Genomic DNA, 57,671 nt, shown 5'->3' with positions numbered 1-57,671 from the left:
TTCGGAATAATTCCAATATTGTCCGCATAGAAACTTTGCGGAATAAGGAAATTGAAATTCATTATCAAATCGATATTCCGAATCTCAATCAATGGGATTTAAATGAAATTATTAAAAACCTGAAACATACATCATTAGATCACAAACCAGATGATCGTAATTTAAATATCTTATAATGGACACTAAACATTATGGTGCCGGCTATTTAATGGATACCGGTGATTTTCTTAAACAATTAAAAATACATTCATATACTCCTTTTAATACGATTAAAGAGGGCGTTGTCGTCGATCTAGGTTGTGGCACTGGAATGGATGCCATCAATTTAGCTAATATGCTAGGCCATAACGTTCTTGTCGTTGGATTGGATCATGATAAGGCTTTAATCGAACATGCCAAAACAAGCAGTGTGGAGGTAAAGAACGTCGACTTTGTTCAGGGTGAAGTTAATCAACTTAGCTTTACAGATAATTCCATTGCTGGCATCAGAATGGAACGTGTTGTACAACATCTTCCGGAAGCACCGAAAATGTTTGCTGAGGTTCACCGTGTTTTGCGTGAAGGTCAACCCCTAGTCATCGTCGAGACGATCTGGAATAGCCTGACATTTTACAGCAAGCATGTGGGTATTGAGGCTAAGATATGCCATTATTTGACCGAAGAAAAAGTCAACAATGGCTGGGCTGGGAATAAATTAACTTCAGACCTATTGACTCAAGGCTTTAAACAAGTTCAATTGCAAACATTCTGTATGGTAGCCCGCTCGAAAGAAGAAGCCAACCGCTATCTTTTCTTAGATAAAATTCTTTTGGAGATGGTCGAAAAAGGGAAGTTGAGCACAGCTGAAATGGAGGAATTTCAAAACACATTGGACCAAGCTGATGAAGCGGGTTGTTTCCTTGTTTCAATGAATTTAGTTATTGCCGAAGCAAAAAAATAGCATATAGTGATGAAATGCTGGCTTAACTTGATCTTCTTATTTATTTTTACGTGCAGTTCAACTTGTTTTGGAGAGGTTATTATCGATCAACCGACGCAGCGTGTATTGATCGGATATGGTCTCGAGCGTTATATGGGGAAAGGAGAGCCTAACTTTGCGGATACTTCAGCTTCCTCCTTCCAGTCGCTAGAAAGCAAGGTACCCAATTTGGGCATATCACCCACTGACATCTGGTTCCGATTGCCTGTGACAAATAAGGGAAAAGAGAAACTTGAACTCTTGCTCGAAATTGCCTACCCTCTCTTGGATGAGGTCGAACTTTTTGTACCATCATCAAATGGGCATTATAAATCGATCAAACTGGGCGAGCATCAATCTTTTTCGGCTAGAAAATATAAGGTTCCTAATTACGCATTCGACATCCAATTACCCGGATATGAGAAAACGATCTTTTTTCTTCGTGTAAAAAGTACGGAACAGATTATTCTCCCGATCTATTTAAGTAACGAGCGCAGTTTCTTAAAAGAGATGAATGACGACAGTTTGATAAGCGGGATCTATATTGGTATTGTCGGGATTATGGCGATATACAATTTATTCCTGTTTTTTTCAGTTCGTGAAAGGGGCTATCTGTATTATGTCCTTTATGTTCTTTGTGCAGGAATAACACAAATGGGCATTAAAGGTTATAGTTTTCAGTATTTGTGGCCAAATTGGACATATTTTGCAACAAAAGGTCCTATTATCTTCGGATGTTTATCAGGCTTATGCGCCCTGCTTTTTGCAGATTCATTTCTTCAATTACCGAAAAATGCTCCTCGGTCAAGACGTGTGATTACTGCTTTTATCATCCTTTTTGTCGTTGGTAGCCTTCTTACACTGCTCAACCTTACACAACCAGCGTTCATGGTTATGCAGCTAACAACAGGAGCAGGCTCTTTATTTGTCCTTTACTTATCCTATCGGGTAATGATAAATGGCTATAAACCAGCTAAATATTTTGTTTACGGTTGGACAATTTTACTATTAGGTTCTGTCGTCTTTTTATTGAAAGATTATGGCATTTTAAAATATAACGATTTTACGAGTAACGCCGTACAAATTGCATCTGTTGTGGAGATGGCCTTATTGTCCTTCGGTCTAGCTTATAGTATCAATATCTTAAAAGAAGAAAAAGAAGCATCACAAGTCAGGGAATTAGCGATCTCATTAGAAAACGAAAAGTTGATACGCGAGCAAAATATCGTATTGGAACAAAAAGTAGATGAGCGGACACGTGAATTAACAGAATCTAATGAGTCTCTACAAACCACTCTTACCCACTTGAAGGAAACACAATCTCAACTTGTCGAAGCCGAAAAGATGGCCTCTCTTGGTCAACTGACTGCGGGGGTTGCGCACGAGATCAACAATCCAATCAACTTTGTTACATCCAATGTCGCTCCATTAAAGCGTGATATCAAGATGATCTGGGAAACGCTGGAGGAGGTAGAACGTATAGCTTTTAAAGAGGGGATATCCGAAACGGAAAAGCAATTGCAGATCAAAAAATTCAAAGAGGACCTGGATATCGATTATCTGAAAACAGAGGTAGATTTTCTATTAAAAGGGATGCATGATGGGGCCCATAGGACCGCCGAAATAGTAAAGAGTTTGCGGATCTTCTCGCGTGTAGACGAGGATACATTAAAATTTGCAGATCTAAACGAGGGGTTGGAGTCAACAATGGTTATCCTCAATAGTTTATTAAATAACACGATTGAAGTTGATAAGATCTATGGTGATATGCCAAAGGTCGAATGTCATGCCGGCAAACTCAATCAGGTCTTTTTGAATATTGTGACAAATGCTATTTACGCCGTGAATAAGAAGTTTAATCACGATGTTGGTGGTAAAATATGGATTGAGACCGGAGTTCACGCGGATAATACCTCCGTCTTTATCAAAATCGCAGACAATGGTATAGGTATTCCAAAAGAAATTCATGAACGGATATTCGAACCATTTTTTACAACAAAAGACGTTGGCGAAGGTACTGGTTTGGGAATGTCCATAGCCTATAATACCATTGCGAAACATCATGGTAAAATTATCGTAGATTCAGAAGTGGGACAGGGCACAAGCTTTACACTCCTCATTCCAATTCAACAAAACAATTAATACCACTATAAACTTAAAATAGTTCAATTAACTATTATTTTTTCATATCTTTTGTAAGGGATAAAACCATATAATAAAATTATGCAGAGGGAGCTTGAAATATTATATATCGATGACGAAGTAAACAATTTGGTTAGCTTTAAAGCGAACTTTAGATACGATTACGCTATCCATACAGCATCCAATACGAGTGAGGCCGAAACGATCCTTCATGCTCATCCTGATATCCGTATTATCTTCTGTGACCAACGTATGCCGGATGAGATGGGCATCGATTTTTTGCACCGCATTAAAAAAGATTTTCCAAAACCAATCCGTATTCTTTTAACGGCTTATGCCAATATGGAAACTGTAATTGATGCAGTTAATAAGGGCCATATTTTTAGGTTTGTCCGAAAACCCTGGATGAATGAAGAAATCGTTTCCGCAATAGAAGAAGCTAATAAGTTTTATGTTGCAAACTCCATGCTAGAGGTTAAGAATCAAGAGCTACAAAAAGCTTATGATGAATTAGATAAGTTCGCTTATAGCGTTAGCCATGATCTTCGTGATCCATTGACCGGGGTTCTTTCTGCGGTGAAACTTGGATTAGAGTTTGACAGCATAGATCGTATCCATGAGTTGTTATCATTGATGGATAGTTCCTTGGTCAGCTTAGATGCTTATATTGACAGTCTGCGCGACTATTATCTTTTACGAAGAGGAGAACTCATGTTGTCAGCGATAAATTTCGAAGAGCTCTTTGGCAACATACGCCAGTTTTACAGCATGTATACGCAAAATAAGGATGTGGCTTTTGAAATTTCAGTGGATCAAAAAGAAACCTTTAGCGGAGACAAAGCACTTTTAGAACTGATTTTGCATAATCTTCTTTCTAATGCTTTTAAATATCAACGTAAAGGGCAGGAAAACCAGTACGTCAAACTCTCTGTATCCGTATCAGAACGTAAAGCTAAAATTATGGTGAGTGACAACGGAATAGGCATATCTCCAGAGTATGTTGAAGATATCTTTAAATTATTCTTTAGAGCCAGTGATCAAGCGAAAGGCATGGGATTTGGGCTCTATAATGTTCAGAATGCACTCTTAAAACTACAAGGGAAAATCGAAGTACAATCACAACCCAATCAGGGTACAACCTTTACCGTCGTCATACCGAGCAAATAATCCTTTCACTTTCGGCAATCCGATGCGATGGCAGCGAAGAGCATCACAAAGCAAACAGACATTTTAAATAAAAGTTGACTTTCCTAAAATTATAATCCTTTAGGAAAGTAGCTTTTGCCGAAGCAAAAACTCCAACTGATCATTTGAAGTCTCAAGTTGAGAATTAGTCTCCACAATTTTTTTGCGCTCAGCATAGACATCATAAGCGCGTTGAATCGTTTGATCGAGCTCCTCTTCACTCCAAGGCTTATTGAGGTAATGAAAGATTTTTCCTTTATTGACCGCATCAACGACAGCTGCCATGTCCGTATATCCTGTCAAAAGGATACGCATTGGGGCCGCATTGATCTTAATAATCTCTTCCAAAAACTCTACACCGGTCATTTCCGGCATACGTTGATCAGTAATGATAATATGTATCTGGTTGTTTTTGACAATATCGATTGCATCGGCACCACTAATTGCCGTAAACACTTTATACTTTAGTCGAAATGTCGCTTTAAAAGAAAACAGATTGTTTTCTTCGTCGTCAACGTACAATATCGAAATCTTCTTGTCTTCCATAAGCTTATCGTCTGAAATACAAATTTACGTAATAAATTCGCTGAATTAATAACAGATTAAAGAGTTTTATGTTTTCCTAGCAGAAATAATACGGGATAGCTGATAAAAATAATGGATTCGTTATCCGATGATTATAACATTCAACATTAGAAAAACGATTTAAAGTTAATAGCTGCACAGGGAAAATAATCCAACTTGTATTGAAAAAAGCCATCCTACATTTGTAAAACGGCTTTTTTGAAAGTGACCCCGCTGAGGCTCGAACTCAGGACCCACAGATTAAGAGTCTGTTGCTCTACCAACTGAGCTACGAAGTCATTCGATAATCCAAATGTAAGGTTCACCGCAGAAAAAGTCAAGTGGAAAAGAATATTTTTTTGACTTTTATGACATTCAAGCGAGATTTTTGGCAGCTGTCCCATAAGAAAAACAGACTCAAATATGTCATTTAAACAAATTATTCTTTCGCTCCATAATGTCTTATTTCCTTGCCACAGCAATCTTTCCCATAATCATTGGCTTAACTTCCATTTTTATTGGTTTATCCAGTTGTATTTTACTCCCCTTTTTGATTGAAATCACAACCGTTTTATAGCCTAACATCTGTGCACGGAGCTCCTGATCTACCCGAAACAGAGATTGCGGTACCCAAAGTTGAAAATCTCCATTTTCATCCACTTGCGTACGGTAATTTCCCAAGGACACCTCTGTTCCCATCATACTTACATCGCTTCCAGCACAAACTACTTTACCTTTTATGCTTACTTTTGTGCTATCGGGGCTTCCTTTTAATGTTGAATTATCATTTGTTGATGAGCTAACCTGCCCCTGCTGCTTTATCTGATCATTTTCTGTTTTTGTTTGGACAACGACAACTTCTCCAGTCAATTTGTTTTGTGCTTGAGCAGCATGAAAGCTCAAGGATCCAACCAACAAGAGGCCCGCAGCGATCCCCGGCCATCTTCCTTGCCAAATAGGGTTTTTAGAAAAAGAAAAAGGGACATCCAATTCACGCATCAACTGATCTTCATAAAATCGACCACATAGCCCTTTACCGGCTTTTTTTATTTGATCTACAATTTCCTGATCATCCATCTGTGAAAAATCTACAACCATCTTCTCACATTGACCACAAAAACGCCCTTGTTCTTGTGGCGTCATCTTATCCCACTCTGCAGAGCAAGAGTCCTTCACTTGTAATATAATCTTTTCCATGTTGTCTCCTTTTTTTATATTTTGAGAAGGGATGCAGGAAAATCGACTATTGCATAATGAAACAGCAAAAAATCACTAAACACTGATAAACAGGCAATTAATAACACACCTTAAAATTATATGTTGACTTTTTAGGGAAAGGGTGGCCCGAATGAAGTACATCATACGCTGAAGGGCGATATAGCAGAAATCGGAAGATCAGGTTCATAAAAATGCCCCCAGAAAGTGTCTAACTTTTTGGGGGCACTGCAACTTTGGACAGTTTATTTAAAGTAAGTAATGTTAGCGCTAACTTCTTTATTTTATACTGTCAAGAATTTCTTTTATAGCTCTTTCCAACTGCGGATCTTTATTTTCCATCCGATCTTGTACGGTATTTTTTACAAGAATATCTGGGGCAACTCCAGTTTGTTCGAGATCCTGACCATCAAGCGTATAACATCCCCAAGACGGAAGTCGATAGTTTGATCCGTCGACTAAGCCTTTAGCAGAAGTAAAAATAATCCAGCGATAGGTCTCATTACCGATGATTTTGCCCAACTTAAGTGCTTTAAAGCCCGCTGCAGTCATTTCAGCATCACTCAGCGATTGCTCATTAATCAATAAAACAATAGGCTTGGCAGATGGTGCAAAATTACTTTGTGGCGCACGTTTACCACCTCGGTATTGCCACTGTAAGTAAGGGCGTTGTGACAGGAATCTTAAAACCTCATCGTGTACATTTCCGCCTGTATTATAACGCAAATCTAAAATAATCCCTTGTTTGTTATTCTCCTGTTCGGCCATGTCGATCAAGAACCGCTGTAACTCAGTATCCGACATATTTTTCATATGTGAATAGGCTATCTTATTGCTACTCAACTGATCAACTCGACTTCGGTTATCTCTAATCCATTGGTCGTAGAGGAGATCTCTAAACACGGCGCTTGATACCGGACGAATGTTTGTCTGAATTTCCTTGCCATTACGATTCAAGGTCAATTGAATTTCTTCTTGCAGTGAAGGCCAAGTAAAATAACTATCGCGGTCTGCCTGCGTATTCAATTTTGTTCCGTTAATCGCGATGAGGATATCACCCGCATGAATATCAGCTTCTTTCTTTGCCGCGGGGCCATTCGGAACAATATAGCTGATCTTGTAAGGATTGCTGGAATCATAGGTCACACCGATTTCATTCGTTACAAAACCAAACGGCTTACGTTCTTCCTGTCCCATTGAACTGAAACCCAGATGCGACGAATTGAGCTCGCCCAACATATCATTTAAGAGGATGCGCAAATCTGTCCTATCGTTGATACCTGGAAGATACTTTTCATATTTCTTTTTTATCGCAACCCAATCCACTCCATGGAAGTTGCTATCGTAGTAATTTTCCTCTAGATTGGCCCATGTTTCATAAAACATTTGATTGAACTCTTTCTCGAGATCCCGATTGAATTTAAAACTCATTGTAACCGCATCAAGCTTATTCAAGTCAAGATTGTATTTCTGAATCGTTCCTCGGGTCAATACGAAGTATTTTCCCACCGACTCTACAAAATTCTCCATGCCTCCGTCAGCGACTTTTTCGGTTTTGGCCGGTGCAAACAACTCATATACGGTACGATAAGTACTATATTTTCCTTCATGATTGGATGAATAGAACAGATAGGATTTATCCCCCTTTTGTATCACCAAAGGATTAGATTGTGTTCCAAATGCAGGACTCACTTGCTCAATTCGATCACGCAGTCCTTCTAAATCCAATTGAACCAAACCAGCTTTCTTGGGTTCGGCTACCGGTATTGCGGTTGGCTTGCCCTTATCGACATCATTTTTCTTTTTATCCTTAGCGCCAGCTTCCTTCTTAGCTGTACCAGTTTTATTTACTGTTGTATCTTTCTTTTCGGGTGTTACAAATAATTCATCAAACTTTGCACTACGGTAAGGTTGGTCAAAGTTGGTCAATGCCATTCGGAAGATGCTGGAGTTTTGCATACCGGTAGGATAAGAAGGCTTAGTCCTATTACTCGCAAAATAAATATATTTACCATCAGGAGACCAATATGGTGCTGCTTCTGTAACTCCTGTATTTGTCAAATTAGTCGTTTGCTCATTTTTCAGGTTATACACAAAGATATCCTGTTCAAAATTGCGCATAGCTGTGAACAAAAGATAGTTTCCATCAGGGGAGAATGAGGGCGAAGAATTTTGAAATGCCCAGATTTCATCTTTAACCACTGTTTGGCTCTTCAAACTTGTCAAATCCAATATACGTACTTCATCACGACCACTGAGGTACACAGCTTTTGTCCTATCTGCATTGCACGTAATATCACGGTTGTTACGCAGATCTTGTGTCAATTGCTTTACCTCACCTTTACCGTCTGCCGTGCGTGAAAACCAGTTCTGGTAGCCTTGATACGTTTGGCTATAGAGTAATGTTTTACTGTCTTTAAGCCATTTAACCTCCATGACACGTTCTCCCTGACCGGGCATCTGACGAACAAACTTTCCTTCAATATCCGAAACGAACAATTCGCCACGTGATACAAATGCCATTTTCTTTCCGTCCGGAGAAACGTCGAAATTACTGATGTTACCTGAAATGTTAAACTCTTTCAGCTTTCCTAGCACTTGATTGCGGTTAAGTGCGATGTTGGGCTGTACGGTTTTCTTTCCATTGACATCATAAATATAAAGCTGATAGCCCTTTTCAAATGCCACTTTAGTACCGTCTGCCGCGACAAACGGACGTTTGATTGATTCTTGGAAAGAAGTCAATTGAGTTTTCGACTTTCCCGTTAGTTGATAAAGGTTGTACTCACCATTGCTTTCATCGGACACATAGAATATGTTTCCTTTTTGGTCCACAGTGGGCCAAAAATCCTTACCGATATAATCTGTATACTGTTGAAATGCCTTTGTTTTGGGATTATAAGACTTGATATCTGGATTGAAAGCACCTTTATATCGCTTGCGGTTCGCCGAGCTATAGCCTTCCCAGCTGTCATTGAATAACAATTCTCCCGAAGGAGTTGGCACCACGTTACTGATATAATTAAAGACATGTGGAAATAACCTTGTCGCCGTACCTCCATCCAAAGCAACTTGATAAGCGCTCATTCTATTGTAACGCGATGATGTGAAATAAAGCGATTTGCTATCCCAGCTCCAGCTGTCCACTTCGTCCGAAGCATCATGCGATGTCAGCTGCCTTATATCTCCACCCGCCAAGGGCATTACATAGACATCCATATTACCGTTTTGATTGGCGGAAAAAGCCAACCATTTTCCATCTGGGGAAATTCTTGGATTGATTTCATTTCCTTCCATTCCTGTTAACCGTACCGCAACACCACCTTGACTTCCAACTTTCCAAAGGTCACCTTCGTAGCTGAAAACCATTTCCTTTCCATCGGGACTTAAAGTCGGATGGGATAAAAACGTGGGTTGTTGGGCAATAACACAGGTTGTTCCAGCATAGGCTAGAACTGTACTTAAAATTAGTTTCTTTATCATGTTATCTAGGAGGCTAATAATTGTTTGCCAATACAAAGGTAGAATAGGTATTGAACAAACCACCATGAAATAGCGAAGAATTTTATATTTTTATTCCTTCACTACATCAGCATTTAATTGTTGACTTTCTCCCGTTATTTCACTGCTATTATTTTCTAATGATATGGAAGCCCAAACTTCTTCTATTTTGACTACCACATCGAATATCTTCTTAAATTAAAGTATTCAATACAAATAAACTGAAACAAATGTGTCCATTTTCGGTTCCTATACAAGGAATGATTACGTATAATATATGATATTGAATAAATAGGTTTAGCCGAATTCAAAAAGCACATCGTATTATTTTCTTACCGGAAGATTAAGGTAGAAGATAATTATCGAAACTAGCGCATATAATTATCATCACGCCGATATGCTATTTAAATATAGACATATTTCGTATCCTTATTGCAACATAAACGTTCAAATATTTTTTGAATCATTATATTTTTTAATGGGATACTTATCCTTAACTTTGCACCCTCAAATCAGAAACTATGGACGCAACGTTAACTCACTCAGAAGAAGATCTTTATAAGAAACGAAATCGCATAAGAATTGCGGTATCGCTTTTCTTTTTTTGCCAAGGTATCGCGTTTGCATCTTGGGCAAGCCGCATCCCCGTTATCAAAGCTCATCTCAACTTAAGTGAGGGTCAATTGGGGACAATTTTATTAATGCTTCCAGTCGGACAACTTGCAACGATGGCTCTTTCAGGAAAATTGGTTACAAAATATGGAAGTGCTAGCGTTTTGCGTATCGTACCCATCGCTTACACCTTGGTCTTGTGCTCCATCCCCTTTGCGCAGAATGCCTGGCAGTTAGGATGCATATTATTTCTATTTGGTGTAACCGGTAATATGTGTAATATATCTGTTAATACACAGGGTGTCGCAACGGAGCAGGTTTTCAAAAAATCAATAATGACTTCCTTTCATGGAGCCTGGAGTATCGCTGGTTTCACAGGAGCACTAGTAGGCTTGTTAACGATGAATTTTGGACTGAACACCTTTTACCATTTTTTAATCATATTAGTCATTGTCACAGCGAATACACTAGTCAACCAAAAGTATTTGGTTCCTGGCAAATCTCCTCAAAAGGAAAAGCGCAGTTTTTTCTCTAAACCAGAAGGTGGCTTACTTCAGCTCGGCATCATCGGCTTTTTCAGCATGGCAACTGAGGGGGCAATGTTCGACTGGAGTGGGGTGTATTTCAAGGAGATCGTTCAGGCGCCAGAGAAATTTGTTGTCGTTGGCTACGCTTCATTTATGATCATGATGGCTACTGGGCGCTTTGTTGGTGATGCTGTCATTCGGAAATTGGGCCGAAAAAGGACCCTGCAGTACAGTGGCCTACTGATGTTCATCGGGATGATGACATCGGTTATTTTTCCCGAATTTATCATCTGTACCCTAGCTTTTATGTTGGTCGGTATCGGTGTAGCTTGCAATGTCCCCTCCATCTACAGTATTGCCGGACAGAACAAAAATGTGCCCTCTGGAGTGGCTTTGGCCATGGTTTCAAGCATTAGCTACTTGGGCTTTTTAATGGGACCACCTTTAATTGGGTATATTGCTGAAGCCTTTAGCCTACGCTATTCCTATGGTGTTTTTGCCTGTTTCGGACTGTTGATGTTTATAATGGTTGGACGATTATCTTTATTCAAAGACACAAGCCAAACCTAATCGAACGATGGAAGTATCTTCTTACTGAATTTAAAGTTTGACCTGAAGAAATCTCGTGCTGAATGACATGCGTTTATTTTTCAAGACATAAGACATGGCAAGTAAATAAAAACAAGCCGTACCGCTTCCTAAAATTGATCCAAACCAAACATCTTCTACGAAATGCTGCCCCAAATACACCCGAGAGTAAGCTGTTAATGCAGCGAGAATAAATACAGTTATACCAAAAGCTTTATTTTTTGAGAGAATACCTAACGTAGCCGCCAGCGCAAAGGCCGAAGTTGTATGTCCGGAAGGGAAGGAGTTAAAGTGCGCTACACGCAACCAAGAAACAACATGGAATGTAGGATTTCCATGAAATACGGTTGCCGGTCTATCGGCATCGAAAAGGTTTTTCAGTATACAGCAGATCAGCCCCGAGAAAATATATGTCCCCAGGATAGCTCGGGCAAAATTCCATTGCTGCGTACAGCAGTAGGCAATAAAAACACCTATAACAAAAAGACCGTCTCCAAAATAAGTCTGTATTGTAAAAAGAATATCAGCCCAAAATGAATGACGAGTATTCACAAAATGGAATGCATCTTCCTTCGGAATAAATATAACAACAGCTGTCATTAAGACTATCCAAATGCTAAAGCAAGCAAAAAAAGCAGGGTTAGCTGCATATACCTTTCTAAATTGGTATAATAAAAATTTTCCCATTCAATTTATATTATCGGATTACAGGCCAAAAGTAAAATTGCTGTAAATAATTATCCGAAAATAATCATTCCAATAAAAATTTACAATTCTATTACCTATTTATTTTGATAAGAAAAGGAAAAGTTTTATTGAATAAACAAAAAAAGCGATGGAAATCCATCGCTTTTCTCAGTAGCCCCGAGCAGAATCGAACTGCTATCAAATGTTTAGGAAACATCTATTCTATCCGTTGAACTACGGGGCCTTTCAGAAGCCAAACTTAGGCTTATTTTATATATAAGTCAATAGCTAGTCTAAAATCCTGTTATATTTTTTTAAAAAAGAGAGGTAGCCACTATATAGACTCATTATACCAAAGCGATTAACATTGACCATAGCCAAAATATATATCAAAATCGTTTCACGTACGATGGAATAGTCACGATCAACCGCAAATTTAGAACCTGTAAAATAGACTGGATTTAGAAAAGAAAAAATGGTGGAGGGAGAAGGATTCGAACCTTCGAAGCCGAAGCAACGGATTTACAGTCCGTCCCATTTGACCGCTCTGGAACCCCTCCAGCATTGTGCTGTTCTAGAATTGAACGTCGCAAAAGTAGCTTTTGATTTGCAAAACTGCAATAATTTTTGGGTATAAATCTGTAACTAGCGCAGTATGAATTCATTTATTTTCATGCAACATATAAATGGTCTGTTAATCATCAGATCAACCTATCATTATTATAATAAAAACTTATTGTTATAATCTAGTCATAATAGATTTTGACGATAGTGTATTGGTAAAATCAATTCGCTTTTTGGATCGAGTTGCTGTATCTTTGTGTCAACAAAAAAAAGAAAGATATATTATGAGTTTCACAGGTAAAAGTTTTCCAAGCATTACAGTAGATGCAATTGATTATTTAGGCGACAATTTACAGATCAACATTTTTGAAAAAGCAGTTAAAGAAGGTAAAAAAGTGCTTTTATTTTGGTATCCAAAAGATTTCACTTTCGTATGTCCTACTGAATTACACGCTTTTCAAGAAGCAGCTGCTGAGTTTGAAAAACGCAATACAGTCTTAATCGGCGCTTCTTGCGATACAAATGAAGTACACTTTGCTTGGTTAAACACAGCAAAAGATAACGGTGGAATTGAAGGTGTTGAATATCCTCTATTGGCAGACACCAACCGCAACTTATCAAGTATATTAGGAATCTTAGATGTTCAAGAAGTTGAACACCCTGAATACGGAACATTGGCACAAGGTTCTGCGGTTACTTATAGAGCAACATATTTGATCGACGAAACTGGCCGTGTATTCCATGAATCAGTAAACGACATGCCTTTGGGTCGTAACGTTAAAGAATACTTACGTTTGATCGATGCTTACGCTCACGTACAGAAATTTGGCGAAGTGTGTCCTGCAAACTGGGAAGAAGGTAAAGATGCAATGAACGCAGATAGAAAAGGTGTAGCTGATTATTTAGCTAAACACTAACAATACAAGACCACAGTGTCTTTTCGACAGGAGCTTTTCCCGGCTCCTGTTGATTTCTCCAACAATCACCTTAAAAATAAAATCATGTTACAAGAATTAGAAAACGATAATTTACAAGAAATTGTAAACAATAACGATATTGTAATGGTTCAGTACTCCGCAACTTGGTGTGGTAACTGTAAAATCATGAAACCGAAATTCAAAAAATTGGCTGGCGAAAATGATAGCGTACCTTTTGTTATTGCTGATGCAGAAAAATTCCCTGAATCCCGCAAACTAGCAAATGTCAATAACCTACCCACTTTCGCTGCTTTTAAAAACGGTAAATTAGTCAATCAGGTACAAACAAATAAGTTAGACGCATTAGTAGAATTATTCAATGAAACTACCAGTAATTAAGCATTTGACAGAGTTCATCGAGCAGAATGATGTAGATTATGTCTTGGAAACAATCGAGACACTGGAAGCTTTAACCGAAGCTCCTTTGAAAGATGAAGAACTTGACGTTCTTGGTGAATTGATTTCAAACCTATACGGAGCTGTAGAGGTAGATAAATTAATTAAAGAAGGTAACTCCAAAAAAGACGCGTTAAATATGTTTATGAAGCGTGTTCTAGGTGCCATTGATAAATAGTGTTTGGTCCCAAAAACATTCGCGTGAAACTTTCTTTAAAGGTTGCTCCTGTCGTTTTTGAGCATTTGAAACATAGAGACTAAAATCGATTGAAATTTGTCAAACAAATATACAATTGGCTTTAGACCAATACAGATTTTTTTGAAGGTAGCGGAAAACCTATCTTACCTTAAATATCGCTGTATTGCAGCATCTTAAACGCATGACGCCGCTATATTATATGTTTTCCAAAAGCTAAAATGTTGACAAAATTTAGCAATGTGGAAAACTAATTAAGGTAATCTGACAGAACTAAATATTTTCTACATATATTTACTTATGTTAAAGGTTGCCACTTGGAGCGAAGCGACAAAATAACTATTCTCTAAAAATTCGTTTCAGGAAAAAATATTTTAATTGTTAAACGGAAATTCCAGCTTGATTGGGATTTCCGTTTTTTATTTATGCCTATATTTTACCATTTAGTGATCTATCCCTCTACCTCGTCACTCAAACTAGCTTCCTTTTATGGCCCTAAGTTTAATTCGCCTAATATCCATAAGTCAAAGCAATATACCAACGTCACAAGTGGGCTAATTAAAGACTGTCAATTAAAAAGACACGCAATAAAATTACAATCTCCAACAATCCGTTGTTCATCAAAATTTTTATCTTTAAACATGCGAAGACCTTTTCTCTCTGTTATCATTATTTTGGCTGGCATCTTGTCAACTTCAATCGTTAAAGCACAGAATCCACAGTGGAACGCTGCTGAAATTAAACTTCATCTAGAAAAACTGAACGTGCTGGGGTCGGTACTCTATTTTGCAGCACATCCCGATGATGAAAATACCCGGCTAATAGCTTGGCTAGCGCAGGAAAAAAAATATAAAACAGGCTATTTATCCCTAACTCGAGGTGATGGGGGACAAAACCTTATCGGAACAGAACAAGGTATTGAACTTGGATTGATTCGAACGCAGGAATTACTGGCAGCTCGAAAAATCGATAAAGGTGAGCAATTTTTTTCATCAGCATACGATTTTGGATTCTCGAAGACTCCAGAGGAAACTTTCGAATTCTGGGATAAACAGCGTGTTCTCCGCGAAGCCGTATGGATTATCCGCAAATTTAGGCCCGATGTCATCATCACGCGTTTTCCTCCCGATTCAAGGGGTGGCCATGGTCATCATCAAGCCTCGGCCATTCTAGCACATGAAGCCTTTAAAGCTGCTGCTGATCCGAATATATTCCCAGAGCAACTTCAATTTGTACGCCCCTGGAAAGCTAAACGCTTGCTTTGGAATACAGCTAACTTCGGAGGTCAAAACAATACACGTGAAGATCAGTTAAAAATAGATATCGGGGATTACAATTCTCTTCTAGGAGCCTCTTATGGAGAAATTGCCGCACACAGCCGTTCATCACACAAAAGCCAAGGCTTTGGTTCGGCAAGCCAACGTGGCTCTTCAATCGAATACTTTGAGTATGTAGACGGTGCACCTGCAAAAAATACACTCTTGGATGGAGTTGACACCTCATGGAAAAGAATTCAAAACGGCAGTAAAGTTGAGTCCTTAATTGACCACATCAATCAAACATATCAAATTGATAAACCCGAATTGATCATTGCTGAATTGATCCAACTGTACAAAGCACTGGATCAAATTGATGATGAATACTGGAAAACTGAAAAGAAAAAAGAGGTTGAAAAACTAATTCTTGCCTGTGGTGGAATTTGGTTCGAAAGTATCGCTAAAAATCCATCCTATGCCTTGGAAGATCAGATCAAAGTAGAACATTCCATTATTGTTCGGCGTCCAAATGTAACCGTTGAGCTGACCCAAATAAATGGAAATAGCATTCATGAAACACTAAAAATAAACAAGCTACAAAGAGACTCGGTTCTTATACATGCCGACAGGACGACACAACCATACTGGTTGATTGATCCACATGGAAAAGGCAAATTTAATGTCAGTGATTTTAACCTGACAGGCTATCCAGAAAACCCCTATGCTCCAGAGGTATCATTTCAACTCCGGATCAATGGTGAAAATATCACACTCAATCAACCCATAAAATATAAATATACCGATCCTGTTCGTGGCGAAATCTATGACCCCATTGTGATCGTCCCACAGTTGACGGCAAAAAGTTCCAGCCCTTTGGCACTTACACAAAATGCCCACACTGTCAAAGTGAATCTGACTTTTCAGAAAAACGGACAAGCAAACACAACCACATTTAACGTCAGACCGCATGTACCTAAAGGCTGGGAAGTTTCACCGGCATCTTTTGACCTATCTTTTGACAAAGGCGAGCGTACAATTTCCAGAGAGATCAGCATAAAACCATCAGATGCTTCTAAATCTTCCATTGATACCCTTGGGTTCCTCTTGGCAGACAAAGAACGTTTAAAGGAGATAAAATCCATCGACTACAATCATATACCTAATATTGTTTATTTTCCAGATGTCGCTATAAAAATGAGCAATATCAACCTGGTCAACGACGTAAAGAGCGTGGCATACATCCATGGGGCAGGGGATCTAATTCCTGAATCATTGACGGCCATTGGTATAAAAGTCGATGTGTTAAGTAACGAACAAGCTTTAAAAACAGATCTTTCTAGCTATGACGCGGTAATTCTTGGTGTCCGAATATTCAACGTTAACAAACAAATTGTTCCGCTCCAAAACAAACTACTCGCGTATGTCAACATGGGCGGAACAGTTTTAGCGCAATACAATGTAAACAATGGACTGATCTCAAAAAACTTTGGTCCTTTTCCTTTTAGCGTCGGAAGAAGCCGGGTAACAGATGAACTTGCGACAGTACACTTCGATAAAAATGATCCGATTTTCAATTACCCGAACAAGATCAGCGAAGCTGACTTCGAACACTGGGTACAGGAGCGGGGGTTATATTTTGCAGAAGATATTGATAAAAAGTACCGCACTCCGATCAGCATGCAAGATCCCGGTGAACCCTTGCACAACGGCTCACTACTCATTGCTCAATATGGAAAAGGTAAATTTGTTTATACATCTTTATCTTTTTTCAGACAATTGCCTGCAGGAATTCCCGGAGCTTATAGATTATTCGTAAATTTGTTATCAAAATCAAAATAATATAATAATGGAAAATCAGATTGACAACAGCTGCACAACAATTGATGCTGGCAAAGCAAAAGGAATCATTCTTTTAGTTGCTGTAGTATTTGGTGCATTAATTGGATTCACTGCAAACGAGACATTTCTAAGCATCTTCGGTGGTGCTATTGTCGGATTGATTATCGCTGCTATTTTTAATAGTGTTATCTATCCACAGAAGCCTTCAGATAGATAAAAAATATGAATAGCTGGAAGCGTTTCTACTGGTTAGTCGTTATCTGGCTATTTTTATTCATCCTTTTTCTGTACATTTTCACGAACCACTATTCATGAGTACAGCAGATTGGATTGTTTTATTTCTGACACTCTTATTTATTGTCATATATGGCATTTATAAGAGTAGGGGTATAAAAAATATTGATGGATATCTTCTAGGTAATCGTTCTTTACCCTGGTATCATGTCGGATTATCAGTAATGGCGACGCAAGCGAGCGCCATTACTTTCTTATCTGCCCCCGGACTAGCCTATTCTTCTGGAATGAGTTTTGTCCAATTCTACTTTGGTCTTCCGTTGGCCATGATTGTGCTCTGCATTACATTTGTCCCTATTTTTCATAAGCTAAAAGTATTTACAGCCTACGAATTTCTAGAAAAACGTTTTGACGTCAAAACCAGAGGACTCACTGCTATTCTTTTTTTGATACAGCGGGGGATATCAACAGGTATTACCATCTTTGCACCCGCTTTAATTATATCGACCATTCTTCATATTGATCTTACCTGGACCACATTGGCCATAGGGATTTTTGTTGTTATCTATACGACCTATGGAGGAACCAAAGCCGTATCTCATACGCAGTTGCTTCAAATGAGCATTATCTTTGGATCATTACTCGTAGCAGGCATATTAGTTATCCATCTCCTGCCAGAGTCAATTGGATTATCAAAAGCACTTCATATTGCAGGAAAATCAGGAAAAACCAACGCGTTGGATTTTACTTTTGACCTCAATAATAACTATACGCTTTGGACAGGACTAATCGGAGGTTTTTTCCTACAGCTTTCCTACTTCGGGACCGACCAAAGTCAAGTAGGCCGTTATTTGACAGGGGCTTCGATCAAGGAAAGTCGCATAGGGTTGATTATGAATGGTCTACTGAAAATCCCCATGCAATTTGCGATCCTGTTGATTGGAGTTCTGGTATTTACCTATTATCAATTCCATCAGCCACCCATTTTTTTCAATCAAGTCGAGATCAAGAAGCTTAAAGAAAGCAAATATGCTCCTGATTACCAGATTCTCGAACAAAAGCATAGCGAGCTGTTTAAAACACGTGAATCTGTTGTTCAGCAGCTTAATACAGCATTGGATCACGACGATGAAAAAAGAATTGCTGATCATCGATCCTCACTCGGTCAACTTAATGCAAAAATGCAAGCGGTAAAAGAAGGGACTTTGGACTTAATCAAAAAAAACAACCCAACAGCGGAAACGAATGACAATAATTATGTCTTTCTTTCTTTTGTGACGAGCGTCTTCCCAAAGGGCCTAATTGGGCTACTCATAGCGGTCATTTTTCTCGCATCCATGGGGTCTACAGCAAGTGCTATCAACTCATTGGCTTCAACAACGACCATTGATATCTACAAAAGATTTATTAATCCTACCTCATCTGAAAAACAAGAACTTTTGTGGTCGCGTTTATTTACGTTGATCTGGGGTACATTTACTGTTATTGTTGCTTTGTATGCGAACAGATTGGGTAATCTCCTCGAAGCGGTCAATATCCTGGGCTCACTATTCTATGGTACTATCCTAGGGATCTTTATCGTCGCCTTCTACATGAAGAAAATTCAAGGCAAAGCTGTTTTTCTTGCAGCCATTCTTTCCGAAATTATCGTGATAGCGGTATGGACGATAAATAAAATTCCTTTTCTCTGGCTAAATCTTATTGGCTGCCTAGCTGTCATGTTAATCGCCTATATCGTACAACTGGGGACGAAAGTACCTCGTCCCATGGAGGACAATAGTGATCTTAAATAAAACCTTCATGACTTCACAGACACCAACAGCAATGAAAGCGAGCTGAAGGTTCTTTTTGGCCAATAAGATCATACTTTCAGAAAAAATAAAAAAGCCTGATTGCTCAGGCTCAGTATTTTTTATAGATATTGTACAATACACTCTTATCGTATATGGTCAATTCGGGGGTTGTATCTCGAACGACAAACTTTCGTTTAAAGGCAACGATAGCGGCTTTTAGATTGGATGTATCATAACCAATAATTTTAAGCGCATCTATCGCATTAAAGCTATCAGGAGGGGCCACAAGCTGTCCTTCATCATACCATATTCCAAAACCCCGTTCTGCAAGCTTTTTCCACGGGAAAAAAACGCTTGGATCATTCTTGCGTGATGGAGCGATATCAGCATGGCCAATAAAATTATTTGCTGGAATTAAATAACGCGATTTCAAGGTATCAAGCACAGTCATCAATGAATTAATTTGTGCCTCAGGAAAAGGCTCCCTACCATTATTATCCAATTCTATACCTATAGAACAGGAGTTCATGTCGACAATAGAACCCCATTTTGCCATCCCCGCATGCCAAGACCGAACATAATCGTTCAACATTTGTATAATCTCCCCATTCCGGCCAATGACATAATGTGAACTCACTTTAGTTCTTGGAATCTGAAAGGTTTTGATCGTCTGCCCAATACTATCTTGTGCTGTATGATGAATAATGACATAGTTAGGTTTACGAACATCATAATGTATGGCTTCCTCTTGGCGCCAATAAGGATGGTTTCCAGATTTCTGTAAAAAAACAACCTTTCTTTCCTCAGGTGTCAATAAATTGGTATCTGGCTTAGCTTCGACTTTCTCTTCCACAACCAATGCAGAAGCAAATGACGCAACTAGCGGTTTTGCAACCACCGGCTGTATCTTCGACTTGCAGCTTGCCAAAGACAGCAATGAACAAAGCAATATCCCTATTGACACAGACCTAAACATTATTTTGGTAAACTATAGACTATACCCAATGCCAGCGACTGGCTCAACTGTACTCTTGAAATAACATCTGGATCATAGATCATAATACCATTTAAGTTCACATTGATGACTCTCGTGACTTTTGCCGTTACAGTTACATCCAGACGGTGTGTAGGATTGGAAAGTTTCTCGTAATCAGCAAAAAGGTTATAACGAGCCTTTACATTCAGTTTATCTGTGAAGTTTTTGTCTAGGTTACCCGTTAGCTGGAATGCCAGTGCATTGGCAAAAGTGCGGTCTTCCTTTACACCAAATCGTTCACCAGTACCCGCACTTGGATTGTTAGGATCTCTATAATAGCCATATTTCTCAAAGAAACCTTCTCCAGAACGAGGCTTAACACGCTCATCCAAGATAAAAGTCTGGCGTGCAGTACCTGTACCGAAACGTAGGGAAAATTCGTTACTAGGCTTATACTCAAGACCGAAAGATTCTGTCAGATAAGCTGGTGCCATAAACGCATTCTCAATATAGTCTATTGTATCTCTGCCGTTAACCGTTTTATACTTATAACCCGCATCAAATTGCGACTCAAATGTCACCGACGTAAACAATGCCCAATTGGCAGACAATTTATAAGAAAGCTTATTATCCCAAAATATACGGTCATTATTCTTCTTCGCAATATTATTGGTATTCTTTATCTTTCCATAACGTAAATCAACTTCGGTCACAAAATTGAAATTGTCCTTCGTATAATCCGATTTATGATTCGCATTCAATCCTACAGCAATAGAACCAACACCGCCACCTTTCCAATTATCATTAAATGACGCCTGATTTAAATTGATCCCAAATTTTGTCCAATGTTTCCAATAGTCTACCTCTAAGTTTAGTTTTGGAACTATAGGACGAATCGTTTTAATATTTAATGGTTGCTCTTTCTGTACAGAAATTGCGGTATCTGGCTTAGCGCGAAGATCTTTCAGATCCTGTGCTTTTAAGCTGGTAATAGAAAGGCAAAGCAGAGCCATGCCGACAAAATTGAATAACTTCATTCTGAAAACGTCTATTTTTTGTTTACGGTACTAATTTATAATTAATTGTTGGAAAAGGCTCAATAAAATATTGCGAAGGGTTCAATTGATACTGTGAATAACAATCCTTGATATAATTCGCCAGTTCATAATCACTCGCTGAGAGAACAAAGAAATAGGAGGGTCTAAATATCCTTCTAAATCGTTCTGCTTCATCGCTATTTAGTCCAGTAATCTTGCTGATAAGCTCTTTCGAAAATTTATAATCGATCACATTTTCCTTATAGTCATTTTCAATGGTTTTAGTTAGTCGACGTGCTCTTTTGGCCTCCTTGCTAAATAAACTATAGATTGAATTGATGCTTAATCCAGCACCATTTTGACCAACAGAAAATACGTCACCATAACCCGCAAGACGATACGCTTTCTCGTAATCCTCCTTTGCTTTTTTCAGAATTTCTTCTGGCGTCTTGCGTGCAAAAACCTGAACTTCATCAATATAAAACGATTCACGTACCAAATGAAATAGCAACAATCCACGCTTATCCACCTGAAGAGTATCTGAAAAATAGCCTTTACATAGCGCAACAATATGATCTCCTAGCTGTGCATTAAAGACAAATTCTCCTTTAATAGTATTATAATTGACCTCCCCGGTACGCAAGTTCGCCAGCTTCACATTTCCAATACGTTGTTTGGTATTTTTATCAAAAACAATACCCTCGACTTTTTTATCTTGGCAAAAAAGTGAAGAAGTAAAGCCAACAAGGGCAATAAGTAGAAAAATATATCGCTGTAGTATCACTTTCGTAAAACTACTATATCGCTGTACAAAAGCGAAATATTTAACATCTTTTAAAGCGTAACTATTTAGATATAACCAATAGCTGACCTAAAGATAGGGCATCATCGGTAAGACCGTTTAGGGATTTGATCTGATCAACGGATACATTGTACAGCTTACTGAGCGAATATAACGTATCCTGCGCTTTAACCTCATGAATACGCATAGCTACCGGGCTCTTGATTTCTTCTGTCTTTACGACGGTAGGAGGGGTTTCTTGTACATTCTGTACGATCTCGACCTGAACAGTCTCTTCACGTACAACCTTTTCACGTGGCGATTCACCGCGATCGTATTGATCAAGATGATATCTTTCGATCATTTCGATCAGCAATTCAGGATAACGCGGATTGGTGGCGTATCCAGCCGCTTTCAAGCCTTTGGCCCAGCCTTTATAGTCGTTCTTATCCAACTTAAAGAGTGCCGCATATCGCGGTCGTAACAGAAACTCTGAGTGATCCCGAAAAGATTGTTCGGGATTTTCATAAACCCGAAAACAGTCATTGATATTATCATCGGGACGAGTCACGGATTTTCCTTTCCAAACTCCGCCACATTTAATACCGAAATGATTATTAGCCTCACGCGCAAGATAACTGTTACCATTACCGGATTCCAGTAAAGCCTGAGCAAGTTTAATGCTCGCAGGAATACCATATTTATTCATTTCTGCAACGGCCACATCTTTGTAATGAGCAATATAGTCGTTGCCAGCCATGGTAGGTCGCCCCACAGAAGAGGATGAAGAAGTTTTTGAATTGGAGCCAGATTTAGTGGAGGAAATTGTGCCTCTCCGGCTTGAACATGATGTAATCAACATCATGAATACAAACATGCCATAAAAAAACTTCTTCATGCAATACTATCGCGCTTATTTTTTTGTTGACGAGAATCTATTTTGCTTAGCATCATTATCAAACATATCCAAATGATATTGTCTAATAGTAGCGAGTACTTTTGCTGTCCAACCTTTACTCGTAGAGTAGCCCGAACGAGCAATCGCTTTTACCCAAGCTTCGTATTTTTCACCGGGATGTTTTTCAAAAAGACTCTGAGTAGTCTTTTTTCTTTTTACTATTCCTACAAAATCATCATACGAGTCCATTACAGACCGATAACCTTTGTAAGCTGACCGAATAACGGTACTGTTGTTTTTTCCTTTGACACCAAAATGGTTATTCAAATTTTTTGCTACCCTGCTACCACCATTTCCGCTTTCATGCATAGCGATGGCTAAGATAACCGATGCTGGAACACCATGTTCCTCCATCATTTCTTTTGCTATTGGACTGTACTTATCGACATATGCCGCATTACTTTGAGCTGAAACTTTTGTTAATCCAAAAGTTCCCAAAGCTAGTAACAGTACAAAGCTTTTTAATTGTTTTAAATTCATGAAGAATGTTTTAGTTCACAAATTACTTCTTGCGCAAGGCAAAAAGTCCGTCTCGAATCGGTAATATTACCTTTTCTACGCGCTTGTCCTGAGCTAAACGTGCATTCAAATCAATGATCTGCTTTGTTTGGTTGTCTGGTTTTGAATCTAACACCTTACCTTTCCATAAGACATTGTCAATCAAAATAAGTCCCCCAGACGGAACTTGATTTATTATCGTTTCGAAATAATATAAATTTCTCTTTTTGTCCGCGTCGATAAATACCAAATCAAATGTTTCATCTAATGTAGGTAGTATTACCGCTGCATCTCCAATATGATATTTGATTTTATCAGCAAATGCCGATTCATCAAAATAACCTTGGACGCGTTCTTGTTGCTCTGCATTGATATCGATAGTATGCAATATCCCATCTTCCTGCAGCCCTTCTGCGAGACACAACGTTGCGTATCCCGTAAACGTTCCTATTTCCAAAATACGTTTCGGAGCAACCACTTTACTCAATAAAGAAAGAACTCTTCCCTGGTAGTGCCCAGATAACATATGGGGCATTGTTTCCTTCAAATAAGTCTCCCGATTTACCCTTTTCAGTAACGAATTTTCCTCGTCTGTAGTATGTTCCAAATAGGACTCTAAATCGTCGGCAACAATTTCCATAACCACAAAGGTACCAAAAAACATTTTTATGATAAAAACTTTTTTTTACAAAAAACTGAATATCAATTAAATACAATTATCCTTTTGTAAAGAGCATTTTTCATAAATCGCCTCAGAAGCATAAAAAAGCAATATTGCCATTTTTTGATTTTCTATTTTGTTTTCAAATTCTATCAAAAAAAAAGCCCACTAAAAGAGGATATTTTAGCAGGCTTTTTTTATTAATAAACAACAAATATACTAAGCAAGATCAGCAGTGATCAAGCGTAAAAATTCGGATCTTGTGACATCATTTTGGAATGCGCCAGTAAATGCAGAGGTAGTCGTTACGGAATTCTGTTTTTGAACACCACGCATTGCCATACACATATGCTTGCATTCCATCACCACAGCTACTCCACGAGCGCCTAAAGTTTCTTGAATACAATCCCTGATCTCATTGGTGAGACGTTCCTGAACTTGCAGGCGACGCGCAAAAATATCAACGACACGTGGTATTTTGCTTAAACCGACAATATGGCCATTTGGAATATACGCGATATGGGCTTTACCAAAGAAAGGCAACATATGGTGCTCACAAAGAGAATATACTTCAATATCCTTAACGACAACCATTTGACTGTAGTCTTCCTCAAACATAGCACCGCGTAACACTTCCGCAGCATCGATATCATAGCCATGCGTCAAAAATTGCAATGCCTTTGCAACACGTTCTGGTGTTTTCACTAAACCTTCACGTTTTGGATCCTCCCCCAGACATTCCAATATATCTGTATAATGAGCAGCGATGCGATCTACCTTTTCAGTATTGTATTTGTCGATCTTAATATATCCATCCAACTCTTCGTTGTCAAATGAGTGTTGACTCATAGTTTCTACTATTTAAATGTATTAAAGATTAATCGCCAAAATATTCGACGTAATTATTTTCTGTTTCATGCAAACGGACACTATGCAAGATCACACCCTGTTCATCAAACAGCGGTTTTAAGATCTTAAATATTTCGATTGCTATATTCTCCGTAGAAGCCATGACTCCCTTCATAAAATCAACATCTAAATTGAAATTACGGTGATCGACTTTGTCAATGATACTACGATTGATTATTTCTTTCATGATCTTTAAATCGATCAAAAAACCAGTCTCCGGATTGACTTTTCCTTTAACTGTTACATAAAGATCATAATTATGTCCATGCCAATTTGGATTGGAGCAAAGACCAAATACCTGTTCATTCTGCTCTTTACTCCAGTCTTCACGATAGAGCTTGTGCGCAGCACAGAAACGTTCGCGACGAGTTATAAATACCATAATGATACAAAGATAAGGCATTAAGAGCAATTAAAACATCTCAATTTAAGGAATGAAGTCAGAATATAGTAATATAATGGAGTGCCTTCCGCCTTTTGTCATCACACAGGGATAAAAAGCTCCTTATTCTTAGCTGTAACATGATTTCGGGAATTAATTTGCTAAGACTTCGCAGTGAGTTTTTGTATGCACCCTGTTGACAAAAGTGTTGCCGGATAATGCGGATACTTTAGCATGATATTCTTTGTGTTTTAATTAGGTTTTACTTAGGTTTTAGTTAGGTTTTGTTTAGGTTTAGTATAGGTTTGACCTAAATTAAACCTAACTAAATTCTAAACTAAAGGTATATAAAAGCTAAACTAATATATAAGAAGGTCATAGCTGTTTCTGATTTCAATAGGCTAAAAATGGCACCGTTCGGACTCGATGATCAAAAATGATTTCGTAGCAACTAATCAGTTAACCTTATTATTATAATCAAGCTCAAATTTGTAAGCAGGACGAATTCCTAGCTCGCTATTTTTATGCTAAAAAAAGGTATGCCTGCAATATAATTTGTAATTTTCCATCAAAAACGAATTTATCATGCAAATATTAGTGATTGCGGCTACTTCATTTGAATTGCAGCCTTTTCTGGAAGTGGTATCAAATTACGATCAATGCGATACCCTAGTAACTGGTGTAGGCATGGTCGCCACAGGCTTTGAGCTGGGAAGAATGCTACACGAAAAAAAATATGATCTCCTTATTAATGTCGGGATAGGAGGATGTTTGGATCGTACTATTGAAATAGGCTCGGTTATTCAGGTCGTTTCAGAGTCATTTGTTGAACTAGGTGCGGAAGACGGTCATAATTTTATTCCAATAGATCAATTGGGCTATGGAAGGTCTACATTTACCTCGTCTTTACTGAATGACAAGGAGCTTAGGCTTCCTTTTCTAAAACATGGGGAAGGAATTACCGTAAACAAAGTCCATGGTAGCACAGAAAGTATCGAAAAAATTAAAAAACTGCATCCTAATAGCCTTGTTGAAAGTATGGAAGGAGCTGCGGTTTTCTATGCAGCCGATAAAATGACAATTCCCGTGATTGAGATTCGCGGCATTTCAAATTACGTGGAAAGAAGGAACCGTGCCACGTGGAACATTCCGTTAGCGATAATGAATAGTAATAAGGCACTTATAAAAACATTAGAATATCTGAACAACTTATATTCAAAAATTTAATACAAAAGTCATTTACTTATTAAAAAATGACATAAAACTATAGAATTAGCGGGTTCAAATCTTCAAAATATCAATTTTAAATAGTAGATTTGTAATCTAAAAATTGACACTATTTTACAACTGATGAGAGAAATACAATTCAGAGAAGCACTTCGTGAAGCAATGAACGAAGAAATGCGTAAAGACGACAAAATATTTTTATTAGGAGAAGAAGTTGCTGAGTATAACGGAGCTTACAAAGTAAGTCAGGGTATGCTTGATGAATTCGGTGCAAAGCGTATCATTGATACACCTATTGCGGAACTTGGTTTTGCTGGTATTGCTGTTGGTGCTGCAATGAATGGTTTGAAGCCAATTGTTGAATTCATGACATTCAACTTCTCACTTGTTGCAATTGACCAAGTAATCAATGCGGCAGCTAAAATTCACTCGATGAGTGGTGGACAGTTCTCTATTCCGATGGTCTTCCGTGGTCCTACAGGAAATGCGGGTCAGCTTGCAGCACAACACTCTCAAAACTTTGAGAACTGGTTTGCAAATACACCAGGTTTAAAAGTTGTGGTTCCTTCGAACCCATATGAAGCTAAAGGTTTATTGAAATCAGCTATTATCGATCCAGATCCTGTTATCTTCATGGAATCTGAGGTAATGTATGGTGATAAAGGACAAGTTCCTGAAGAAGAATATTACTTAGAAATCGGAAAAGCTAATATTATCCAAGAAGGTACAGATGTAACTGTTGTGTCTTTTGGTAAAATGCTTCCTCGCGTTGTCATTCCTGCAGTTGAAGAATTGAAAAAAGAAGGTATCAGCGTTGAATTGATTGACTTGCGTTCGGTACGTCCTATCGATTACCCTACAATCATCGCGTCTGTTAAGAAAACAAACCGTTTGGTAATCGTGGAAGAAGCATGGCCACTAGCGTCTATTTCTACCGACTTAGCATTCAATGTACAACGTAATGCATTTGATTACTTAGATGCCCCAGTTATCCGCGTAAATTGTGCAGATGTACCTCTTCCTTATGCTCCAACATTGATCGAAGCTGCTTTACCTAGCGTTGAGAAAGTTGTTAAAGCTGTGAAAGAAGTATCTTATATCAAGAAGTAATACGAATTACATCCTTAAAAAAATTAAAATCCCTTTTACTGTGTGAAAGGGATTTTTTTTATATTTAAACTGGCCAATTGTTGCTTACTAAAAAAATTAAAATTCCATATATGAAAAAATTAAGAATTGCCTCTTTAATGGCTGTATTTGCATTTCTCGTGATATCTGCTTCCGCACAAAAGAAATACACATTACGCGTAAATCCCGATTCAGGGAAAAAAATATCACAAAATCTTGTGATGACCATGGATATTGACGCTGCTGGCCAAAAAATGGTGACAGACCTTAATATGGGCTTTGATATCACCAATACGACGAAAAAAGACAACATATTTGCGTTCGATCTTAAATATACCGGAATCAACATGAAAATGAATATGGCAGGAATGGATATGACTTACGACTCTAAAAACCCCGAGGCCAATGAATTTTCTAAACAGATGCATGCGACCTTAGGCAAGTTGCTCGAAAATAGCATTAGCTTTAATGTTGATCAACTTGGCAAATCTTCCGATATCAAGTTGCCTGAGGGCATTAACATGCCGTTTGATAAAAGTATGTTCGAAAATATAACTACAGTATTGCCTGAGCAGCCGATTAAAATAGGTGATTCTTGGACATCCAAAACTGAATCAGATGATTCAGGCATTTCAGTAGAAAACAAAATGACTTTAATAGAAGCAAATGAGCTAGGCTATAAAGTAAATGTTGAAGGAAAAATGTTCGGTCCGGATGCAAATCAGGTAGGCAACGTGCAGGGCTTCTATGTCTTGGATAAAAAGACCTGTCTTACCACGAGTACAGAAATGACAAGTGCCGTGGATATGCCTGAAGCAAAAATAAAGACCACCTTAAAAACCCAATAAACGACGAAAAATAAAATAGGGGCCTTTTGGCCCCTATTTTATTTTTTTATATATCAAATTTATGCGTTGATCTCTTCTTTGTACTGATCAGCAGATAACAAAGCGTCAACATCAGCAGCGTTGTTCAATTTAATACGAACAATCCAGCCTTCACCGTAAGGATCAGAATTGACCAATTCAGGAGATGCATCAATAGCTTCATTCACCGATAAAATCGTAGCTGCTACAGGTAAAAACAAATCAGAAACTGTTTTTACGGCTTCAATTGTACCGAAAACTTCATTAGCGGCTACTTCTTCACCTACAGTGTTTATGTCAACAAAAACGATGTCACCCAATTCACGTTGAGCGAAATCGGTAATCCCTACAACTGCTTCATCACCTTCAACACGAATCCATTCGTGATCTTTGGTGTATTTCAATTCTGCTGGAAAATTCATTGTATTTAATTTTTTGATTTTTAATGCCGTGAAGTTACAAAATATCTTTAATTGTCAAAAATGATATTCATCATAACATTTTTGTGTTTATTTTTAAGCTATGAATCCTCAAATCGAAAGACTTTACCAAATTTCACAAAAGAAAGAACGTCGTATTATTGGCCTGATGTCCGGAACATCCCTGGATGGTCTTGATATCGCCGTGTGCCGCATAGAAAATGCAGGTAAAACAACGAAAATACAGCTCGAGAATTTTACTACAATGGTTTATGAGGATGATTTTAGAGAGCGGGTGCGTGAAGTTTTTGCAAAACGAAATATCGACCAGCAATTATTTTCGGGACTCCATGCTTATATTGGAGTCACGCATGCCAAATTAATCAACACAGCATTGCAACAATGGAATCTATCAAGCAGTGAGATTGATTGTATAGCCAGCCATGGGCAAACCGTATACCATGCTCCTCAATCGTTGACCAAAGACCGCAACTGGCCCAACAGCACTTTACAGATTGGAGATGGAGATCATATCGCGGTAGATACAGGTATCATAACCCTATCTGACTTTAGGCAAAAACATATTGCTGCAGGAGGAGAAGGGGCACCTTTGGCAGCCTATGGCGACTACCTTCTTTTCTCGCATGCAACAGAAAATCGATTCTTATTGAATATTGGCGGTATTTCTAATTTCACATTTATCCCAAGCCATCAAACAAAGTCGAAAGCTTATGCGACAGATCTCGGTCCAGGCAATACAATGATGAACCAATACATGAAGGTAAATTTTGATCAGGAAATGGATAAAGATGCCTATATGGCTAAAAAGGGCCAAGTAAATGATGCGCTATTGAATCAATTATTAACGGAGGAGTTTCTAACGCTGCCCTTTCCAAAAACCACTGGGCCGGAACTATTTAATCTCGCTTATCTCGCAAGGGCACAGGATTGTTCGAAAACAAGCCATATTCCGCCTGAGGATGTTATGGCGACCCTCAATCGCTTTGCTGCTCATGCGATGGTCAATGGCATTCGCAAGCAGTCAAAAGGGCTATCCGATGTAGCGGTGTACATTAGTGGTGGTGGACTACACAATCCATTGCTGTTCGATTACATCAAAAGGAGCCTACCTACTTGTAACGTTGAAAGTTTTGCAACATTGGGTATCAACCCAGATGCAAAAGAGGCCGTTCTCTTTGCGCTATTAGCAAATGAGACTTTGGTAGGCAACAAATCCAATGTAGCGCAAATTAAAGACTCTCCCGCTGTCTGTATGGGCAAAATCAGCTTGCCTGAATAATTATTCTGTATCGATGGCTTCTTGTAAAAACTCTTTAAAAGGAAGCATACTTTTATAGGAAGCCACGATATTATCCAGCGCATTTTTTGCAGATAACTCCTTTGTAGTTAAAGATCTATCCAACACAAAACTTTTCAATTTGATAAAGTCAATAAACGGATTATCTTCACTATAGCCGGCCGGTGCACGTTTCAGTAAATCTTCTTTGAAAAGCGTAATATTACTGCCAGTCAATACTGTTTTTAAAATTTCATCCAATTTATCACCACTGTAATCAATTTCTTGTCTTATTGCCTCTAAATGTTGCTTTTCAGGACGCCAATACCCACAGGCGATAAATGAATTTTCCGCTCCAATATGAATATAGTACTCTGGTCCCTGCAACTTTCTTCCATCAACAGAAATTCCTGCCCCAAACCAACTTTTATAAGGAGTTTTATCATTTGAAAAGCGTGTATCCCGGTAAATGCGAAACAAACATTTACTTGCTTGAATGGAAGTATTAATTTTAGGGTCAAACTCGCTCAATGCAGTAATTAAATCTGTCAAAAAATTTCTCACATCAGCCAATGCAGCTTCATATTTAGCTCTGTTATCGGCAAACCACTCCCGGGAATTATTGGCTTTCAATTCCGTTAAAAAATCAAATGTAGATTTTTGAATGTGACTCATAATACAATCAATTGATTAAAATTAAGAAAACATAGACCATAGGTGCCGCTAATAACAACCCATCAAATCTATCTAAAAAACCACCATGTCCAGGCAATATATTTCCGGAATCTTTTACGTGCAAACTACGCTTTAACATAGACTCTACTAAATCCCCCAATGTTCCAACAATACTGATAATTGCCGCAATACTTACCCATTGCCAAAGTGGAAGATAACCAAAATATTTTTCCAGATTTACAGCAGCAACAATAGCCAAAATCAAGCCCCCAAAGAAACCTTCCCATGTTTTCTTTGGTGAGATCCGTTCGAATAATTTACGTTTTCCAAAGCTTCGTCCAGCGAGATATGCCCCGGTATCGTTTGTCCACAATAAGATCAAAAAACCTAAGGGCAGTACATAGTTAAAAGTACCTTGCAGAAACCCTAATTTGGAAAATAGGAAGAAAGGCAATGTAACATAAGCTATACCCAAAAAAGTATAGGCAATATCATTGAAAGGAAAAGTTCTCTTCTGAAAAAGTGAAATAATATAAGTCGCACTTATAAATGGGATAATCAGTGCTAAAAATTTTACCGCAAGCAAGCCCATCGAAACTAATGAGCCCAAAACAAATAAGAGTAAGGCCAGTGTTATGCCTATCCACTTATTTGGGGCGCGTTCTTCGGACGAAACTATTCCATAGAATTCATAAAGACACCATGTACTGAGCAGTGTAAAAAAAATGGAATAGACATAAGCGCCCAAAAGAGTGGCAGCTATCATGACAGCCACAAAGATTACCCCCGTTATTGCTCTTGTTTTCATCTCTTAAAGCCCTCTTTCTGCTTCCTCAATTAATGTTTCGGCCAGATCAATAGATCCTTTACTGACATAGAGTTCAATTTTCCCAAATAAATAAGAAGAATCTTGTTTATTCATTGCGACAGTAGGAATACCATTTTCTTCCAGCATTTGCTTGACTATCTCGGCTTGAATCGCATTTGTATATGTTTTAATTTTTTTCCAATCGTTCTCCATTATTTTCTTTTTGCGTTGATCTATAAAATAAGAATACAAAAATAAGAGTAAAAATGAAGCCTACAAGATATATCCACCAAGATTGCAATTCAAATGCATTGAATTCATCATAACTCTTTCCCTCTCTTACGTAATAAAATGCCCCGATTGTGGCACCGGCATTGTTGACAAAGTGTCCAAAAATGGGCAGTACGATGTTCTTGCTCCATACATAAAGATAGCCAAAAAAAGCGCCCAATAACATGCGGGGAACAAAACCAAAAAATTGCAGATGTATCGCACTGAAAATAATGGCAACAAGCCATATAACCACATGCTGATTGCTCAACCATCTTCCCATTATTTTTTGCAAAACACCACGGAACAACAATTCTTCACCTATGGCCGGAATCAAAGCTAGTATAACAATATTATACAAAAAGCCGGATACACTCGACTCCATAATAATAACCTTGATTAAATCGGCCGATTCCTTTTCACTACGCTCCATCCAACGCTGCAAAGATTGCATATTATCGGGCAATTGTAAGGATTCATTCCAATGACCGATCAGACTCATCAAAGGCATAAAAGAAAGCATTGCTAAAAATATATAGCCAAATTGCATTCCGCTAGGCCAATTTTTCAATTTAAAATAGGTTATACCATATCCTTCGCGTGTATTCATCAGATAAGCTGGCACAACAAAAGATCCCAAGCTACTCATTAACAACATAAATCGCATATCATTGGCAGATCCATTCAGTATAGACTCCAAGGAGAAGACCTGCCCTATAAATGAATAATAACTTGCAATAATCAGAATGGCAATAATCTGCGAAAGAATGGAAAAACCAATAACCATTAAGATCAAACGTAATAAAGATTGAAACGGATGGGGTGTTTTTTCAGGAAACATATCTAGTAAATATCAGTTAAAGATAACAATAAAAGCAAGATTTATTAAAATTGTCATGTCCAATCAAATTTTAGCATCTGATTTGTATTGGCCTAATGAAAACGAATGATATGATCTAATTACGATAAAAACTACACGAGATATATTCAATCATCTCGGATATGGATGCAGTTACATACAAACTATATGATCAAAAAAGGGCTTTGAATCTCTTCAAAGCCCTTAGATTTATACTCTTTTAATTCACCCGAATAGGATCGGCTGGTTTTTGTAAATTTTTGTAAGGATACTTTTTCATTTCTTCCAACAATATCTTCACCGTTCTTTCAAGTTGAGGATCACGACCCTCCAAAAGATCTTTAGGCAATTGTTCGATAAATACATCAGGAGCCACACCTTCATTTTCAATAATCCAATTTCCTTTGAGGTCATATACACCGAAGTTTGGCGAAGTAATACGGCCGCCATCCAACAAAGGAGGATAGCCACTTATGCCAACCAAAATCCCCATTGTCGTACGACCAACCAATTTACCCAGCCCTTTAAAACGGAACATATAAGGCATCATATCGCCACCTGAACCTGCATTTTCATTAATGATCATGGCTTTAGGTCCATAAATACCATTTCCTGGTGTAGTAAATCCTTTTCCATCACGAATTCCCCAACCAGCAATCAGTTCACGGGACAAAATATCAATGACATAATCGGCCACCCAGCCACCACCATTGTTTCTTTCATCCATCAGAAGAGCCTTTTTATCCATCTGAGCGAAATAATAACGATTGAAATAGGTATAACCTTCAGCACCGGTATTTGGCATGTAAACATAAGCTATTTGCCCATTACTCAATTCATTTACTTTCTTACGGTTCCTTTCGACCCATTCCATGCTCCGCAAATTCATCTCGTCGCTAAACGAGATCGGTTTAACGATTACTTCACGAGCGCCGACCAATGAAGGTTTTGAATTGACCTTCAACGTAACTTGTTTACCAACAGTATTGTCAAATAAACTATAGATATCCTTATCTTCAGTCAATTCAGCACCATTAACAGCAACAATATAGTCTCCTTCTTTGATGTTTAATCCCGGTTCAGCCAATGGGGCTTTGAACGATGGATTCCATTCAAGACGCGTAAACAATTTAGCAATCTGATAGTAACCATTCTTTAACGTATAATCTGCTCCCAACACACCAACTGAAACCGACGGCGTGGAAGGTTGATCTCCAGGATAGATATAATTGTGTCCAACGACCATTTCTCCCATCATTTCATTCAATAAATAACCAAGATCAGAACGATGGTTTACAAAAGGCAGGAATTTTTCATATTTGGTTTTCATCGCTTTCCAGTCAGCACCATGCATGTTTTCAACATAAAAATAGTCTTTTTGCATTGACCAAACTTCATTGAATACCTGTTTCCATTCGGCAGCGGGATCCACCAATTGCTGAATTCCGCCTAGCTTAACTTCGCCGGCAGTAGGAGAGGCTACTTTTTGCCCAGCTGTTACAATATTGAATCCATTTCCCGTTTGATATAACATCTTCTTACCATCAGCGCTAATAACAAAACTACGGGCATTTTCCACTAAGGTTTTGTTTTCGAGATCCTTAAAATCATATGCTCCGATTGTTCCCCCACGTTGGTAAGTCAATTGATTTGGCACTAAACCATTCAAATTCCAATAAGGTCCAGCAGGTAAAGGGAGGGCAACTATTCTGTTTTCTATACGATCGAAGTCAACTTGAATAGATTTATCAATGGGCTTACTTGTCACTGCCTCTTCCTTTTTATCCTTTTTAGGTGATTTTTTATCGTTTTCTTTTACACGATCTTTTTTATCACCATCTCCTTCTTCCTTTTTATCCACCTTATCCTCACGGATTTGTTCCTCATCACTATCATTCTTAAAGAATGATGGCGTTTTACTGGATAAAATAAAGCCATATACGGCATAATCAACATTACGCTGCACCGCGGACATATGTAAGCCAGAATTTGTCAACCCTGTATTTGTACTCGCTGTAAAAAATAGATATTTACCATCCTGAGAAAAAGCTGTACTACGCGCAGAGCTCATACCATCCGTAATTTGCTGAGTTTTCTTTGTATCCAAGTTATACATAAACACAGCGGGTACCCCATTTTCCAATGTACGTATAAAAGATATCCATTTTGAATCAGGAGACCAGCTTGGTTGGAAATGATTGGATACACGGCCAGTTTGACCGCTCAATTTATCGTCTGCAACTTTAACAATGGCCTTTGAAGCGATATCAATATAAAACAGATTAAGATGTGCATCATTGTAAAACAACTTCTTGGAATCCGGTGACCATGTTGGTTCGAAATAGAAGTTCGTTTCTCCTAAGTTAAAGTACAGGGGTTTATCTTTTCCAAATTGATCCATCAGCACCAACTGATAAGATCCATTTTTGTCTGAAATATAAGAAATCCATTTTCCATTTGGAGACCAATCCGGAAAACGCTCATGAGAACCCGGAGAATTAGATAAATTTCGGGCTTCACCTTTCTCCTTAGGTACCGTAAATATCTCTCCCCGCGCCTCTAATAATGCCCGTTGGCCTGTTGGCGATAGGGTAGCATAACGTATATCGTCCTTAATGTCTTTATAATACGGTCTTTTGTACATTACATCTGTATTCACCGTAATATGCAAAGGAGTGACTTTATTATCGCCCAGATTTAGTGTATTTAATACGCCAGCATATTCAAAGATCAACTCAGTCCCATTTCCATTCAGCGAACGCACATCGTAATCTTTAAAATCCGTTAGCTTTTCTACCTTTTTGGATTTGGTATCATAACTATAGATGTTAACAATTTTATCACGATCGGAAAGGAAGTAGATCTTATTTCCCAACCACAATGGTTTAACATCATTACTTTTAACCTGCGGAATAGCTTCTATTTCTTTGGTTTTCGTATCGAAGATCCAAATTGTCGGCATACCACCACCCCGATAACGTTTAAAGGCAACTCGATCTCTTTCAGTAGGATCAGTGTTCTTGATATAAGCCCAGTAACGACCATCAGCAGAAGGGCTTCCCTGAGTCGCCTCAGGCATAATAAGCGCCTTTTCCATTCCTGACATTTGAATATTGGAACTGTATAATCGTGGACTTAATGCATAGGTGAAGTCACGAGATGTCGTATAATATACTTCATCATTATTGAGCCATCCCCGCAATACATCCGAAGAAGGGTGATAAGTGATCCGTTTGGGCTCACCACCCGTTACAGGGATTACATATACGTCTGTATTTCCGTCATAATTTCCTGTGAATGCAACTTTCTTGCCATCTGGAGAAAACATTGGATTCTGTTCCACTCCAGGATTTGTTGTAAGGCGTCTCGGATTAGCTCCGTTTTTTTCGGCAATCCAAATATCTCCACCATAGACAAAAGCAATATTGTTGGCGCTAATACTTGGATTTCGAAGCAATAGGGTTTCTTGCGCTTTTGTTTGCAGAAAGGATGTACCGAGCAAAAAGGCAGCAAATAACTTGAAATGAGTTTTATTCATAAACGTTTAAAGGTTAAATTTACCACACACAAAACTACACTTTTGTAAGCGGACCTAGTTAGTATATCAACAAAGTTGCATAAAAAATATGACAAAAAAAAAGTCCTGCTTTACAGCAGGACCTTCCTTTATCTATTGAGGATTAGAAACCGTACTCTTGTTCGATTTCTAACACAATTCCTTCATCAACCAAAACGCGACCACAGTGTTCACAAATGATGATTTTCTTACGTTGACGTATTTCTGATTGCATTTGAGCAGGAATCTTATTATGACATCCGGAACAGCTATCACGATCTATTGAAACAACAGCAAGTCCGTTTTTAAACGAGTTACGCAAACGGTAGTATACCTTTACCAAACGTTCTTCGATATTCGCTTCAGCCTCAGCAGCTTTTGCTAACAATGCATCTTCTTCTTTTTGAGTTTCAGAAGTAATTGTTTCCAATTCTTTCTTTTTTCCCTCAAGTTCGCTTTTGCTATACTCAAGATTTCCTACAGTAGTATCGTAGTTTTCTGTTTTGTTACGAATCTCAAATTCTGCTTCTTTGATTCGTTTCTCGCAAACCTGAATCTCAAGACCTTGGATTTCTATTTCTTTCGAAATAGCGTCGTACTCACGATTATTCTTTACCTCATTCAGCTGCGACTCATATTTTTTGATAGCAGCTTGGGCATCCTTAATCATGTTTTTACGCTTAACGATCGAATCTTCTAAATCGTCTAAGTCTATTCTGATCTTCTCAATACGAGTCTCTAAGCCCGCAATCTCATCTTCAAGATCTGCAACTTCCATAGGCAATTCACCACGAACTTGGCGAATTTTGTCTATTTTAGTATGTACGGCTTGTAACAGCCATAATGCTTTCAATTTTTGTTCTACGGTTTGTTCCATCAACTGTAGTATTTTATAGGATTTGTATCTATTTCTGTTGTTAAGGTTGCAAAGTTAGGAAATTTTTTCGTAATAATGTCGTACAATAATTCTTGCGTAAATTGTTCGCTCTCAAAATGTCCCGTATCTGCAATCACGATTTCACCTTCAGCATCAAAAAATTCATGATATTTATAGTCTGCTGTAACAAAAAAATCAGCACCAGAACGTTTGGCTGCACCGAGTAAAAATCCCCCCGAGCCACCACAGACCGCTACACGACTAACTTTTTTATCTAATAAGGCTGTATGACGAATGACATTCAACCTCAGTTTGTCCTTAAGATAAGCTAAAAATTCCAATTCAGCCATTGGTTCAGCCAAATTTCCAATCATTCCTGCACCGATTTCAGCAGCCGTATTTTGAATATCAAACAAATCATAAGCTACTTCCTCATAAGGATGAGCTTCATAGAGTGCCAAAAGTAACTTTCTTTCAATAGATTTCAGGTAGATAACCTCAATTCGTGTTTCCTCAACACGCTCTTGAACACCAATCTCCCCAAGGGTAGGATCGGCCCCTTCTAAAGGTCTAAAACTACCATAACCCGCCGCATTAAAACTACATTGATCATAGTGTTTTCCGATTTTACCTGCGCCCGCATCAAACAATGCCTGTCGGACATCTTCAACATGACTCCTAGGTACAAAAACGACCATTTTTCGCAATACATTTGTTTTAGATTCCAGTATAGCCTGATTTTCTAATCCCAATTTATCGGCAATTTTCGTATTCACTCCACCGGTAACATTATCTAGATTCGTATGAATGGCATATAATGCAACTTTATGTTCAATTGCTTTAATAACCGTACGCTCCACATAATTTTTCCCATTAAATTTTTTTAGCCCCCTAAATACAATGGGATGGTGCGAAATAATTAAATTACACCCTTTATCAATGGCTTCTTTTACAACATCTTCTGTGCAGTCCAATGAAATGAGCACCTTTGTAATCTCTCTATTGGCGTCGCCCACAATAAGGCCAGCATTATCATAAGACTCTTGCAAATCTAAAGGAGCCAATTGCTCCAAATAGTCAATGACTTCTTTAATTTTCATGGTCTACAATTACCTCCTTTTCTCTAAATTTATTATGTTCCTCTAAAATTCTTCTATTCGCGTTAATTTCAAACCAGTAATTAGCCAATGTCACAAAATGCATAATGATCAGTACACCGGAAATAGAAAGTGGGAGCGGAATATTTGTAGCCAGGTAAATCCATGCATATAGCGATCCTTTCCTAAACGTAGGGTTTTCCTCCACAGCTATTTTTCGATCATAAAATTCATTGATCAAAGAATCCCTTAGACGCGAAGCAACCTGAAAATTCCAATAAATATTAACCAGCGGAATTGCAGCTAACCACGATTGGTTGGGCGTCATTAATCTATTTTCTTTGGCGACCAATTTTAATGTCTTTCGAATTGTATTTGCAAATAGAAGCCATACGATAATACGTATGGCAACAATACCCATAGCGGTATAAATTACTTCAGGCTTACTTAACTCTCTTATTAATTCCTCTTGCGTCATTGAACTATTTATTGCTTATTTATTATTCCTGTTCCAACAAATCTACTAATTCTTTCAACTTTTTTATTTGTGGATTATGATCTCCAACAAATTCGACTGTTTTAAAACCTATATTTTTTGCCTTCCTATAAAACGGGTAAAAATCATCATCCTCAATTGTTTTGCCATCCTCATAAGTCAAAATGTAAGTACTTGGAATTTTAAGACGTTTCGGATTTTTTAAACTGATCTTGTCTGTCATTGTTCTGAACGGGTGGGGGACATCCCTAGGAAGCTTCTTAATATCCTTCACCCAGAAAGGAAAAATATAACCATCCTTTTCTAATTTTAACAGTCCATTTACTGCACTGGATTTACCCATTAAGTTCATTACAGATTGTTGATCCTCCGGTAGTATAGCATCCAAGTAAACCAATTTACGGATTCTATCCGGAAGACTATCTGCCACAGCCGTGATAACCATCCCACCATAACTATGTCCGACCAATATAATATCATGGAGATCCTCAAACAGGATCGTATTCACAACATCATCGACATGCGTTTGTAATCGGATAGAAGTATCTGCTAAATGATAACGCTCACCCAGGCCTGTTAGTGTGGGTCGGTACACCTCATTTCCCTTTTTAGCTAACTCAACCGCCGTATTTTTAAACTGCCAAGCACCACCCCAAGCTCCATGGACAATAACATATGTAGAAGACTGTGCAGCAAGATCTTTACTGAATCCAACTAATGAAAACAAAAACATAATAGACAATAATCTACAGTAATTCATCGTGTTATATATTAAATCATTCTAGACGGTTAACAAACTCTATTCAGCATTTATTCTGATACGCTGGTTTAAATATTTATTAAAAAACAAAATGTAAGCACTCACTTACTTTATTAAAACATACTTCACTCATGTAAAAACAGCTTTTAATTTCATCATTAAACTTCATCAATGAAAATAGGGTAGGGGGGAGCTCTAAAAACATCATGCATAAAGTAAAAAAATAGTTGGCTTTTTATGATAATCATACGATCGTTTTCGCCACTCACCAACTGTCAAACTTTGTATATTTTCGTCGGCAGCTGTTACATTTGACGCAACACAGAGTAAGGTGGAAGGTTTACATATTTTTAGTAGATCGGCTAAAAGCTGATTATTTCTAAATGGAGTTTCAATAAAAATTTGCGTCTGCTTTTCACGTGCTGATTGCTGTTCGAGATTTTTAATCTCCTTAGCTCGATCAATTTTATCGATAGGCAAATAACCATGAAAGGCAAATTTCTGACCGCTAAATCCGGAAGCCATAAGTGCCAGTAGAATAGAGCTTGGTCCAACAAGAGGAACTACCTTAATACCCAATTGATGTGCCCGCGCTACAATAGAAGCACCAGGATCAGCAACACCAGGACATCCCGCCTCAGACATTAATCCAACACTTTTGCCTTGTTTCAAGCCTTCAAAAAAATCATTTATATTTCCCTTGTCCCGCACATGTTTTCCATAATCATGGATCGTTAATTCGCTCTGCGGAATCTTTAAACCTGCAAGTTTTAAAAACTTGCGCGCCGTTTTTTCGTTCTCTACAATATACTCGTCCAATAAATTGATTGTTTCCACTAAATACGGAGTAAATGACTGGAAAGCTGCGTCATCACTCAATGGAACAGGAATTAAATATAAGATACCATTTGCCATAATACAAACCTACTAATTAAGGTCCATTTGGCTATACTAATTTTAAACTTAGCATTATTTAACCTTTTAAAATGATTATAATTTAGATTTTTAAACTCATTATTAGTATTTTAGCGTAAATATTCATTGCAACAATAAACATCATTCAAATGATCACACAAATTACAGAAGGCGTAAAAATCTCGGTTGAAACCATCTATCAATCGGAGTATTCGAATCCGGACCGTGAACATTTCATGTTTGCTTATCATATCAGCATAGAAAATCTCAGCGATTACACGGTTCAATTGATAAGTCGCTATTGGAAAATTTTTGATGCAAAAGGAGACTATAGGGAGGTATCTGGAGAAGGAGTAGTAGGCGAACAACCTATTATAGAACCTGGTCAGACTCATCAATACACCTCAGGTTGCAATCTCAATAGCGAATTCGGATTCATGGAAGGATATTATAATATGATCCGAACACTGGACAACGGCAGCTTTCAAGTTGAAATACCACGTTTCAATCTGATAGCGGATTACGCATTGAATTAATTTTATCAGGGCAGTATCATTATTGCCAATTAATCAAATAACGAAGCTTTTTTCGCATCGAATAAGAAACTATTTCTTTATTTTTGCGAGCATTCCAAATGAACAAGCGAACCTTTGGGACTTCGAATTATCATTTTACCCAATGGCAAAGGCTAACATTTGATCGTATGCCACCCAATAGATTACATTAGTCAGCAATCAAAACGATTATTGATTCAATATATAAATAACTGACAATCAATAGAAATATAACTAAAATATTGATTATCAACACGATATAAACTACCAAGAGAAGAAACCTACTGGTAGTGTTTTGGCGTGTAAATTGACTGAATATAATTTAGGGTGATATAACGTGAGTATTTTAGCTACAGAACAAGTAAGCCATTCCTTCCATGATAGATGGCTTTTTAAAGATTTACATTTCGGTCTCCAAAAGGGAGAACGTGTGGCCTTGGTCGGAATCAATGGCACAGGTAAATCAACCTTACTCGCCATTTTAGCAGAGCGAATCTTACCAACCTCAGGAAAAGTTGTAAAAGAAAAAGGTATAAAAATTGGTTTCTTAGAACAGGATCCTGATTTCACAGGATTAAAATCAATCAACGATTTTATTTATAGTACAGACAACGATCAACAACGTCTTATCCGTGAGTACGAGGAGCTGTTATTGGAAACTGATATCGATCAGAAAAAATTAGAAGATCTTACAGAAAAAATAAGTTCATTGAATGCCTGGGAGTATGAGCATAATATTAAGACGATTCTTAATCGTTTAAACATTATGGATTTCCATCAAGATATCAAAAGTTTATCAGGGGGCCAACGAAAACGCCTTGCGCTAGCCAAGCTTTTGATAGACGAGCCGGATATTTATATATTAGATGAACCCACCAACCATTTGGATATAGAGACTATTGAATGGCTTGAAAAACTACTAACAACAGGTAGCAAAACCGTTCTTTTAGTAACGCACGATCGCTACTTCTTGGATAATATCTGTACGGAGATTCGAGAGCTGGATAGGGGCAATCTCTTTACCTATAAAGGTAACTATTCTTATTTTCTAGAAAAGAAGTCGGAACGTGAAAATATTGATGCGGTTATGGTTGAGAAAAGCAGAAATCTACTTCGCCGTGAATTGGAGTGGATGCGTCGTCAACCACAGGCACGTGGTACCAAATCCAAATCACGTATTGAAGCATACTATGACTTGGAAGAAAAATCTAAAGCAATTAAAGGAAACGACTCGGTACAACTCAGTGTGAAAGTAAGCAGGCAGGGCTCAAAAATACTCGAACTAGGACATGTTGCCAAACGTTATGGAGCAAAAGAAATCATACATGATTTTTCATACACCTTTAAAAAAGGTGATCGTATTGGTCTAGCGGGAAAAAATGGTACTGGAAAATCAACCTTTCTTAATTTAATCACGGGAGAAGAAAAACCTGATACAGGGTCTATAGCGGTAGGGGAAACCACAGTATATGGCTACTATAAACAGGGCGGATTGGAAGTAAATGAAAACGATCGAGTATTAGATGTTGTAAAAAATATAGCAGACTATATTGAAATGGCAAATGGGGAAGTAATCACGGCATCACAGCTGCTAACCCACTTTTTATTTCCTCCTGAAAAACAATTTGGTTTCGTTAACAAATTAAGTGGGGGGGAGAAAAAAAGACTTCAATTAATGCGTGTTTTAATGAAGAATCCAAATTTTTTAATTCTGGATGAACCATCCAATGATTTGGACATTGATACATTAAACGTGCTGGAAGATTTTCTTGACAACTACAAAGGAGTACTCATATTAGTATCACACGACAGGTATCTATTAGATAAATTGACGGATCAACTTTTCATTTTTGAAGGAAAGGGGATCGTGCAGATATACAACGGAAATTATGCTGACTTTAAACTTGAACAGGAAGAAATCCAAAAATTAGAAAAGGAAAAACAAAAAAGGATAACCCAGGAACAGGTAAAGCCAATTGTAAAAGAGGAAAAGAAAAAACTCTCGTACAAGGAACAATTGGAATATAACAAACTAGAAGAAGAAATCGAAAAACTGGAAACACAAGTAGCGTTAAAAACGGAGGAACTAAACCAGGTAACAGATCATCTAAAACTTTCTTCCTTAGCGGAAGAAATTCAATCTATCCAAAAACAGATAGACGATAAATCCGAAAGATGGTTATATCTTGCTGATTTTATGTAAAATTTTACCACAGGTTTCACGTGGAACACAAAGAAAACGTAAATTTACAAAGAAATAAAAACACCACGTTTCACGTGGAACAAGAATAGAAAAATGTTTAAAAAATATAATGTAATTGTCGTTGGTGCGGGCCATGCCGGATGTGAGGCAGCGGCGGCAGCAGCTAACTTAGGTTCGTCCACTTTACTCATCACAATGAATATGGGAGTAATAGCGCAAATGAGTTGTAACCCCGCTATCGGTGGAGTAGCCAAAGGACAGATAGTAAGAGAAATTGATGCTATGGGCGGATATACTGGTATCATAGCAGATAAATCAACCATTCAATTCCGAATGTTAAATCTTTCGAAAGGTCCTGCCATGTGGAGTCCGCGGACCCAAAATGACCGAATGCGGTTTGCAGAAGAATGGAGATTACAACTCGAGTCTCTTCCTAATTTAGATATGTGGCAAGATACCGTAAAAGAAGTTATCGTAAAAAACGGAAAAGCTTGCGGTGTCATCACTTCGATGGGAATCGAAATAGAATCGGACGCCGTGGTACTGACCAATGGAACTTTTCTAAATGGTGTAATTCACATTGGGGACAAGAAATTTGGAGGCGGTAGAACCGGAGAGAAGGCAGCCACAGGTTTAACCGAACAACTTGTTTCCCTTGGTTTCGAATCAGGAAGAATGAAGACAGGAACGCCACCACGTATAGATGGAAGAAGCCTTAATTATGCGTTAATGGAAGAACAGTGGGGCGACGAAAAAAGAGGGCGGTTCTCCTATACAGATGTAGAGATACCAACTGAACAACGCTGTTGTTGGATTACCTATACAAACGATAAGGTCCACGAAATGCTACGCACTGGGTTTGAAAAATCACCCATGTTTACGGGACGTATCAAAGGATTGGGACCACGCTATTGCCCTTCAATAGAAGATAAAATAAATCGTTTTGCCGAGCGTGAAAGACATCAGATATTCGTGGAGCCCGAAGGCTTCAAAACAGTAGAAATTTATGTCAACGGATTCTCCACCTCATTGCCAGAAGACGTACAATTGAAAGCTTTGCAATTGATCCCAGGCTTTGAAAATGCGAAAATGTACCGCCCAGGTTATGCCATAGAGTACGACTACTTTCCACCAATGCAATTGGATCTAACCTTAGAAACTCAATTGGTGAAACATCTATTTTTCGCAGGACAGATCAATGGGACAACTGGCTATGAAGAGGCCGCTGCTCAAGGTTTCCTAGCCGGGATAAATGCGCATCAACGTATCAATGATGATAAGGAACTTATTCTAAAACGATCCGAATCTTATATAGGTGTATTGGTCGACGACCTCGTAACAAAAGGAACTGAAGAGCCGTACCGCATGTTTACATCAAGAGCAGAACACCGTCTACTTTTACGCCAAGATAATGCTGATATTCGCTTAACCCCCTTAGCTTACAAATTGGGATTGGTAGGAGAAGAAAGACTCAAAAAAGTGCAAGACAAAATTGATAACTCCAATAAAATAATCGAGTATCTCAAACAAAATTCGACCAATGTCGAAAAGATGAATACCGTATTAGCCGAAGTTGGCTCAAGCGCACTTCCGCAAAAAACAAGGTTGAGTAATGTTCTTGCAAGACCACAAGTTGGTATCCAAGATATTCTGAAAGGAGACGAAGGCTTTGCACACTATGTATCCCAATTCGATAATGATACCATTGAACAAGCAGAGATCAATCTCAAATATGAAAGCTATTTCCATAAAGAGATGGAAATTGTCAATCGCATGAAGAAGATGGAAGATAGAGAAATTAATCCTGATTTTGACTACAGCCTATTAACATCGCTATCAATTGAGGCAAGACAAAAGTTATCTAAAGTTAAACCACGTACACTGGGGCAAGCTTCAAGAATCTCAGGCGTTTCGCCCTCTGATATCACTGTATTGATGGTCCACATGAGTTAAACAACTGAATGCTAAATACTTATACACTAAACATCACAAAGCTTAAAATAAGCGATTTAAGACAATATTCTATTTTTTATGACAACTTCTTTAAGAGAAAATAAAAGTGGTTCAGAAAGGCTAAAAAGTAGCTTAAAAACAAGATTACTTATTTTAAGCATGTTTATTATGCTTATTGGCTTGTCCATACAATGTGCGAGCATACAACAGCCCACGGGGGGGCCAAAAGATTCTATTCCTCCGAAGATACTATTGGAAAGCCCTACGAATTTTTCGAAGAATTTTACAGCTAAAAAAATAGTGATCACGTTTGACGAGTATATCAAGCTGGCAAATCAACAAAAGGAATTCAGTATTACGCCAGACATGGGAAGCAATCCAGAATTCAAGGTGAAGAAAAAAAATCTAGAAATTACCTTACCTGATTCCCTAGAAAAGAATACAACCTACAGCATATACTTCGGTAAAGGACTAGTTGATTATAACGCTGGAAATGCATTGGTCAATTATGCTTACGTATTCGCGACAGGAGATAAAATAGATTCACTCAGTATATCCGGTAATGTAAAAAGTGCTATAACGAAAGAGGTCCAAAAGGATGTTAAAGTCTTGTTGATCCCCATTAGCCAAGACTCGATTTTTGGTAAAAAGAAGGCGAATATATTCACGACAACGGATACTGCAGGTAACTATAAACTAAACAATCTAAGAGAGGGAACTTATCGCATTTACGCACTTCAAGAAAAAAATAACGATAGAATCTATAATGGTGCTGATGAAGAAATAGGTTTCCTAAAAGACTCTATCGTGCTAGAGCGAGACTTGAGCAATATCAACTTGGAGATCTTCAAAGGAATCCCAAAAAAGTTTAGAACCCAAGAGAAGAAATTTGAAAAAAATGGAAGTATACTTCTTGTTTTTAATAGAAGAGTCGACAAGCCCAAACTTGATATCCTAAATGACGAAGTAAACAACAAGGATAAAAAAGTACGTTTTTCAAAGACATCAGACTCGGCTACTTTGTTTATTCCAAATTTAAAAATAGACTCCCTAAAGCTTGTTCTGACAGAAAATGAAAGACCATTGGATACCATTCTCATTAGAAAAGGGAATGTAAAAATTGAGCAGACAATTGAGCCTATTTTTACGCCAAATAATGGACGGGTCGATCGAATTACACACCTTCAGGTATCTGCTTTCACACCGATCAAAAATATCGATAAAACCAAGTTAAAATTCAAAGAAGACTCATTGGTCCGGACCAATTACCAACTAGCCGTAGATACAGCAAATACCAATATCTACCATATTCGCTATAATTGGAGAAAAGAGAAAAAGTACCAAATCGAGTTTACAGAAGGCGCTATAACAGGCTATTTTGGCGAACAAAACAAAGAGAAAAAGCTCGATTTGACCTATGACGATAGTGAAAACTATGGGGATCTGACATTTGATTTTACAGATCTAGATAGCAATACAACCTATTTGGTTGAGTTAATCAATGAGAAAAAAGATAAGGTCTATCGCGTCGACAAAATAAACATGAACAACCCGGCTGTTGTATACAAACAGTATCCTGGAGGAAAGTATAGTATACGTGTGATACGCGACGACAATAATAATGGAATCTGGGACACTGGAGATGTCGAAAAGAAAACTTTTCCTGAACCTGTTGTATATCTAAATAAAGTATTTACGATACGTGCTAATTGGGAACAGAAAGATAGTTTTTCATTGAGTGGCCTCAAAAAAAATTAATTGAGGCCATTCTAAAATAACTTATTTAATATTGCTAATTCGATTAAGCTAAAACCAGGAACTGTACAGAACATAATTATGTGGTAGTTTCTGCAATAGATCTTTCTGCTCTTCAGTAAGTGCTTTTATCTTTTTGGCAGGTACTCCAGCATATAGAAATCCCGATTCACAACGAGTATTTTCCAAAACTACTGCACCAGCTGCTACAATAACATTCGATTCAACAATCGCATTATCCATAACAATAGCTCCCATACCAATGAGTACATGATCTTCCAAAATACATCCATGTACCATAGCCTGATGCCCTATACTTACATAATTTCCGATCGTAGTACCGCATTTTTTATAGGTACAATGTATAACCGCTCCATCTTGAATATTAGTATAATTACCGATACGAATATAATTGACATCTCCGCGTATGACAGCATTAAACCATACCGAACAGTGATGTCCAATCTCCACATCGCCTACAATCGTTGAATTGGGTGCTAAGAAGCATTCTTCGGCTATCACCGGAGATTTATCCAAAACAGATAAAATAAGTGCCATATTCCTTAAAAAATTGTATCCTGTAATACTTCCGAATGTTTCGGATAGTCCGTTGTATAATGCAATCCCCTACTTTCTTTCCGTAACATAGCTGATTTTGTCACGATATAAGCTACTTGAATAACATTACGTAATTCACACAGTTTAACAGAAAGCCTTGTATTTCGATAAAATTCTTCGGTCTCCTCATACAAGAGATGTAGCCGTTTAAGAGCTCTTTCAAGCCTAAAATCGGAACGGACAATGCCAACATAGTCACTCATAATCTTTTGGCACTCGCGTAAATTATGACTTACCAAAATATCCTCATTTGAAAGAGAGGTTTTAGAGTCATCCCATTCGGGGACATCAACAATATGGTTAATCAATCCTATCGACTTTGTGGCATCCAGGAAAATACGATGTGCATAAACAAGCGCTTCAAGAAGTGAATTAGAAGCTAATCGGTTTGCCCCATGTAGGCCAGTAGAAGAACACTCTCCGCAAGCATATAAGTTAACGAGGCTACTGCGTCCAAAATCATCTACATAAATGCCTCCACAGAGGTAATGCGCAGCCGGTGTAACCGGTATAAAATCCTTCGCCATATCCAGTCCGATCGAAAGACACTTTTCATAAATATTTGGAAAATGCTTGATAATATCTTCCTTATTCCGATGCGTGATATCAAGGTACACATAATCTATACCAGATTTCTTCATCTCGGCATCAATAGCTCTAGCAACGATGTCTCTTGGTGCCAAAGAAGCACGTTCATCGTACTCCTCCATGAAAGATTCACCATTGATCCTTCTTAAAATACCCCCAAATCCACGTACGGCTTCAGATACCAAAAATGCAGGAGAGTCCTTTGGATTGTATAAAGAAGTAGGGTGAAATTGCATAAACTCCATATTACGTACCTTACCTTTTGCCCGATACACCATAGCAATACCATCTCCAGTCGCAATAGTTGGATTTGTTGTACTTGAATAAACATGCCCTGCTCCTCCAGAAGCCATCACAGTAACCTTACTCAAAATCTTATCTACTAAATGTGATGAGGTATTAAAAGCATAAATTCCATAACAGGTAATGTCTTCCCTGTTCTTATCCACGTATTCCCCCAAATGATGCTGTGTAATCAAATCAATGGCAAAGTAATGCGTTACGATTTCAATGTTGGGATCACTATGTGCTTGCGCCAATAATGCACGCTCAATTTCATAGCCAGTTATATCTTTATAATGTAAAATACGATGAGCGGAATGTCCCCCCTCTTTTGCCAGATCATATAACCCCGATTCCTCCTTGTCAAATGATGTTCCGTATGAAATAAGTTCTGCAATCCGTTCCGGTGCTTCTCTCACTACGTTTTCCACAATTTCAACATCGCATAAACCATCCCCAGCAATCTGAGTATCAATGATATGCTTCTCAAAGCTATCTGACTTATCCACAACGGCAGCCACTCCCCCTTGCGCATATTTTGTATTAGACTCATCCTCATTGGACTTAGTGACTATCAATACTTTACCGAATTTCGATGCTTTTAAAGCAAAGCTTAATCCAGCAATACCTGATCCAATGACCAAAAAATCTACCTTTCTATCTGCCATATAAATTAAAATTCACAAACTATCCCCAAAAGTGACGACTCAAATTAACGAAAAATGTGGAAAACGTGTAAATAAAAGGTTAAATAAAAATGAAAAGTATTTAACAATTCACAAATCCCCTATTTGCAAGCCTTATTTCTAAAATTTTTCCGCACAAAAATCTAGAGATTTCCACATTTTCTAAACAAAAACTATTCAACAAAAATATATGGAAAATAAAAAATAAGATAATTTAGAATTTTAAAAATCAGGTCTTTAATGAATAAATTCTGTTGAAAAATTGTTGAAAACTCTATAAAAACCTAAAATCAAAATCGAAATAACCTAATTTATACCACTTTTCCACACCATAATAAACAATAAGAGATTTTCTATTTTAAATAATTAGTATTTATTGAAAAAAAAGATTGTGGAATACGTTCGAAAATCTTTGTTTAGTTTTGTCAAGTTCGATTAGAAGCGGTTAGATTTCGATATTCGGGAATTATAAAGTCCCCTATTGAAATATTTAATTCTAATTGAGTTTATTTTATTTTTTAAATTTCCTATTGACTTTTAAAGCGCTTTAGGATTGACTATTTATTTTATTTTTTTTTGTGTATGGATTTAATCTAGTTTCAGCGCGTTATTTATAATTTTTTTAAAAAAAATATAGGTTTAAGTCGTTTTATACTTGGATATTTTCCCGTGTGGGATCTTATTTCAATTTTATCGCTTTGTAACCGATAGAAATCGGATCAGAAAAGTTTTAATTCTAATTTGGATGCTATGAGATTTTAATATTTCTGTCTTTAGAGCAGATAAATTCTTTTATTGAATTCTAATAGTTGCTAATCTTTGCTTTTAAAATTGATATGAAAAAGGCAATTTAATTGATTTTGATATTTGGATTTTAAACTGTTTGAGGTTTGCTTATTTGCGTATTTTTTTCAAAAATATGTGAATTTTGCTTTCTCAACGAGGTAAAATTGGCGTCAAAAATTTCTGTACTTTATCAGCAAAGTTTTCAAAAATGGAAATTGAGAGGTATTTGGTTATTGGAATTTTTTATTCCTGGATCTGCCTGTTTATATTCAGATTTGGCTACGATATTTGTTTGGTTTTCGCGGGATTGAATTTTAAACAGAATCTCAAGGCGATTGTTTAAAAATATACCTGTTTAGAATTGGATATTTTTTAAAAATTTGTTTTCAGGGCTTTTTAATACATTCTATGGCCTTAAATAGTAAATTTTTTAAGATCTAAGTGAAATTCGAAGATTGACTTGTTAATAATTTTGGAATGCAGATAATTTCTTCAAATAATTTATTGCAGAACAAACAATCTTACTATATTTGCAGCCCAACATCGGTTAAATGGAGGAAATATCCAAATTTAGATCAGTGACATTAGAATATTTTGGATTATTGCTATCTGGCAATTTTTTAGATCATTCTCAGGGTTTATTTTTCTAAAATTAAGCTCTTATAGATTGAATATATTTTGTTGATTCGTTATTTGTATGGAATATTTAATTCTAAGCGAGTTTGTCGTTTTTAAAGCGCTTTATCAGTTGCATATTTAGTATTTTTTTTAATATTATCTATGTATTTGAATGTCAAGTACTATAATCCGCAAATTTTATAATTGCCTAAATTTTGAATAATTTATTTTTATTTTATATGAATTAATATCTTTTAAGTTATATATTTTTAGTTTATTGTATTTTATGCGATAGTTATTGCCAGATGATTATTCTAGCGGTATATACGCTCCGATTGTGTTATATTGAGTTTAGAATAGAGCTATTTAAAGGATTTTTATCTAGATACAAGGTATTATTAACTTTATTTTGTGTTATTTCGACTGAATTTGTGATTGCTATAAAATTTCCTGTAATTAGATAGCAAAAAAAGTTATATTAAGCTTCTTAGAATTAAATAAAGGCACTATTCTAGATCACAGCGGTCAATTTTTAATTCTCATCCAGTTTATTTTGGATACTATACACATTATTTTAGTCGAATTTCAATTTGCGGGAATTAGTGCCTTTTAAAGTCGCTTCTACTCGATTCATTTAATTTTTTTATAAATATCTAATTCTTATCGTGTTTATTCTGAATTATTTTATTCAACCCTATTAGGCCTGATCCGATAAATTTATCCCTGTTATATTCCTATATTCATTTTTACAGGCTAATAATACTTATATATGCTATTCTCGACGGGTTTATTTTGGAAATAATGCCTTCTATTGGTTATTTGCGGCGTATTATGATTTAGGAAAATTGATTTTGGCCCTACGCTGGTCATCGTTGCTGTATGAGTTGGCAAGTGAGAATATATAAACTTCAGCTACTCGCGATTAGAATGCCATATATTGGTTAGGCAGTGATAAAATATGCTATAGACGATTCTAAGAGCCTTTATTTCATTTTCGGTGCTATTTTTATGCTTTCCGTGCTGCACGTATAGACAATTCTCTCAAAATTTGCGAAAATAAACTCGCTGAGAATTTGATATAAAATTATACATCAATCCAAGATTTATTAATCTATCCTATACGGCCTCAAAACCGTTTTCTTATCTGAAATGTTAATAAATAAAGCTTCCTTTTGTGCCATATTTTTCATTGTTTTGTAATATGCCTAAAAACGTTTCTTAGGCTACGAAAGTAAGTTATGGATGAAACTGATTTTCGAAGATCGAAATAATGTGAAATAAACCCTTTCAGTTTTTGTTATAAACGAAGAGCTTGAATAGTTTTCCAAATATCCAAGTCTAAAAGAGTTTATATGGGCATAACACTGTATAATTAAACTGTATATAAATTAATTTAACTATTAAGGTTTGTTAATGTTTGTTTTGCATGATCAAGTACATATATTGCTGTCAGTTCTACTAAATCATGTAATTGGACAAAAGTCGCCATTGTTCGATCAAATTTACAAACTTACATTATCCAATGAGCTCGACTTAAAAAACACGTTGTAATCTGTTACTAATTAATAATAGGTTTTATATCAGTGTTTTATTCACTATAATCTACTAATGGATCAAATGGAAGCGAGAGCTATATTACCACGACTTGATTAATTTGCTTTTAATTGACTTTTATATATATAACAATGCTTATTTTTGTTGCTCATAAAAGTTGAAACTACTCGCATGGAAATTGTAAATTATGAGCTTCAAGCAAAAGGTTATATCGATGCTCCGATTGATCCCTCACTGGATTTGATTAAAGAGATCCAACGCTTAAAGAAAGAAAAGAAGGCTGTCATCTTGGCTCACTATTATCAAGAGTCTGAAATACAAGATATAGCAGATTATATAGGAGATAGTCTTGGCTTATCGCAGGAAGCTGCGAAAACCGATGCAGATGTAATTGTTTTTGCTGGAGTACATTTCATGGCTGAGACGGCTAAAATACTTTCACCGACGAAGAAGGTTCTTTTGCCAGATGCTAAAGCCGGTTGTTCATTGTCAGATTCATGCCCACCACATCTTTTTGCTAAATTTAAAGAGCAATATCCTGATCATTTGGTGATTACCTATGTAAATTGTACGGCTGAATTGAAAGCTCTTTCAGATATTGTATGCACATCAAGCAACGCTGTTCAGATTGTTGAGAGTCTTCCGGAGGATCAGAAAATCATTTTCGGTCCAGATCGCAACCTAGGTGCATATGTTAAGAAGAAAACAGGACGTGACCTGGTACTTTGGAATGGAGCTTGTATGGTGCATGAAATTTTTTCTCAAGATAAAATTGACCGTTTGAAAAGCGAGCACCCCGAGGCTAAGTTTATTGCCCATCCAGAGTGTGAAGATCATATACTCGCGATAGCTGATTATGTGGGATCGACTGCTGGAATGCTTAAATTTACCCAAACAGATAAAGCCCAGGCTTATATTGTTGCTACAGAATCAGGCATTCTTTACCAAATGCAAAAAGCGAGTCCACATAAGACTTTTATTCCTGCTCCTCCTAATAATGCCTGTGCATGTAATGATTGTCCGCATATGAAGCTTAATACGCTTGAAAAGCTATACAACTGTCTAAAGTATGAGTCCCCTGAAATTCTTCTTACTGAGGATGTGATTCTTCGTGCACAACGTCCTATTGAACGTATGTTGGAAATATCAGCGCGCTTAGGACTATAGATTTGTTGTATTTTGCTACGATTAGCTATCGTAGATTATTGATTTTTAACGTAATACAAACAATTTTTATGAATGTTTGTCCTAGCTTGTAATTAAGACGCTTAGCTGGATAAGCATATAAATTCATTGGACTTATAGCTATACTTGTTTTGTAATGCCATCTTAATGCATCAGTCAAAGATGATTATCCGGCATTACCTATATTAAACTTTTAAACTTTTTAGCATGTTTGATTTTGATAATACCGAGCGGACCAATCTAGAGGAAATGGGCGAGTTTGGACTGATTGATTATATAAGTAAGGCTGTTGAATTAACAGAAAAATCCACAATTAAAGGGATTGGCGATGATGCTGCTGTTCTAGATTTTGGAGGTAAAAAAACCTTGATATCTACTGATCTACTGTTGGAAGGGATTCATTTTGATCTTAGATATGTTCCGTTAAAACATCTAGGTTACAAAGCTGTTCAGGTCAATTTGAGCGATATTTACGCGATGAACGGAATAGCTTCACAAATTACCTTTTCAATAGGTCTGTCCTCAAAATTTCCATTGGAAGCTGTAGAAGAGATTTATCAGGGAGCATTGATTGCCTGTAAGAAATATAATGTCGACTTAATTGGCGGAGACACTTCCGCTTCAGCCCAAGGCTTGGTTATTTCTGTGACAAGCATAGGTTATGCTGATACAGATCAGATTGTTTATCGTAATGGTGCGCAGGAAGGTGATCTCTTGTGTGTGTCTGGTGATCTAGGGGCAGCTTATATGGGCTTACAGCTCTTGGAGCGTGAAAAGGATATCTATTTAGAAAATCCCAATGTACAGCCTGATTTAGAGGGAAAAGATTATATTGTTGAACGTCAATTGAAACCTGAAGCCCGGAAAGACATTGTTGAATTATTTGCCAAGCTAGGGATCAAGCCCACAGCGATGATGGATATTTCAGACGGGCTTGCATCAGAAATTCTACATATTTGCAGACAATCTGACAAAGGTTGCAGATTATATGAGGAAAAAATTCCATTGGATCAGATGACTTATGATACGGGGCGGGAATTTGGCATTGATCCAACCGTAGCCGCACTTAATGGCGGTGAAGATTATGAACTACTGTTCACAATAGCTCAGGCCGATCATGATAAAATCAAAAACTTACCGGATATTAGCATTATTGGTTATATGACGCCAAGATCGGAAGGTTGTGAGATGATTTCCAAATCTGGGAATCTTTATCCGATAACGGCACAAGGCTGGAATGCATTTAAGAAAAAAGATTAATACGAAAAAGACCTGTTCAAAACAGGTCTTTTTTTATGCTTCTTCCTCCTCAAACAGGAGTTCCTCCGTCTCATTTGGATCTCTTTCACCTACATTGAAATTGTTATAGCCTAAGCCCACTTCGATCTGTAATAATCGCTGCTGGAGCATTTCGAGAATCGCTAAAAAGTTATAGACGAACTGTATTTTATTTTCTGAGTTTTTAAGAATTTCTTGAAAATCTAATTTTTTATTGATTTCAATCAGTTCGGCAATTGCTTTCTTCTGTTGTTCAATGGTGTATGGATATTTGACAACTGTATGGGTTACTTCAGGGGGACGATTACGGAATTGATACATCATTTGCTCGTAAATCATCATTAGACCATAGAGGTCGAAGCTATCCAAATTTTCTCCGGTAGAATCTAATTTTAGTCTTTGATGGATATCATAGCGTATGTTGCCTCGGCTGTATAGTTTGAGACGATTTTCTTCCAAGACTCTCAATTCTTCACAGGTCTCTTTAAATTGCTTATAGAGAATAAGTTTTTGAACAAGATCTTCTCTTAGATCGATTTCATTTTCATTGTCGTCCAGATCCAGACGAGGTAATAGCATTTTAGCTTTGATACGCATCAGTGTAGAAGCAACAAAGATAAACTCGCTTGCCATTTCCATATTGAGCGCTTGCATTTGGCTCACATACGATAAAAAATCATCTGTAATCTTTGAAATCGGTATATCGTGGATATTTAGTTCATCCCGTTCGATAAAAAATAATAATAAATCAAAAGGTCCCTCAAATTGAGGAAGCTTGATTTCGTAGCCTTCTTCTACTTCCATATCTTATACAAATTTACATATAAAATCTTTTGGAATAACTTCGATACAAACTATTCATTATTTTATTTGTTGTTCATCAATATGTAAATGCGATTTATTTTAAAGATTAAATAAAATTGTCGTTACTTTGTACGAACATATCATGTAAATAGCAGTACTATGCAGTTTGAGGCTGGAGAACTATTAAGTAAAATAAACGATCCCTCTGATCTTAAAAAGCTAAAGGAAGACCAATTAGAACAGTTAAGTCAGGAATTACGTCAATTTATTATTGATCAGGTTTCGGTTAATGGTGGTCACTTTGCAGCAAGTTTGGGAGTCGTCGAGTTAACGGTGGCGTTACATTACGTAATGAATACCCCATACGATCAATTGATTTGGGATGTAGGTCATCAGGCTTATGGGCATAAAATCCTAACGGGGCGTCGCGATATATTTCATACAAATCGAATTGAGAACGGAATTTCGGGTTTTCCTAACCGTTTTGAATCTCAATACGATGCATTTGGTGTTGGACACTCGTCAACATCTATTTCTGCAGCATTAGGCATGGCAGTCGCTTCCCAAATAAAGGGTGAAAAGGATCGTCAGCATATCGCGGTTATCGGTGATGGTGCCTTGACTGGTGGAATGGCATTTGAAGCACTTAATCATGCCGGTATTTCGAAATCAAACCTTTTGGTTATTCTGAATGACAACTGCATGTCCATTGACCCTAATGTAGGCGCATTGAAGGAGTATTTGACAAGTATAACAACCTCCAAGCGCTATAATCGTTTTAGAGACGATATCGCAGCTGTATTGACCAAGATTTCGGAAGTTGGTCCAAATGCACTTGGTATTGCCAAAAAATTGGAAAAAAGCATAAAGGGAACTTTATTAAAAAATGCCAATCTCTTTGAATCTTTAAATTTTAGATATTTTGGACCGGTTGATGGGCATGATGTCAAGAAATTGGCTAAGACCCTTGAAGACCTTAAGCATATACCGGGGCCTAAATTATTGCATGCCGTCACCATCAAAGGAAAAGGTTTTGCGCTAGCTGAAAAAGATCAGACGAAATGGCATGCTCCAGGTCTATTCGATAAAATTACGGGTGAGATCAAGAAGTCTTTGAATGATAAACCGGTAGCACCTAAATTTCAAGATGTTTTTGGACATACTTTAGTTGAGCTTGCGGAAGAAAATGATAAGATTGTGGGGATCACGCCTGCAATGCCTTCTGGTTCTTCCATGAACATTATGATGAAAGCTATGCCTGGCCGTGCATTTGACGTTGGTATTGCTGAGCAGCATGCAGTTACATTCAGTGCGGGACTCGCAACACAGGGATTATTACCATTCTGTAATATCTATTCGTCGTTTATGCAACGCGCTTATGATCAAGTCATCCATGATGTTGCATTACAAAATCTGAATGTTGTTTTCTGTTTGGATCGTGCGGGAGTGGTCGGTGCGGATGGTGCGACACATCATGGCGCTTATGATATCGCTTTTATGCGCTGTGTTCCAAATATGACGGTTTCTGCGCCGATGAATGAGGAAGAGTTACGAAATTTAATGTATACAGCGCAGTTACCCAATAAAGGTCCGTTTGTTATTAGATATCCTAGAGGAAATGGTGTTATGCCAGACTGGCGTCGCCCATTTACAGAAATAGAAATAGGAAAGGGGCGTCTTATATCAGCAGGTGAGGAGCTTGCTATCTTAAGTTTTGGAGCGATAGGAAATGAAGCTGTTAAAGCGGTACAGCAGTTAAATGAACTGGGAATACATCCAGCGCATTATGATCTTCGATTTGCTAAACCATTGGATGAAGCTTTGCTTCATCAGGTCTTTCAGAAATTTGATAAAATTATCACGGTTGAAGATGGAAGTTTACAGGGGGGCATAGGTTCGGCTGTATTGGAGTTTATGGCCGATCACGGATATCATAGCCAGGTTGTTCGTTTGGGTATTCCGGATAAGATCATTGAGCATGCTGAACAAAATGCACAGTGGAAGCATGCACACTACGATGCTGATGCTATCGTATCAGAAGCCAAAAAACTTTGCAATGGAAAATTGACCAGCTCAATGGTCGGATAAGAGCTATACATTTGAAAAATGAAAAAGGAGATC

The 57,671-nt window shown here is 37.5% G+C and carries 48 protein-coding genes and 3 tRNA genes (1 of these 51 only partly in view); 22 read left to right on the top strand and 29 right to left on the bottom strand.

Going from position 1 to position 57,671, the window contains the following annotated elements:
* The 4 genes from B3E92_RS24025 to B3E92_RS24010 all read left to right on the top strand — a co-directional run.
* A protein-coding gene (locus tag B3E92_RS24025; protein WP_286898510.1) for a hypothetical protein crosses the window boundary here: on the top strand, nucleotides 1-176 show its end. 634 nt of this gene lie to the left of the window's left edge; only the last 176 of its 810 coding nucleotides appear in the window; its start codon lies off the left edge, out of view; it ends in the stop codon at nucleotides 174-176.
* Nucleotides 176-940 carry a methyltransferase domain-containing protein gene (locus tag B3E92_RS24020; protein WP_070562758.1) on the top strand — a complete coding sequence of 255 codons (765 nt, stop codon included), beginning with the start codon at nucleotides 176-178 and terminating at the stop codon, nucleotides 938-940. Before B3E92_RS24025 ends, B3E92_RS24020 begins: the two co-directional genes overlap by 1 nt.
* A 9-nt stretch (nucleotides 941-949) precedes the next feature.
* Nucleotides 950-3,100, top strand: a complete 2,151-nt coding sequence (locus tag B3E92_RS24015; RefSeq protein WP_070562755.1) for a sensor histidine kinase — start codon at nucleotides 950-952, stop codon at nucleotides 3,098-3,100.
* Between the two features lie 81 nt (nucleotides 3,101-3,181).
* A complete protein-coding gene (locus tag B3E92_RS24010; protein ID WP_286768104.1) occupies nucleotides 3,182-4,267 on the top strand; it encodes a hybrid sensor histidine kinase/response regulator in 1,086 nt (361 codons plus the stop codon).
* Between the two features lie 99 nt (nucleotides 4,268-4,366).
* Here the strand turns inward: B3E92_RS24010 and B3E92_RS24005 are convergent, their stop codons facing one another.
* From B3E92_RS24005 to B3E92_RS23990, 4 genes are all read right to left on the bottom strand, one after another.
* Nucleotides 4,367-4,831 carry a response regulator gene (locus B3E92_RS24005; protein WP_286898508.1) on the bottom strand — a complete coding sequence of 155 codons (465 nt, stop codon included), beginning with the start codon at nucleotides 4,829-4,831 and terminating at the stop codon, nucleotides 4,367-4,369.
* Nucleotides 4,832-5,075: 244 nt separating this feature from the next.
* Nucleotides 5,076-5,148: transfer RNA gene (locus B3E92_RS24000), tRNA-Lys, on the bottom strand.
* A 163-nt stretch (nucleotides 5,149-5,311) separates the two neighbouring features.
* Entirely contained in the window at nucleotides 5,312-6,046 is a 735-nt protein-coding gene (locus B3E92_RS23995) for a carboxypeptidase-like regulatory domain-containing protein (RefSeq protein ID WP_139144916.1), read from the bottom strand.
* A gap of 297 nt (nucleotides 6,047-6,343) precedes the next feature.
* Nucleotides 6,344-9,547 (bottom strand): S41 family peptidase, encoded by a 3,204-nt coding sequence (locus B3E92_RS23990; RefSeq protein WP_286768105.1) that lies wholly within the window; start codon nucleotides 9,545-9,547, stop codon nucleotides 6,344-6,346.
* 539 nt (nucleotides 9,548-10,086) lie between these two features.
* On the opposite strand from B3E92_RS23990, the gene B3E92_RS23985 reads away from it, so the two are divergent.
* A complete protein-coding gene (locus B3E92_RS23985; RefSeq protein WP_286898506.1) occupies nucleotides 10,087-11,274 on the top strand; it encodes an MFS transporter in 1,188 nt (395 codons plus the stop codon).
* A gap of 30 nt (nucleotides 11,275-11,304) precedes the next feature.
* On the opposite strand, the gene B3E92_RS23980 is transcribed toward B3E92_RS23985, so the two are convergent.
* The 3 genes from B3E92_RS23980 to B3E92_RS23970 form a co-directional block, all read right to left on the bottom strand.
* Nucleotides 11,305-11,979 carry a phosphatase PAP2 family protein gene (locus tag B3E92_RS23980; RefSeq protein ID WP_286898504.1) on the bottom strand — a complete coding sequence of 225 codons (675 nt, stop codon included), beginning with the start codon at nucleotides 11,977-11,979 and terminating at the stop codon, nucleotides 11,305-11,307.
* Nucleotides 11,980-12,151: 172 nt separating this feature from the next.
* Nucleotides 12,152-12,223: transfer RNA gene (locus B3E92_RS23975), tRNA-Arg, on the bottom strand.
* 232 nt (nucleotides 12,224-12,455) lie between these two features.
* A tRNA-Tyr gene (locus B3E92_RS23970) sits at nucleotides 12,456-12,539 on the bottom strand.
* Between the two features lie 237 nt (nucleotides 12,540-12,776).
* Between B3E92_RS23970 and B3E92_RS23965 the strand changes: the two genes are divergently transcribed.
* From B3E92_RS23965 to B3E92_RS23940, 6 genes are all read left to right on the top strand, one after another.
* Nucleotides 12,777-13,460 (top strand): peroxiredoxin, encoded by a 684-nt coding sequence (locus tag B3E92_RS23965; protein WP_236560328.1) that lies wholly within the window; start codon nucleotides 12,777-12,779, stop codon nucleotides 13,458-13,460.
* 84 nt (nucleotides 13,461-13,544) lie between these two features.
* The gene (locus B3E92_RS23960; RefSeq protein WP_046673204.1) at nucleotides 13,545-13,859 is read left to right on the top strand and encodes a thioredoxin family protein; all 315 of its coding nucleotides are present in this window, start codon (nucleotides 13,545-13,547) and stop codon (nucleotides 13,857-13,859) included.
* Nucleotides 13,840-14,094, top strand: a complete 255-nt coding sequence (locus B3E92_RS23955; RefSeq protein ID WP_046673203.1) for a DUF6952 family protein — start codon at nucleotides 13,840-13,842, stop codon at nucleotides 14,092-14,094. The genes B3E92_RS23960 and B3E92_RS23955 overlap by 20 nt, the downstream gene beginning before the upstream one ends.
* Nucleotides 14,095-14,753: 659 nt before the next feature.
* Nucleotides 14,754-17,207, top strand: a complete 2,454-nt coding sequence (locus B3E92_RS23950) for a PIG-L family deacetylase (RefSeq protein WP_070562735.1) — start codon at nucleotides 14,754-14,756, stop codon at nucleotides 17,205-17,207.
* A 7-nt stretch (nucleotides 17,208-17,214) separates the two neighbouring features.
* On the top strand, nucleotides 17,215-17,424 hold the full coding sequence (locus tag B3E92_RS23945) for a hypothetical protein (RefSeq protein WP_070562731.1): 210 nt from the start codon (nucleotides 17,215-17,217) through the stop codon (nucleotides 17,422-17,424).
* A 94-nt stretch (nucleotides 17,425-17,518) separates the two neighbouring features.
* Entirely contained in the window at nucleotides 17,519-19,234 is a 1,716-nt protein-coding gene (locus B3E92_RS23940; protein ID WP_070562729.1) for a sodium:solute symporter, read from the top strand.
* A gap of 109 nt (nucleotides 19,235-19,343) precedes the next feature.
* On the opposite strand, the gene B3E92_RS23935 is transcribed toward B3E92_RS23940, so the two are convergent.
* The 8 genes from B3E92_RS23935 to B3E92_RS23900 all read right to left on the bottom strand — a co-directional run bounded on the left by B3E92_RS23935 (nucleotide 19,344) and on the right by B3E92_RS23900 (nucleotide 25,436).
* A complete protein-coding gene (locus tag B3E92_RS23935) occupies nucleotides 19,344-20,198 on the bottom strand; it encodes an N-acetylmuramoyl-L-alanine amidase (RefSeq protein ID WP_286768109.1) in 855 nt (284 codons plus the stop codon).
* A gap of 11 nt (nucleotides 20,199-20,209) precedes the next feature.
* Complete coding sequence (locus B3E92_RS23930; protein ID WP_070562723.1) at nucleotides 20,210-21,247, bottom strand: DUF3078 domain-containing protein; 1,038 nt, start codon at nucleotides 21,245-21,247, stop codon at nucleotides 20,210-20,212.
* Nucleotides 21,248-21,269: 22 nt separating this feature from the next.
* Nucleotides 21,270-22,031 carry a hypothetical protein gene (locus B3E92_RS23925; RefSeq protein WP_070562720.1) on the bottom strand — a complete coding sequence of 254 codons (762 nt, stop codon included), beginning with the start codon at nucleotides 22,029-22,031 and terminating at the stop codon, nucleotides 21,270-21,272.
* A 61-nt stretch (nucleotides 22,032-22,092) separates the two neighbouring features.
* Nucleotides 22,093-22,926, bottom strand: coding sequence for a glucosaminidase domain-containing protein (locus tag B3E92_RS23920; protein WP_070562717.1), 834 nt, complete (start codon nucleotides 22,924-22,926; stop codon nucleotides 22,093-22,095).
* Nucleotides 22,927-22,941: 15 nt separating this feature from the next.
* On the bottom strand, nucleotides 22,942-23,466 hold the full coding sequence (locus B3E92_RS23915) for a glucosaminidase domain-containing protein (protein ID WP_046673195.1): 525 nt from the start codon (nucleotides 23,464-23,466) through the stop codon (nucleotides 22,942-22,944).
* Between the two features lie 22 nt (nucleotides 23,467-23,488).
* Nucleotides 23,489-24,124, bottom strand: coding sequence for an O-methyltransferase (locus B3E92_RS23910; protein WP_070562845.1), 636 nt, complete (start codon nucleotides 24,122-24,124; stop codon nucleotides 23,489-23,491).
* A 240-nt stretch (nucleotides 24,125-24,364) separates the two neighbouring features.
* A complete protein-coding gene (gene folE / locus B3E92_RS23905) occupies nucleotides 24,365-24,994 on the bottom strand; it encodes a GTP cyclohydrolase I FolE (protein WP_046673193.1) in 630 nt (209 codons plus the stop codon).
* A gap of 28 nt (nucleotides 24,995-25,022) precedes the next feature.
* Entirely contained in the window at nucleotides 25,023-25,436 is a 414-nt protein-coding gene (locus tag B3E92_RS23900) for a 6-pyruvoyl trahydropterin synthase family protein (protein WP_070562714.1), read from the bottom strand.
* Between the two features lie 585 nt (nucleotides 25,437-26,021).
* Between B3E92_RS23900 and mqnB the strand changes: the two genes are divergently transcribed.
* From mqnB to B3E92_RS23885, 3 genes are all read left to right on the top strand, one after another.
* A complete protein-coding gene (gene mqnB, locus B3E92_RS23895; RefSeq protein WP_286898502.1) occupies nucleotides 26,022-26,663 on the top strand; it encodes a futalosine hydrolase in 642 nt (213 codons plus the stop codon).
* A 123-nt stretch (nucleotides 26,664-26,786) separates the two neighbouring features.
* Entirely contained in the window at nucleotides 26,787-27,773 is a 987-nt protein-coding gene (locus tag B3E92_RS23890; protein WP_046673190.1) for a pyruvate dehydrogenase complex E1 component subunit beta, read from the top strand.
* Nucleotides 27,774-27,883: 110 nt separating this feature from the next.
* On the top strand, nucleotides 27,884-28,639 hold the full coding sequence (locus B3E92_RS23885) for a DUF6263 family protein (protein ID WP_070562709.1): 756 nt from the start codon (nucleotides 27,884-27,886) through the stop codon (nucleotides 28,637-28,639).
* A 59-nt stretch (nucleotides 28,640-28,698) separates the two neighbouring features.
* Here the strand turns inward: B3E92_RS23885 and gcvH are convergent, their stop codons facing one another.
* Nucleotides 28,699-29,079 carry a glycine cleavage system protein GcvH gene (gene gcvH / locus B3E92_RS23880; protein WP_286754217.1) on the bottom strand — a complete coding sequence of 127 codons (381 nt, stop codon included), beginning with the start codon at nucleotides 29,077-29,079 and terminating at the stop codon, nucleotides 28,699-28,701.
* A 100-nt stretch (nucleotides 29,080-29,179) separates the two neighbouring features.
* Between gcvH and B3E92_RS23875 the strand changes: the two genes are divergently transcribed.
* Nucleotides 29,180-30,376: an anhydro-N-acetylmuramic acid kinase gene (locus B3E92_RS23875; RefSeq protein WP_286898501.1), complete on the top strand. Its 1,197-nt coding sequence runs from the start codon at nucleotides 29,180-29,182 to the stop codon at nucleotides 30,374-30,376.
* Here the strand turns inward: B3E92_RS23875 and B3E92_RS23870 are convergent, their stop codons facing one another.
* The 10 genes from B3E92_RS23870 to B3E92_RS23825 form a co-directional block, all read right to left on the bottom strand.
* Nucleotides 30,377-31,048 (bottom strand): DUF2461 domain-containing protein, encoded by a 672-nt coding sequence (locus B3E92_RS23870; RefSeq protein ID WP_286898500.1) that lies wholly within the window; start codon nucleotides 31,046-31,048, stop codon nucleotides 30,377-30,379.
* Between the two features lie 7 nt (nucleotides 31,049-31,055).
* Complete coding sequence (locus tag B3E92_RS23865; RefSeq protein WP_286844838.1) at nucleotides 31,056-31,856, bottom strand: phosphatidate cytidylyltransferase; 801 nt, start codon at nucleotides 31,854-31,856, stop codon at nucleotides 31,056-31,058.
* A gap of 3 nt (nucleotides 31,857-31,859) precedes the next feature.
* Nucleotides 31,860-32,069, bottom strand: coding sequence for a DUF2007 domain-containing protein (locus tag B3E92_RS23860; RefSeq protein ID WP_286898498.1), 210 nt, complete (start codon nucleotides 32,067-32,069; stop codon nucleotides 31,860-31,862).
* Entirely contained in the window at nucleotides 32,044-32,967 is a 924-nt protein-coding gene (locus B3E92_RS23855) for a CPBP family intramembrane glutamic endopeptidase (RefSeq protein ID WP_286898496.1), read from the bottom strand. Before B3E92_RS23855 ends, B3E92_RS23860 begins: the two co-directional genes overlap by 26 nt.
* Before the next feature lie 238 nt (nucleotides 32,968-33,205).
* Nucleotides 33,206-36,523 (bottom strand): S41 family peptidase, encoded by a 3,318-nt coding sequence (locus B3E92_RS23850; RefSeq protein WP_286898492.1) that lies wholly within the window; start codon nucleotides 36,521-36,523, stop codon nucleotides 33,206-33,208.
* A gap of 142 nt (nucleotides 36,524-36,665) precedes the next feature.
* Nucleotides 36,666-37,418 carry a zinc ribbon domain-containing protein gene (locus tag B3E92_RS23845; RefSeq protein WP_070562689.1) on the bottom strand — a complete coding sequence of 251 codons (753 nt, stop codon included), beginning with the start codon at nucleotides 37,416-37,418 and terminating at the stop codon, nucleotides 36,666-36,668.
* Nucleotides 37,418-38,518: a Nif3-like dinuclear metal center hexameric protein gene (locus B3E92_RS23840; RefSeq protein ID WP_070562686.1), complete on the bottom strand. Its 1,101-nt coding sequence runs from the start codon at nucleotides 38,516-38,518 to the stop codon at nucleotides 37,418-37,420. Before B3E92_RS23840 ends, B3E92_RS23845 begins: the two co-directional genes overlap by 1 nt.
* Complete coding sequence (locus B3E92_RS23835) at nucleotides 38,508-38,993, bottom strand: hypothetical protein (protein ID WP_201639951.1); 486 nt, start codon at nucleotides 38,991-38,993, stop codon at nucleotides 38,508-38,510. The genes B3E92_RS23840 and B3E92_RS23835 overlap by 11 nt, the downstream gene beginning before the upstream one ends.
* A gap of 22 nt (nucleotides 38,994-39,015) precedes the next feature.
* Complete coding sequence (locus tag B3E92_RS23830) at nucleotides 39,016-39,771, bottom strand: alpha/beta hydrolase (RefSeq protein ID WP_286898490.1); 756 nt, start codon at nucleotides 39,769-39,771, stop codon at nucleotides 39,016-39,018.
* A gap of 204 nt (nucleotides 39,772-39,975) precedes the next feature.
* Complete coding sequence (locus B3E92_RS23825; RefSeq protein ID WP_286898488.1) at nucleotides 39,976-40,686, bottom strand: SAM-dependent methyltransferase; 711 nt, start codon at nucleotides 40,684-40,686, stop codon at nucleotides 39,976-39,978.
* Between the two features lie 149 nt (nucleotides 40,687-40,835).
* Here B3E92_RS23825 and apaG point away from each other — a divergent pair, with 149 nt between their 5' ends.
* The 4 genes from apaG (at nucleotide 40,836) to B3E92_RS23805 (ending at nucleotide 47,154) form a co-directional block, all read left to right on the top strand.
* Nucleotides 40,836-41,222 carry a Co2+/Mg2+ efflux protein ApaG gene (gene apaG, locus B3E92_RS23820; protein ID WP_046673176.1) on the top strand — a complete coding sequence of 129 codons (387 nt, stop codon included), beginning with the start codon at nucleotides 40,836-40,838 and terminating at the stop codon, nucleotides 41,220-41,222.
* 355 nt (nucleotides 41,223-41,577) lie between these two features.
* Nucleotides 41,578-43,443, top strand: a complete 1,866-nt coding sequence (locus B3E92_RS23815) for an ABC-F family ATP-binding cassette domain-containing protein (RefSeq protein WP_286898487.1) — start codon at nucleotides 41,578-41,580, stop codon at nucleotides 43,441-43,443.
* A 93-nt stretch (nucleotides 43,444-43,536) separates the two neighbouring features.
* Complete coding sequence (gene mnmG, locus B3E92_RS23810; protein WP_286898484.1) at nucleotides 43,537-45,396, top strand: tRNA uridine-5-carboxymethylaminomethyl(34) synthesis enzyme MnmG; 1,860 nt, start codon at nucleotides 43,537-43,539, stop codon at nucleotides 45,394-45,396.
* 78 nt (nucleotides 45,397-45,474) lie between these two features.
* Nucleotides 45,475-47,154, top strand: a complete 1,680-nt coding sequence (locus B3E92_RS23805) for an Ig-like domain-containing protein (RefSeq protein ID WP_286898483.1) — start codon at nucleotides 45,475-45,477, stop codon at nucleotides 47,152-47,154.
* 48 nt (nucleotides 47,155-47,202) lie between these two features.
* Here B3E92_RS23805 and B3E92_RS23800 read toward each other — a convergent pair whose 3' ends face one another.
* Together B3E92_RS23800 and nadB are read right to left on the bottom strand one after the other, a co-directional pair.
* Nucleotides 47,203-47,709, bottom strand: a complete 507-nt coding sequence (locus B3E92_RS23800; protein ID WP_070562667.1) for a gamma carbonic anhydrase family protein — start codon at nucleotides 47,707-47,709, stop codon at nucleotides 47,203-47,205.
* Between the two features lie 5 nt (nucleotides 47,710-47,714).
* Nucleotides 47,715-49,307 carry an L-aspartate oxidase gene (gene nadB / locus B3E92_RS23795; protein ID WP_046673171.1) on the bottom strand — a complete coding sequence of 531 codons (1,593 nt, stop codon included), beginning with the start codon at nucleotides 49,305-49,307 and terminating at the stop codon, nucleotides 47,715-47,717.
* 3,147 nt (nucleotides 49,308-52,454) lie between these two features.
* On the opposite strand from nadB, the gene nadA reads away from it, so the two are divergent.
* On the top strand, nucleotides 52,455-53,450 hold the full coding sequence (gene nadA, locus B3E92_RS23790) for a quinolinate synthase NadA (RefSeq protein WP_070562663.1): 996 nt from the start codon (nucleotides 52,455-52,457) through the stop codon (nucleotides 53,448-53,450).
* A gap of 225 nt (nucleotides 53,451-53,675) precedes the next feature.
* Nucleotides 53,676-54,728: a thiamine-phosphate kinase gene (thiL, locus tag B3E92_RS23785; RefSeq protein WP_286898481.1), complete on the top strand. Its 1,053-nt coding sequence runs from the start codon at nucleotides 53,676-53,678 to the stop codon at nucleotides 54,726-54,728.
* 33 nt (nucleotides 54,729-54,761) lie between these two features.
* Here thiL and B3E92_RS23780 read toward each other — a convergent pair whose 3' ends face one another.
* Nucleotides 54,762-55,550 (bottom strand): segregation and condensation protein A, encoded by a 789-nt coding sequence (locus B3E92_RS23780; protein ID WP_286898479.1) that lies wholly within the window; start codon nucleotides 55,548-55,550, stop codon nucleotides 54,762-54,764.
* Between the two features lie 159 nt (nucleotides 55,551-55,709).
* Here B3E92_RS23780 and dxs point away from each other — a divergent pair, with 159 nt between their 5' ends.
* A complete protein-coding gene (gene dxs / locus B3E92_RS23775) occupies nucleotides 55,710-57,638 on the top strand; it encodes a 1-deoxy-D-xylulose-5-phosphate synthase (RefSeq protein WP_159333486.1) in 1,929 nt (642 codons plus the stop codon).
* Nucleotides 57,639-57,671 lie beyond the last annotated feature (33 nt).

The sequence above is a fragment of the Sphingobacterium sp. UBA6317 genome (genome assembly GCF_002440385.1).
GTDB classification, from domain to species: domain Bacteria; phylum Bacteroidota; class Bacteroidia; order Sphingobacteriales; family Sphingobacteriaceae; genus Sphingobacterium; species Sphingobacterium multivorum.
The sequence above is the reverse complement of the archived record's forward strand: the minus strand, read 5'-3'. Positions and strand labels throughout refer to the sequence as shown.

Coding starts and splice junctions, on each gene's coding strand:
- mqnB (WP_286898502.1), top strand. CDS start 26,022: ATGCAAATATTAGTGATTGCGGCTACTTCATTTGAATTGCAGCCTTTT.
- B3E92_RS23840 (WP_070562686.1), bottom strand. CDS start 38,518: ATGAAAATTAAAGAAGTCATTGACTATTTGGAGCAATTGGCTCCTTTA.
- B3E92_RS23860 (WP_286898498.1), bottom strand. CDS start 32,069: ATGGAGAACGATTGGAAAAAAATTAAAACATATACAAATGCGATTCAA.
- B3E92_RS23805 (WP_286898483.1), top strand. CDS start 45,475: ATGACAACTTCTTTAAGAGAAAATAAAAGTGGTTCAGAAAGGCTAAAA.
- B3E92_RS23985 (WP_286898506.1), top strand. CDS start 10,087: ATGGACGCAACGTTAACTCACTCAGAAGAAGATCTTTATAAGAAACGA.
- B3E92_RS23830 (WP_286898490.1), bottom strand. CDS start 39,771: ATGAATTACTGTAGATTATTGTCTATTATGTTTTTGTTTTCATTAGTT.
- B3E92_RS23955 (WP_046673203.1), top strand. CDS start 13,840: ATGAAACTACCAGTAATTAAGCATTTGACAGAGTTCATCGAGCAGAAT.
- B3E92_RS23875 (WP_286898501.1), top strand. CDS start 29,180: ATGAATCCTCAAATCGAAAGACTTTACCAAATTTCACAAAAGAAAGAA.
- B3E92_RS23825 (WP_286898488.1), bottom strand. CDS start 40,686: ATGGCAAATGGTATCTTATATTTAATTCCTGTTCCATTGAGTGATGAC.
- B3E92_RS23870 (WP_286898500.1), bottom strand. CDS start 31,048: ATGAGTCACATTCAAAAATCTACATTTGATTTTTTAACGGAATTGAAA.
- B3E92_RS23930 (WP_070562723.1), bottom strand. CDS start 21,247: ATGAAGTTATTCAATTTTGTCGGCATGGCTCTGCTTTGCCTTTCTATT.
- B3E92_RS23990 (WP_286768105.1), bottom strand. CDS start 9,547: ATGATAAAGAAACTAATTTTAAGTACAGTTCTAGCCTATGCTGGAACA.
- nadB (WP_046673171.1), bottom strand. CDS start 49,307: ATGGCAGATAGAAAGGTAGATTTTTTGGTCATTGGATCAGGTATTGCT.
- B3E92_RS23780 (WP_286898479.1), bottom strand. CDS start 55,550: ATGGAAGTAGAAGAAGGCTACGAAATCAAGCTTCCTCAATTTGAGGGA.
- B3E92_RS23915 (WP_046673195.1), bottom strand. CDS start 23,466: ATGAATTTAAAACAATTAAAAAGCTTTGTACTGTTACTAGCTTTGGGA.
- B3E92_RS24005 (WP_286898508.1), bottom strand. CDS start 4,831: ATGGAAGACAAGAAGATTTCGATATTGTACGTTGACGACGAAGAAAAC.
- B3E92_RS24015 (WP_070562755.1), top strand. CDS start 950: ATGAAATGCTGGCTTAACTTGATCTTCTTATTTATTTTTACGTGCAGT.
- B3E92_RS23890 (WP_046673190.1), top strand. CDS start 26,787: ATGAGAGAAATACAATTCAGAGAAGCACTTCGTGAAGCAATGAACGAA.
- B3E92_RS23865 (WP_286844838.1), bottom strand. CDS start 31,856: ATGAAAACAAGAGCAATAACGGGGGTAATCTTTGTGGCTGTCATGATA.
- B3E92_RS23850 (WP_286898492.1), bottom strand. CDS start 36,523: ATGAATAAAACTCATTTCAAGTTATTTGCTGCCTTTTTGCTCGGTACA.
- mnmG (WP_286898484.1), top strand. CDS start 43,537: ATGTTTAAAAAATATAATGTAATTGTCGTTGGTGCGGGCCATGCCGGA.
- nadA (WP_070562663.1), top strand. CDS start 52,455: ATGGAAATTGTAAATTATGAGCTTCAAGCAAAAGGTTATATCGATGCT.
- folE (WP_046673193.1), bottom strand. CDS start 24,994: ATGAGTCAACACTCATTTGACAACGAAGAGTTGGATGGATATATTAAG.
- B3E92_RS23845 (WP_070562689.1), bottom strand. CDS start 37,418: ATGGAACAAACCGTAGAACAAAAATTGAAAGCATTATGGCTGTTACAA.
- B3E92_RS23960 (WP_046673204.1), top strand. CDS start 13,545: ATGTTACAAGAATTAGAAAACGATAATTTACAAGAAATTGTAAACAAT.
- B3E92_RS23885 (WP_070562709.1), top strand. CDS start 27,884: ATGAAAAAATTAAGAATTGCCTCTTTAATGGCTGTATTTGCATTTCTC.
- thiL (WP_286898481.1), top strand. CDS start 53,676: ATGTTTGATTTTGATAATACCGAGCGGACCAATCTAGAGGAAATGGGC.
- B3E92_RS23800 (WP_070562667.1), bottom strand. CDS start 47,709: ATGGCACTTATTTTATCTGTTTTGGATAAATCTCCGGTGATAGCCGAA.
- B3E92_RS23835 (WP_201639951.1), bottom strand. CDS start 38,993: ATGACGCAAGAGGAATTAATAAGAGAGTTAAGTAAGCCTGAAGTAATT.
- B3E92_RS23910 (WP_070562845.1), bottom strand. CDS start 24,124: ATGGAAATTGTTGCCGACGATTTAGAGTCCTATTTGGAACATACTACA.
- B3E92_RS23940 (WP_070562729.1), top strand. CDS start 17,519: ATGAGTACAGCAGATTGGATTGTTTTATTTCTGACACTCTTATTTATT.
- B3E92_RS24010 (WP_286768104.1), top strand. CDS start 3,182: ATGCAGAGGGAGCTTGAAATATTATATATCGATGACGAAGTAAACAAT.
- B3E92_RS23950 (WP_070562735.1), top strand. CDS start 14,754: ATGCGAAGACCTTTTCTCTCTGTTATCATTATTTTGGCTGGCATCTTG.
- B3E92_RS23900 (WP_070562714.1), bottom strand. CDS start 25,436: ATGGTATTTATAACTCGTCGCGAACGTTTCTGTGCTGCGCACAAGCTC.
- dxs (WP_159333486.1), top strand. CDS start 55,710: ATGCAGTTTGAGGCTGGAGAACTATTAAGTAAAATAAACGATCCCTCT.
- B3E92_RS23855 (WP_286898496.1), bottom strand. CDS start 32,967: ATGTTTCCTGAAAAAACACCCCATCCGTTTCAATCTTTATTACGTTTG.
- apaG (WP_046673176.1), top strand. CDS start 40,836: ATGATCACACAAATTACAGAAGGCGTAAAAATCTCGGTTGAAACCATC.
- gcvH (WP_286754217.1), bottom strand. CDS start 29,079: ATGAATTTTCCAGCAGAATTGAAATACACCAAAGATCACGAATGGATT.
- B3E92_RS23980 (WP_286898504.1), bottom strand. CDS start 11,979: ATGGGAAAATTTTTATTATACCAATTTAGAAAGGTATATGCAGCTAAC.
- B3E92_RS23995 (WP_139144916.1), bottom strand. CDS start 6,046: ATGGAAAAGATTATATTACAAGTGAAGGACTCTTGCTCTGCAGAGTGG.
- B3E92_RS23920 (WP_070562717.1), bottom strand. CDS start 22,926: ATGAAGAAGTTTTTTTATGGCATGTTTGTATTCATGATGTTGATTACA.
- B3E92_RS24020 (WP_070562758.1), top strand. CDS start 176: ATGGACACTAAACATTATGGTGCCGGCTATTTAATGGATACCGGTGAT.
- B3E92_RS23945 (WP_070562731.1), top strand. CDS start 17,215: ATGGAAAATCAGATTGACAACAGCTGCACAACAATTGATGCTGGCAAA.